The 55,897-nt window shown below is 71.9% G+C and carries 50 protein-coding genes (1 of these 50 running past the window's edge); 22 read left to right on the plus strand and 28 right to left on the minus strand.

What is annotated here, in order from left to right; all coding sequences use genetic code 11:
* Positions 1 to 140 precede the first annotated feature (140 nt).
* The 4 genes from ACFZ8E_RS14120 to ACFZ8E_RS14135 are packed head-to-tail and all read left to right on the plus strand — an operon-like array spanning position 141 to position 4,196.
* Positions 141 to 1,010 carry a putative selenate ABC transporter substrate-binding protein gene (locus ACFZ8E_RS14120; RefSeq protein ID WP_405043016.1) on the plus strand — a complete coding sequence of 290 codons (870 nt, stop codon included), beginning with the start codon at positions 141 to 143 and terminating at the stop codon, positions 1,008 to 1,010.
* Positions 1,011 to 1,017: 7 nt separating this feature from the next.
* Positions 1,018 to 1,686 (plus strand): ATP-binding cassette domain-containing protein, encoded by a 669-nt coding sequence (locus ACFZ8E_RS14125; protein WP_243933172.1) that lies wholly within the window; start codon positions 1,018 to 1,020, stop codon positions 1,684 to 1,686.
* Positions 1,683 to 3,227, plus strand: coding sequence for an ABC transporter permease (locus ACFZ8E_RS14130; protein WP_243985984.1), 1,545 nt, complete (start codon positions 1,683 to 1,685; stop codon positions 3,225 to 3,227). Before ACFZ8E_RS14125 ends, ACFZ8E_RS14130 begins: the two co-directional genes overlap by 4 nt.
* Before the next feature lie 15 nt (positions 3,228 to 3,242).
* On the plus strand, positions 3,243 to 4,196 hold the full coding sequence (locus tag ACFZ8E_RS14135) for a D-2-hydroxyacid dehydrogenase family protein (RefSeq protein WP_405044383.1): 954 nt from the start codon (positions 3,243 to 3,245) through the stop codon (positions 4,194 to 4,196).
* Between the two features lie 277 nt (positions 4,197 to 4,473).
* Here the strand turns inward: ACFZ8E_RS14135 and ACFZ8E_RS14140 are convergent, their stop codons facing one another.
* Positions 4,474 to 5,697: an ABC transporter substrate-binding protein gene (locus ACFZ8E_RS14140; RefSeq protein WP_405043017.1), complete on the minus strand. Its 1,224-nt coding sequence runs from the start codon at positions 5,695 to 5,697 to the stop codon at positions 4,474 to 4,476.
* Positions 5,698 to 5,848: 151 nt separating this feature from the next.
* Positions 5,849 to 7,192 (minus strand): Nramp family divalent metal transporter, encoded by a 1,344-nt coding sequence (locus ACFZ8E_RS14145; RefSeq protein ID WP_243985990.1) that lies wholly within the window; start codon positions 7,190 to 7,192, stop codon positions 5,849 to 5,851.
* 245 nt (positions 7,193 to 7,437) lie between these two features.
* Between ACFZ8E_RS14145 and mntR the strand changes: the two genes are divergently transcribed.
* A complete protein-coding gene (mntR, locus tag ACFZ8E_RS14150) occupies positions 7,438 to 7,890 on the plus strand; it encodes a manganese-binding transcriptional regulator MntR (protein ID WP_147727183.1) in 453 nt (150 codons plus the stop codon).
* Positions 7,891 to 7,985: 95 nt separating this feature from the next.
* Here mntR and ACFZ8E_RS14155 read toward each other — a convergent pair whose 3' ends face one another.
* Positions 7,986 to 8,429 (minus strand): DUF488 family protein, encoded by a 444-nt coding sequence (locus tag ACFZ8E_RS14155; RefSeq protein WP_147841730.1) that lies wholly within the window; start codon positions 8,427 to 8,429, stop codon positions 7,986 to 7,988.
* A 203-nt stretch (positions 8,430 to 8,632) separates the two neighbouring features.
* On the opposite strand from ACFZ8E_RS14155, the gene ACFZ8E_RS14160 reads away from it, so the two are divergent.
* From ACFZ8E_RS14160 to ACFZ8E_RS14180, 5 genes are all read left to right on the plus strand, one after another.
* Positions 8,633 to 9,493 (plus strand): GH25 family lysozyme, encoded by an 861-nt coding sequence (locus ACFZ8E_RS14160; protein ID WP_405043018.1) that lies wholly within the window; start codon positions 8,633 to 8,635, stop codon positions 9,491 to 9,493.
* Positions 9,494 to 9,669: 176 nt separating this feature from the next.
* The gene (locus ACFZ8E_RS14165; protein ID WP_243948832.1) at positions 9,670 to 10,467 is read left to right on the plus strand and encodes a Crp/Fnr family transcriptional regulator; all 798 of its coding nucleotides are present in this window, start codon (positions 9,670 to 9,672) and stop codon (positions 10,465 to 10,467) included.
* 63 nt (positions 10,468 to 10,530) lie between these two features.
* The gene (locus ACFZ8E_RS14170) at positions 10,531 to 13,356 is read left to right on the plus strand and encodes a PAS domain-containing protein (protein WP_405043019.1); all 2,826 of its coding nucleotides are present in this window, start codon (positions 10,531 to 10,533) and stop codon (positions 13,354 to 13,356) included.
* 84 nt (positions 13,357 to 13,440) lie between these two features.
* Positions 13,441 to 13,968: a GNAT family N-acetyltransferase gene (locus tag ACFZ8E_RS14175; RefSeq protein WP_147727647.1), complete on the plus strand. Its 528-nt coding sequence runs from the start codon at positions 13,441 to 13,443 to the stop codon at positions 13,966 to 13,968.
* 156 nt (positions 13,969 to 14,124) lie between these two features.
* Positions 14,125 to 15,543, plus strand: coding sequence for a sulfatase-like hydrolase/transferase (locus ACFZ8E_RS14180; RefSeq protein WP_405043020.1), 1,419 nt, complete (start codon positions 14,125 to 14,127; stop codon positions 15,541 to 15,543).
* 27 nt (positions 15,544 to 15,570) lie between these two features.
* Here ACFZ8E_RS14180 and ACFZ8E_RS14185 read toward each other — a convergent pair whose 3' ends face one another.
* From ACFZ8E_RS14185 to ACFZ8E_RS14205, 5 genes are all read right to left on the minus strand, one after another.
* Complete coding sequence (locus tag ACFZ8E_RS14185) at positions 15,571 to 16,875, minus strand: MFS transporter (protein WP_147727649.1); 1,305 nt, start codon at positions 16,873 to 16,875, stop codon at positions 15,571 to 15,573.
* Between the two features lie 123 nt (positions 16,876 to 16,998).
* Positions 16,999 to 18,447 (minus strand): methylenetetrahydrofolate--tRNA-(uracil(54)-C(5))-methyltransferase (FADH(2)-oxidizing) TrmFO, encoded by a 1,449-nt coding sequence (trmFO, locus tag ACFZ8E_RS14190; protein ID WP_405043021.1) that lies wholly within the window; start codon positions 18,445 to 18,447, stop codon positions 16,999 to 17,001.
* Positions 18,448 to 18,550: 103 nt separating this feature from the next.
* Positions 18,551 to 18,697, minus strand: a complete 147-nt coding sequence (locus ACFZ8E_RS14195) for a DUF1127 domain-containing protein (RefSeq protein ID WP_147727651.1) — start codon at positions 18,695 to 18,697, stop codon at positions 18,551 to 18,553.
* A 422-nt stretch (positions 18,698 to 19,119) separates the two neighbouring features.
* Entirely contained in the window at positions 19,120 to 19,422 is a 303-nt protein-coding gene (locus ACFZ8E_RS14200) for a GCG_CRPN prefix-to-repeats domain-containing protein (RefSeq protein ID WP_243933182.1), read from the minus strand.
* A 160-nt stretch (positions 19,423 to 19,582) separates the two neighbouring features.
* Entirely contained in the window at positions 19,583 to 20,557 is a 975-nt protein-coding gene (locus tag ACFZ8E_RS14205; RefSeq protein ID WP_147727653.1) for a S1C family serine protease, read from the minus strand.
* A gap of 394 nt (positions 20,558 to 20,951) precedes the next feature.
* Here ACFZ8E_RS14205 and ACFZ8E_RS14210 point away from each other — a divergent pair, with 394 nt between their 5' ends.
* Together ACFZ8E_RS14210 and ACFZ8E_RS14215 are read left to right on the plus strand one after the other, a co-directional pair.
* Positions 20,952 to 21,503, plus strand: coding sequence for a sigma-70 family RNA polymerase sigma factor (locus ACFZ8E_RS14210; RefSeq protein ID WP_147729996.1), 552 nt, complete (start codon positions 20,952 to 20,954; stop codon positions 21,501 to 21,503).
* Positions 21,500 to 22,249, plus strand: coding sequence for an anti-sigma factor domain-containing protein (locus ACFZ8E_RS14215; protein ID WP_405043022.1), 750 nt, complete (start codon positions 21,500 to 21,502; stop codon positions 22,247 to 22,249). Before ACFZ8E_RS14210 ends, ACFZ8E_RS14215 begins: the two co-directional genes overlap by 4 nt.
* A 127-nt stretch (positions 22,250 to 22,376) precedes the next feature.
* Here ACFZ8E_RS14215 and ACFZ8E_RS14220 read toward each other — a convergent pair whose 3' ends face one another.
* The 5 genes from ACFZ8E_RS14220 to ACFZ8E_RS14240 all read right to left on the minus strand — a co-directional run bounded on the left by ACFZ8E_RS14220 (position 22,377) and on the right by ACFZ8E_RS14240 (position 28,373).
* A complete protein-coding gene (locus ACFZ8E_RS14220) occupies positions 22,377 to 22,937 on the minus strand; it encodes a fasciclin domain-containing protein (RefSeq protein ID WP_405043023.1) in 561 nt (186 codons plus the stop codon).
* 219 nt (positions 22,938 to 23,156) lie between these two features.
* Positions 23,157 to 24,116 carry a transporter gene (locus tag ACFZ8E_RS14225; protein WP_147729404.1) on the minus strand — a complete coding sequence of 320 codons (960 nt, stop codon included), beginning with the start codon at positions 24,114 to 24,116 and terminating at the stop codon, positions 23,157 to 23,159.
* A gap of 218 nt (positions 24,117 to 24,334) precedes the next feature.
* Positions 24,335 to 24,484, minus strand: coding sequence for a hypothetical protein (locus ACFZ8E_RS14230; RefSeq protein WP_243948827.1), 150 nt, complete (start codon positions 24,482 to 24,484; stop codon positions 24,335 to 24,337).
* 184 nt (positions 24,485 to 24,668) lie between these two features.
* A complete protein-coding gene (uvrA, locus tag ACFZ8E_RS14235; RefSeq protein ID WP_405044384.1) occupies positions 24,669 to 27,821 on the minus strand; it encodes an excinuclease ABC subunit UvrA in 3,153 nt (1,050 codons plus the stop codon).
* A 300-nt stretch (positions 27,822 to 28,121) separates the two neighbouring features.
* Positions 28,122 to 28,373: a hypothetical protein gene (locus ACFZ8E_RS14240; protein ID WP_405043024.1), complete on the minus strand. Its 252-nt coding sequence runs from the start codon at positions 28,371 to 28,373 to the stop codon at positions 28,122 to 28,124.
* Between the two features lie 405 nt (positions 28,374 to 28,778).
* Here ACFZ8E_RS14240 and ACFZ8E_RS14245 point away from each other — a divergent pair, with 405 nt between their 5' ends.
* A complete protein-coding gene (locus ACFZ8E_RS14245) occupies positions 28,779 to 30,812 on the plus strand; it encodes a methyl-accepting chemotaxis protein (protein ID WP_405043025.1) in 2,034 nt (677 codons plus the stop codon).
* A 99-nt stretch (positions 30,813 to 30,911) separates the two neighbouring features.
* On the opposite strand, the gene ACFZ8E_RS14250 is transcribed toward ACFZ8E_RS14245, so the two are convergent.
* From ACFZ8E_RS14250 to ACFZ8E_RS14280, 7 genes are all read right to left on the minus strand, one after another.
* The gene (locus tag ACFZ8E_RS14250) at positions 30,912 to 32,642 is read right to left on the minus strand and encodes an L-lactate permease (protein WP_405043026.1); all 1,731 of its coding nucleotides are present in this window, start codon (positions 32,640 to 32,642) and stop codon (positions 30,912 to 30,914) included.
* Between the two features lie 200 nt (positions 32,643 to 32,842).
* Entirely contained in the window at positions 32,843 to 34,273 is a 1,431-nt protein-coding gene (locus ACFZ8E_RS14255; RefSeq protein ID WP_405043027.1) for a pyruvate dehydrogenase complex dihydrolipoamide acetyltransferase, read from the minus strand.
* Positions 34,274 to 34,276: 3 nt separating this feature from the next.
* Positions 34,277 to 34,888, minus strand: coding sequence for a Uma2 family endonuclease (locus ACFZ8E_RS14260; RefSeq protein WP_243948821.1), 612 nt, complete (start codon positions 34,886 to 34,888; stop codon positions 34,277 to 34,279).
* 13 nt (positions 34,889 to 34,901) lie between these two features.
* Entirely contained in the window at positions 34,902 to 35,177 is a 276-nt protein-coding gene (locus ACFZ8E_RS14265; protein WP_147844303.1) for a DUF5076 domain-containing protein, read from the minus strand.
* A gap of 62 nt (positions 35,178 to 35,239) precedes the next feature.
* Complete coding sequence (locus tag ACFZ8E_RS14270) at positions 35,240 to 36,691, minus strand: pyruvate dehydrogenase complex E1 component subunit beta (RefSeq protein ID WP_243948819.1); 1,452 nt, start codon at positions 36,689 to 36,691, stop codon at positions 35,240 to 35,242.
* Between the two features lie 70 nt (positions 36,692 to 36,761).
* Positions 36,762 to 37,826 carry a pyruvate dehydrogenase (acetyl-transferring) E1 component subunit alpha gene (gene pdhA, locus ACFZ8E_RS14275; RefSeq protein ID WP_147728757.1) on the minus strand — a complete coding sequence of 355 codons (1,065 nt, stop codon included), beginning with the start codon at positions 37,824 to 37,826 and terminating at the stop codon, positions 36,762 to 36,764.
* A gap of 208 nt (positions 37,827 to 38,034) precedes the next feature.
* Entirely contained in the window at positions 38,035 to 38,346 is a 312-nt protein-coding gene (locus ACFZ8E_RS14280; protein ID WP_147728758.1) for a septum formation initiator family protein, read from the minus strand.
* A 221-nt stretch (positions 38,347 to 38,567) separates the two neighbouring features.
* On the opposite strand from ACFZ8E_RS14280, the gene dinB reads away from it, so the two are divergent.
* The 3 genes from dinB (at position 38,568) to ACFZ8E_RS14295 (ending at position 40,997) form a co-directional block, all read left to right on the plus strand.
* The gene (gene dinB, locus ACFZ8E_RS14285; protein ID WP_147859264.1) at positions 38,568 to 39,608 is read left to right on the plus strand and encodes a DNA polymerase IV; all 1,041 of its coding nucleotides are present in this window, start codon (positions 38,568 to 38,570) and stop codon (positions 39,606 to 39,608) included.
* 114 nt (positions 39,609 to 39,722) lie between these two features.
* Positions 39,723 to 40,601 carry an SDR family oxidoreductase gene (locus ACFZ8E_RS14290; protein ID WP_147727704.1) on the plus strand — a complete coding sequence of 293 codons (879 nt, stop codon included), beginning with the start codon at positions 39,723 to 39,725 and terminating at the stop codon, positions 40,599 to 40,601.
* A gap of 96 nt (positions 40,602 to 40,697) precedes the next feature.
* Positions 40,698 to 40,997, plus strand: a complete 300-nt coding sequence (locus ACFZ8E_RS14295) for a hypothetical protein (RefSeq protein WP_147727705.1) — start codon at positions 40,698 to 40,700, stop codon at positions 40,995 to 40,997.
* A 40-nt stretch (positions 40,998 to 41,037) separates the two neighbouring features.
* Here the strand turns inward: ACFZ8E_RS14295 and ACFZ8E_RS14300 are convergent, their stop codons facing one another.
* Entirely contained in the window at positions 41,038 to 42,201 is a 1,164-nt protein-coding gene (locus ACFZ8E_RS14300; protein WP_405043028.1) for an iron-containing alcohol dehydrogenase, read from the minus strand.
* 169 nt (positions 42,202 to 42,370) lie between these two features.
* Entirely contained in the window at positions 42,371 to 43,279 is a 909-nt protein-coding gene (locus tag ACFZ8E_RS14305) for a LysR family transcriptional regulator (protein ID WP_405043029.1), read from the minus strand.
* A gap of 155 nt (positions 43,280 to 43,434) precedes the next feature.
* On the opposite strand from ACFZ8E_RS14305, the gene ACFZ8E_RS14310 reads away from it, so the two are divergent.
* From ACFZ8E_RS14310 to ACFZ8E_RS14335, 6 genes are all read left to right on the plus strand, one after another.
* The gene (locus tag ACFZ8E_RS14310; RefSeq protein ID WP_147842730.1) at positions 43,435 to 44,931 is read left to right on the plus strand and encodes a CoA-acylating methylmalonate-semialdehyde dehydrogenase; all 1,497 of its coding nucleotides are present in this window, start codon (positions 43,435 to 43,437) and stop codon (positions 44,929 to 44,931) included.
* A gap of 57 nt (positions 44,932 to 44,988) precedes the next feature.
* Positions 44,989 to 46,131 (plus strand): acyl-CoA dehydrogenase family protein, encoded by a 1,143-nt coding sequence (locus tag ACFZ8E_RS14315; RefSeq protein ID WP_405043030.1) that lies wholly within the window; start codon positions 44,989 to 44,991, stop codon positions 46,129 to 46,131.
* Positions 46,131 to 47,210 (plus strand): enoyl-CoA hydratase/isomerase family protein, encoded by a 1,080-nt coding sequence (locus ACFZ8E_RS14320; RefSeq protein ID WP_405043031.1) that lies wholly within the window; start codon positions 46,131 to 46,133, stop codon positions 47,208 to 47,210. Before ACFZ8E_RS14315 ends, ACFZ8E_RS14320 begins: the two co-directional genes overlap by 1 nt.
* Before the next feature lie 181 nt (positions 47,211 to 47,391).
* The gene (mmsB, locus tag ACFZ8E_RS14325) at positions 47,392 to 48,294 is read left to right on the plus strand and encodes a 3-hydroxyisobutyrate dehydrogenase (RefSeq protein ID WP_405043032.1); all 903 of its coding nucleotides are present in this window, start codon (positions 47,392 to 47,394) and stop codon (positions 48,292 to 48,294) included.
* 2 nt (positions 48,295 to 48,296) lie between these two features.
* On the plus strand, positions 48,297 to 49,085 hold the full coding sequence (locus ACFZ8E_RS14330) for an enoyl-CoA hydratase (RefSeq protein WP_147728087.1): 789 nt from the start codon (positions 48,297 to 48,299) through the stop codon (positions 49,083 to 49,085).
* A gap of 262 nt (positions 49,086 to 49,347) precedes the next feature.
* Positions 49,348 to 51,069, plus strand: coding sequence for an AMP-binding protein (locus ACFZ8E_RS14335; protein WP_405043033.1), 1,722 nt, complete (start codon positions 49,348 to 49,350; stop codon positions 51,067 to 51,069).
* Between the two features lie 10 nt (positions 51,070 to 51,079).
* Here the strand turns inward: ACFZ8E_RS14335 and ACFZ8E_RS14340 are convergent, their stop codons facing one another.
* The 6 genes from ACFZ8E_RS14340 to ACFZ8E_RS14365 form a co-directional block, all read right to left on the minus strand.
* The gene (locus tag ACFZ8E_RS14340; RefSeq protein ID WP_405043034.1) at positions 51,080 to 51,508 is read right to left on the minus strand and encodes a DUF3291 domain-containing protein; all 429 of its coding nucleotides are present in this window, start codon (positions 51,506 to 51,508) and stop codon (positions 51,080 to 51,082) included.
* A gap of 160 nt (positions 51,509 to 51,668) precedes the next feature.
* Positions 51,669 to 52,034 (minus strand): hypothetical protein, encoded by a 366-nt coding sequence (locus ACFZ8E_RS14345; RefSeq protein ID WP_243933212.1) that lies wholly within the window; start codon positions 52,032 to 52,034, stop codon positions 51,669 to 51,671.
* 110 nt (positions 52,035 to 52,144) lie between these two features.
* On the minus strand, positions 52,145 to 53,749 hold the full coding sequence (locus tag ACFZ8E_RS14350) for an AMP-binding protein (RefSeq protein WP_405043035.1): 1,605 nt from the start codon (positions 53,747 to 53,749) through the stop codon (positions 52,145 to 52,147).
* Between the two features lie 34 nt (positions 53,750 to 53,783).
* Entirely contained in the window at positions 53,784 to 54,776 is a 993-nt protein-coding gene (locus tag ACFZ8E_RS14355; protein WP_405043036.1) for a branched-chain amino acid ABC transporter permease, read from the minus strand.
* A 141-nt stretch (positions 54,777 to 54,917) separates the two neighbouring features.
* On the minus strand, positions 54,918 to 55,805 hold the full coding sequence (locus ACFZ8E_RS14360; RefSeq protein WP_405043037.1) for a branched-chain amino acid ABC transporter permease: 888 nt from the start codon (positions 55,803 to 55,805) through the stop codon (positions 54,918 to 54,920).
* Positions 55,806 to 55,871: 66 nt separating this feature from the next.
* Positions 55,872 to 55,897, minus strand: partial view of an ABC transporter substrate-binding protein gene (locus ACFZ8E_RS14365; protein WP_147842723.1) — the final stretch only. It continues 1,177 nt past the right edge of the window; 26 of the gene's 1,203 nt are visible here — the last part of the coding sequence; its start codon lies off the right edge, out of view — the gene reads right to left on this strand; the stop codon is at positions 55,872 to 55,874.

Consider the following 55,897-nt stretch of genomic DNA (forward strand, 5'->3'; position numbering starts at 1 on the left):
CACCGGGGGAGATCCGAGGCGGGCGCCTCGCCCACGAAGTCCCGCGGCGGCGATGCACCTGCGGCCATGGCGTCGGGGGGCGGTGCTCTGCTAGGTCAGGCGTCTTCGGGACGGCCGAGAGGGACGCTATGATCGACGGGGTGCGGATTCTGGTCCTGGCAGCGCTCGCCGGCGTCGCCGTCGCGGGGCCGGCCACGGCGCAGGGCGCCAAGCCCGCCTTCGTGTTCACCGGCATCCCCGACCAGGACGAGAGCCGGCTGGTCGAGCGCTTCGGCAAGGTCGCGGCCTACCTCGAAGGCAAGCTCGGCGTGCCGGTGACTTACATCCCGGTGAAGAACTATCCGGCGGCCGTCACCGCCTTCACCAACGGGCAGGTGCAGCTCGCCTGGTTCGGCGGCTTCACCGGCGTGCAGGCCCGCAAGGCCGTGCCGGGCTCGCAGGCGATCGCGCAAGGGGCCGAGGATGCCGCCTTCAAGACCTACCTCATCGCCAACGCGAAGACCGGCCTTGCGAAGGCGGCCGACTTCCCGACGGATATCGCCGGCAAGAGCTTCACCTTCGGCTCGCGCGCCTCGACCTCGGGGCGGCTGATGCCGGAATACTTCATCCGGCAGGCCTTTCCCGGCAAGACCCCCGAGCAGGTCTTCCCGACGGTGGGCTTCTCGGGCGATCACAGCCGGACGATCCAGCTCGTCCAGTCGGGGGCCTTCGCCGTCGGCGCGGTCGACTACTCGGTCTGGGATCTCGACACCAAGGCCGGCAAGGTCGACCCCAAGGCGGTCTCGGTGATCTGGGAGAGCCCGACCTTCCCCGACTACCAGTGGACGGTCCGCGGCGACGTCGACGCGATCTACGGCGAAGGCTTCACCGCGCGGCTGAAGGCGGCGCTCGTCGGCATCACCGATCCGGCGATCCTCGCGCCGTTCGGCCGCTCGAAGTTCATCCCCGTCGACAACGCGGCCTACGCGCCGCTGATCGCGGTGGGCCGGTCGACCGGCCTGCTCGACTGACCCGACGATGGCCGAACCTGCGATCCGGCTGACGAACGCGAGCGCCGCCTACGACGGGCGCGCGGTGCTCTCCGGCATCGACCTGACGGTCCGCGCGGGCGAGCGGGTCGCGCTGATGGGGCGTTCCGGCGCCGGCAAGTCGACGCTGATCGGCCTGATCCAGGCGCAGGCCCCGGAGCGGGTCGCCCTGGTGCCGCAGGCGGCCGCGCTCGTGCGGACGCTGTCGGTGTTCCACAACGTCTACATGGGCCGGCTCGACCGCCGCTCGACCCTGCACAACCTGCGCACCCTAGCCTTCCCCGCCGCCGCCGACCTCGCCGAGATCCGCGCGGTGCTGGCCCGCGTCGGGCTGGCGGAGAAGATCCGCGACAAGGCCGGCGCGCTGTCGGGCGGGCAGCAGCAGCGGGTCTCGGTCGCCCGCGCGCTCTACAACGGCCGGCCGATCCTGGTCGGCGACGAGCCGGTCTCGGCGCTGGACCGGATGCAGGGCGCCGCGGTGCTCGCCGAGATGGCCCGCAGCCACGAGACCCTGGTGGTGGCCCTCCACGACGTCGCGCTGGCGCTCGCCCACACCGACCGGATCGTGGTGCTGGATGCCGGCCGCATCGTCCTGGACGCGCCGGCCCGCACCCTCGACGCCGCCGCGCTGAGCCCCTTCTACCAGGCGGCGGCGTGATCGGGCGGCAGCGCTCCGCCCCGGGCTACGCCGCCGTCAGCCGCTGGTTCGCGGCCGCGGCGCTCGCCGCGCTGTTTCTCGCCGACCTGCACGTCACCAGCTTGAACCCCTGGGCCGATCTCCAGCGCCTGCTGGCCGGGCTGATCCGGCCGGACCTGCTCTCGGTGGAGGGCTGGAGCGTCGTCTACACCGTCGCCTTCGCGGTGCTCGGCGTGACGTGTGGGGCCGGCACCGGGTTCCTGCTGGCGATTCCCTTCGCGCGGTTCCGCAGCATCCGCCTCCTCTGCGCCGGGCTCCGCGCCGTGCACGAGCTGTTCTGGGCGCTGCTGCTGATGCAGGTGTTCGGGCTCTCGGCCACCACCGGCATCCTCGCCATCGCCCTGCCCTACGCGGGCATCTGCGCGAAGGTCTATTCGGAGATCATCGAGGAGGCCGACCTCTCGGCCCTGCGGGTGCTGCCCGAGGGCACGGGCAGCGTCTCCGCCTTCCTCTACGCCCGCCTGCCGGAGGTCGCCGGGTCCTTCCGGCACTACACGCTCTACCGCTTCGAATGCGCCATGCGCTCGACCCTGGTGCTCGGCTTCATCGGCCTGCCGACCATGGGGTTCTATCTCGAATCCGCCTTCCGGCAGGGGCGCTACGCCGAGGCCGGCGCGCTGCTCCTGGTGTTCTACGCGCTGATCGGCTCGCGCCGGCTCTGGGTGCGGGTGGGGTCCGTGCCGGTGCTGATCGCGGCGAGCGCGCTGGCGCTGCCGGCCACGATCGGCACCACGAACGTCGGCGCCAGCCTCCTCCGCTTCCTCACCCACGACGTCGTCCCCGCGCCCCTGCGCGGCGCCAGCCTTCTCGATCCCGAAACCCTGCCCCGCCTCTGGGCCTGGTTCGTGCCGATCCTGACCGGGCAGATCCTCCCCGGCGCGGTGCAGACGCTGGTGCTGGCGCAGATCGCCCTCGTCGCCACCGCCCTCGGCGCGCTCGTGCTGTTCCCGCTGGTGTCGCGCCGGTTCTCCGGCCGGTTCGGGTCGCCCGCGGGGCGCGTGCTCCTCGTGGTGCTGCGCTCGACGCCGGAATACATGCTCGCCTACGTGCTGCTGCAGATGCTCGGCCCCTCGATGCTGCCGGCGATCCTCGCGCTGTCGATCCACAACGCCGGCATCGTCGGCTATCTGATGGGCCGCCACGCCGACGCGCTGCCCTACCGGGCGGACGCGCCGCGCGGCCTGAACCTCTACGCCTACGAGACCGTGCCGCGGCTCTACGGGCAGTTCCTCGCCTACCTGCTCTACCGCTGGGAGCTGATCCTGCGCGAGAGCGCGATCTTCGGCATCCTCGGCGTCGCGACGCTCGGCTACTACGTCGACGCCGCGATCTCGGAATTGCGCCTCGACGTCGCCGTGGTGCTGATCGCCGCCACCGCCGCGATGACGGTCGCGGTCGACGCCGCGTCGCGGGCGCTGCGGACGGCGTTGCGCATCAACACCCTGCCGACGCGGCTCGCCGACCCGGTGACGGGCCCCCCGCCGGCGCCCGCCCGGGCCTGAGATCGGATGCCAACCATGCTCAACTGCGCGATCCTCGACGACTACCAGGGCGTCGCCACCACGCTGGCGGACTGGTCTCCCGTCCGGGACCGGGTCGCGCTGCGGACCTTCCGCGCGGGCTTCGCGACGCAGGACGCGCTGGTCGAGGCCATCGCCGAGTGCGAGATCGTGGTGATGATGCGCGAGCGCACGCCGTTCCCGGCCGCCCTGCTCGCGCGCCTGCCGAAGCTGAAGCTCCTGGTCACGTCCGGCATGCGCAACGCGAGCATCGACCTCGCGGCGGCCAAGGCACGCGGCATCACCGTCTGCGGCACGGCGAGCGGTTCCGAGCCGCCGGTGGAGCTGACCTGGGCGCTGATCCTGGGCCTCGCCCGCCGCGTCGTGCCGGAGGCGAACGCGCTCCGGGCCGGCGGCTGGCAGACGAGCGTGGGCGCGGATCTCGCCGGCCGCCGCCTCGGCATCCTGGGGCTCGGCAAGATCGGGACCCGCGTCGCCCGCATCGGCCAGGCCTTCGGCATGGCGGTCTCGGCCTGGAGCCCGAACCTCACGGCGGAGCGGGCGGCGGAGGCCGGCGTCGCGCTTGCGCCGTCCAAGGCGGACCTGCTGGCCGGGAGCGACGTGGTCTCGATCCACCTGGTGCTGGGCGAGCGCACCCGCGGGCTCGTCGACGCCGCGGCGCTGGCGCTGATGCAACCCCACGCCCTGCTGATCAACACCGCGCGGGCGGGCCTCGTCGACGGGCCGGCGCTGCAGGCCGCGCTCCGGGACGGGCGGATCGGCGGGGCCGGCCTCGACGTGTTCGAGACCGAGCCGCTGCCGGCGGACTCGCCCTGGCGCAGCCTGCCGAACCTGCTGGCCCTGCCCCATCTCGGCTACGTCAGCGAGGCGAACTACCGCACCTACTTCTCCGAGGCGGTGGCCGACATCCAAGGGTTTCTCGACGGCGCGCCGGTGCGGGTGATCGGGTGACGGTCGCGATCGTCGCCGGATCGCCCGCGGGTCCCTTCTCCCAGGGGGAGAAGGACAGGATGAGGGGCGTGCGTCGTCCGGAGAGGCTGCACCTCTCACGCCGGTTCTCGGGTTCCAGGCTATCGGATTCGCCCCTTCCGCACCGATGAGCGGAAGGAGTAAGCTCCCCCACCCCGAGCGCTCGCGGGTCGAGGCATGAGACCCCTACGGAGAGGTCACGCCCCTCATCCCACCCTTCTCCCCCTGGGAGAAGGCGCCACGGAGCGCTGCCCCGGGCTCACCCCTTCACCAGCGGGCAGCCCCCCTCGGCCAGCGGGCGGAACACCTCGTTGCCGGGGTTGACCGCCAGGACGTTGTAGAGGTCCCACTCGCCCTTGGACTCGGCGGGCTTCTTGACCTCGAACAGGTACATGTCGTGGATCTTGCGCCCGTCGGCGCGGATCGTGCCCCTGCCGAACAGCGGGTCGTCGGTCGGCATCGCCTTCATCTTGGCGACGACGGCCGCGCCGTCCTTCGCCGAATGGAGCGCGGCCACCGCCTTGAGGTAGTGCAGGAAGCCGCCGTAGACGCCGGCCTGGTAGGCGGTGGGCTTGCGGCCGCCGTCGCGCTTGGCGAAGCGCTCGGAGAAGGCGCGGGTCTGGTCGTTCAGGTCCCAGTAGAACGCCTCCGTCAGCGTCAGCCCCTGGGCGATCGTGGTGCCGAGCGCGTGGATGTCGGTCGAGGAGATCAGGAGGGCCGCCAGCGCCTGCCCGCTCTCGCGGATGCCGAACTCGTGCGCCTGCTTGATCGCGTTGGCGGCGTCGCCCCCGGCGTTGGCGAGGCCGATCACCTTGGCGCCCGAGCCCTGCGCCTGGATCAGGAACGAGGAGAAGTCGGCGGTCGGGAACGGCGTCTTGACGGTGCCGAGCACTGTGCCGCCGTTCTTGAGCACCACCGCGCGGGTGTCGCGCTCCAGCGCCAGGCCGAAGGCGTAGTCGGCGGCGAGGAAGAACCAGGTGTCGCCGCCGCGCTTCAGCATCGCCTTGCCGTTGCTGGTGGCGAGCGCCACCGTGTCGTAGGTCCAGTGCACGGTGTTGGGGGTGCATTGCGCGCCGGTGAGGTCCGGCGTGCCGCCGCCGGAATTCACGAACACCTTGTTCTTCTCGCGGGTGATCGCGTTGACGGCCAGCGCCACCGAGGAGGTCGGCACGTCGAACACCGCGTCGACCCCGTCGCGATCGTACCATTGCCGGGTCAGCGCGGCGCCGATGTCGGGCTTGTTCTGGTGGTCGGCGGAGACGATCTCGACGGTCAGCCCGTGCTCGGCCGGCTTGAAGTCTTCGAGCGCCAGGCGCGCGGCGATCACCGCGCCCTCGCCGGTGGAGTCGGAATAGACCCCCGAGCGGTCGTTGAGCACGCCGATCTTGACGGTCGCGAGGTCCGCCGGGGCGGTCTTCTCCTGTGCGAGCGCCGCGTGCGCGCCGACGAGGCAGGCGGCCGCGGTGACGAGGTGGCGGATCATGGCGTCTCTCCCGAGGGACGCCGCCGGCAGCGTTCATCGCCGCTCGGCCTTCGCGTCCGGACGCCATTGAGCGCGAAAGGCGGCCGCCTGTCAGCCGTCCGTCGTGCCGGATCGGGCCGGCTGTAACCGGGGTGCGCGCGGACGGGCGGCCTCAGCCGGCCGCCAGCCCCGGGACCGGCACGCCGAACGCCTGCGCCAGCAGGACCGCGTTGAGGCAGAGCACGAGGGCCGCGCCCGCCACCGCCGCGACCTGCGTCGCCCGCCGGTTGGCGAAGGCGCCCATCAGGTCCGGGCGGCGGGTGAACAGCACCAGCGCGATCATCGGCACCGGCAGCGCCAGCGACAGCACCACCTGCGAGAGCACCAGCGCGCGGGTCGGGTCGACGCCGATCCCGATCACCACGAAGGCCGGCACCATCGTCGCCAGCCGCCGCACGATCAGCGGCACGCGCCAGCCCAGGAAGCCCTGCATCACCATCTGCCCGGCCATCGTGCCGACCACCGAGGACGAGACGCCGGACGCGATCAGCGAGACCAGGAACGCGCCCGCGGCCGCCGGGCCGAGCAGCGGCGTCAGCGTCCTGTAGGCCTGGTCGATCTCGGCGACCTCGCTGTGGCCGAGGTGGAAGGCGGCCGCCGCCATGATCACCATGGCGATGTTGACCAGGCCGGCGAGCGCCAGCGCCACCACCACCTCGCGGTTCGAGTAGCGCAGGAGCAGGCGCCGGTCGGCGTCGTTGCGGACCCCGCCGCGTCCCTGCGTCAGCCCCGAATGCAGGAACAGCGCGTGCGGCATCACCGTGGCACCGATGATGCCGACGGCGATGGTCAGCGCCTCGGCGTCCGGGATCCGCGGCGTCGTCAGCCCCCTGGCCGCGTCGGCCCAGGCGATCGGCGCGATGAACAGCTCGATCGCGTAGCAGAGGCCGATGGTCGCCACCATCGCGCCGATGACGATCTCCATCCAGCGGAATCCGCCGCGCTCGAGCAGCAGGATCGCGTAGGTGACGACGGCCGTGACCACCATGCCGGCGAACAGCGGCATCCCGGTGAGCAGGGCCAGGCCGATCGCGCCGCCGAGGAATTCCGCGAGGTCGGTGGCCATCGCGGCGAGCTCGCTCACCGCCCACATCGCGAGCCGCACCGGCCTCGGGAACTCGTCGCGGCAGAGCTCGGCGAGGTTGCGGCCGGTGACGATGCCGAGCTTGGCCGAGAGCGCCTGGAACAGCATCGCCACGAGGTTGGCGGCGAGCACCACCCAGAGCAGGCCGTAGCCGTACTTGGCGCCGGCCTGGATGTTCGTCGCGAAGTTGCCGGGGTCCATGTAGGCGATCGACGCCATCACGGCCGGCCCGGTGAACAGCAGGAAGCGGCCGCGCCCGACGGCCCGCCCGTCGAGCACGTCGCGGATGCGCCGCTCCGTGCGGAGGCTCAGGCTGTCGCGCTGCGGTGCGGTCCGGCCGCCGGCCGGCGTGTCCGCGATGGGTTGGTCCATGAACGTCGCCGCGATCCTGCCCGGCCCCGTGCCGCGCGCTTTATAGCATGAGCTATAAAGATGTGCTCGGGCTCAAGGTCAAGATCGAATCTTGCGCGCGCCCGGGGCTCCCCTTCCGCGCCGCTTTTGCTAAACAGGCTGCCTGCGCCGCAGCCGCCCGGCCTATGGGTGTGATCGCAGGCTTCGGGCGCGAAACCGCAAAGCGTTTCCGCGCGACCTGCCCAAGGGGGGAGAGAGCCGGCACCATGCAGGATCCGCCACGATCCGAGCCCGCGCTCATCGACCCGGAGGTCCATGTCGAGAGCTTCCGGCAGGCCCGCGAGGCCCGGCGCTCCGAGCTCGTCGAGGACTACGTCGAGCTGATCGCCGACCTGATCGGCGACGGCGGCGAGGCGCGCCAGGTCGACATCGCCGCCCGCCTCGGCGTGGCGCAGCCGACCGTCGCCAAGATGCTGAAGCGGCTGGCCGAGGACGGCCTCGTGCAGCAGCGCCCCTATCGCGGCGTGTTCCTCACCGAGGCCGGACGGGCGCTCGCGAGCCAGGCGCGCGAGCGCCACCGCATCGTCGAGCGCTTCCTGTGCGCCCTCGGGGTCAGCCCCGAGACCGCGCGGCGCGACGCCGAGGGCATCGAGCACCATGTCAGCGGCGAGACCCTGGAGGCGTTCCGGCGCTTCTGCGAAGGCCGGCCCGACGCGTGACGCTCGGCGCCTTCGACCCGGGTCGGAGGCATCCGCCGCAGCGGCGGCCCACGTTCGCGCCTGCGGCCGAGCCTCGTCGCCCCCGAAGGCGGATCTCACCCGAACAGGTCGACGGTGGTGAAGCCGCGGGCTTCCAGGCGCTCGGCGAGCACGCGCCGGTGGCAGCGCTCGGGGTCGCGCTCGAAGCAGAGCAGGCAGGTCGGCGCGGCCTCGGCCATCCCGGCGAGCGCATCGAGGGCGAGGCCGCCGTCGGCGGTGTCGAGCACGGCCTCGCAGTAGATCCTGCGCATCAGCGCCGCGTCGTGGCCGCGGGCCGCCTCGCGCCCGGCCTTCGGCGTGCCGAGGCTGCGCAGGTGGGCGTAGGCGAGGCCCGCCTCCTCGATCCCGGCCTTGAGCGCCCCCTTCGAGAACCCGCGCTTGCGCGAGTTGGCGACCGCCCGCACGTCCGCGAGCAGGCCGCATCCGGCCTCGCGGAGCGCGGCGGTCAGGCGCTCCGGATCGAGCCCTTCGTAGCCTATGGTGAACAGAACCTTACCCAACCCGAGCCCTCCGAAGAAGCGTGGCGGCAGCGTGACTTAACCCGCGGCGCGCGGGCCGGCGCGGACGCGCTCCACGCGGTCATGTGTCTCGTCCGACACGGGTTCCGGAATTCCGCCGCATTGACGGCAAAAGTCTGTTAACCGCCCCGGGGCCATCGAATAGCTCTGTTGTGGCGCTTCACCAGATGGCGGGCCGGGCATCGATGTCGCTGAGGAATGCTCGTCCCGTGGATCTCGCCTCGACCTCGGCCGCCCTGCGCGCGGTCGCCAAGCGCATCCTGGCGGCGACGCTTCTGGCGAGCCTCGCGGCTTGCGCCTCCAACAACGACTTCTACCCGACGAACGGCGACGCGAAGCCCCATCCGGGCGTCGCGCGGGCCAAGAGCCATCCGATCCAGGGCATCGACATCTCGAAGTGGCAGGGACCGGTCGACTGGGCCTCGGTGCGCGCCGCCGGCACCCAGTTCGCCTTCATCAAGGCGACGGAGGGCGGCGACCACGTCGACGACCGCTTCCGCGCCAACTGGGACGCCGCCGGCCAGGCGGGCGTGCCGCGCGGCGCCTACCACTTCGTGTTCTGGTGCCGCTCGGCCAAGGAGCAGATGGACTGGTTCAAGAAGAACGTCCCCAACGACCCGACCGCCCTGCCCCCGGTGCTGGACGTGGAGTGGAACGGCCATTCGCAGACCTGCCCGAAGAAGCTGCCGAAGGCGCAGGCCCTGGCGATGACGACCTACATGCTCGAGGAGATGGAGCGGTACACCGGCAAGCGGCCGATCATCTACACCGACATCACCTTCCACAAGGACGTGCTCGAGGGCGAGCTGCCGGATTACCCGCATTGGCTGCGCTCGACCGCAGCCGAGCCCGAGCAGCGCTTCGCCAACCGCAAGTGGATGCTGTGGCAGTTCACCTCGACCGGCCGCGTGCCGGGGGTGCGCGGCGACGTCGACCGCAACGCCTTCTACGGGACGCCGGCCGAGTGGGCCTCGTTCCTCTCGACCGATTGCGACCCACGCGAGCACCGCCGCCTCTCCGAGCAGGGCCTCTGCACCGGCAAGTAGAAAGCCGGCCGGCACCCCTCTGAAAGCGCTTCCCGCCGACGCGCGATCGCGCCGGCGCAGCCGCGCGCAAATGTCGAAAAATCATCGAATTCGCGCGTCTTCTGTCCACTAATGGACGGACTGCGGCCGGGTCGCTCCTGTAGGTTGTGACGATCCGCCCTCCACCGTCGAATCGCATGTCGGTCGCGTCTTCCTCCCCGTTCGACGGCAACCGCCTGCTCGAGAGCCTGCGCGGCGCCGACCGCGCCCTGCTGGCGCCGCATCTCGAGCCGGCCGCCTACGAGAAGGGCGACGTGCTCTTCGCCACCGGCGCCGAGGTCGGCGCGATCACGTTTCCCTGCCGGCAGACGGTCGTGACCCTGCTGATCGCGATGCAGGACGGCCGCAGCGCCGAGACCGCCACGATCGGCTGCGAGGGCGCCGTCGGCGGCGCGGTCAGCGACGGCCGGGTTCCCGCCTCCACCAGCGCGGTCGTGCAGGTCGGCGGACCGGCCCTGCGCCTGGATGCGGCGCGCCTGCAGGAGGCCAAGCGCCGCTCGGCGAGCCTGCGCGCCCTGTTCACCCGCTACGCCGACTGCCTGCTGGCGCAGGTGCTGCAATCGGTGGCCTGCAACGCCCTGCACCCGATCGAGGCGCGCTGCCTGCGCTGGCTGCTGACCCTCCAGGACCGGATCGACGGCGACGTGCTGCCCGTGACCCACGAGCAGCTCGCCGCGATGCTCGGGGTCCAGCGCACCTATCTCACCCGCATCCTCAGCACGCTGCAGGCGCAGGGCCTGCTGCGCGTCGGGCGCGGCCGCATCACGATCCTCGACCGCACCGCGATGGTGGACGCCGCCTGCGAGTGCCACGGCGTCGTCCGCCGCCACTACGACACCGTGCTCGGCAGCATCCACGCCGTCGGCGGCGCGTCGGAGCGCGCGGCGGCGACCGACCGCGACGAGGGCGGAAGGAGGCGGGATGCGGCGCGCTGAACCCCGCTTCCCCATCCCAAGGCCCGAGGCCGCCGCGGCGTGCGGATCGCCGCGGACGCCGCGGTGAGCGCCCCGTCCGCCCTTCCCGACCGACCGGTACGGGCCGCGCCCCGCGCGGATTCCGGAGCGCATCCGGCCAAGACCGGCTTCGACGACACCGTGCTGCTCGCGCGTGCGCTCCTCGGTGCGCCGGCCTCCTTCCTCGGCCTCGTCGACGGCGACGGCTTGGCGGTGGCGGCACGCCTCGGGATCGCCGCGCCCGACGGGCGGGCGCTGGCACGGCTGCTCTCGCGAGGGGGGCTCGATCGGGGCGGAGGCGTCCGCCAGGGACAAGTCCTCCCCCACGGCGACATCTTCCGAGACGACCTCTGCGTCCTGCCCGACCTCCGCGTCCTCGCCGACCGGGGCGCGGGGCCCGGTGGAGGCGCGCTCCCGTTCGGCTTCCTCGCGGCGCTCCGCCTCGTCTCGCGCGACGGCGTCCCGCTCGGGACGCTCTGCGTCCTCGACACCCTGCCGCGCGCCGGCCTCGCGCCCGGCCAGGAGGCGGCCTTCCGGGCGCTCGGGCGCCGCACGGTCGGCCTGCTGGAGAGCCGCGCCGCCCTTGACCGTCGGGAGGCGCGCCTCGCCCGGCAGCGCCAAGCCCTCGCGGCGCGCGCCGCCACCACCGTCCGCCTCGGCGAGAGCGCGCTGCTGATGCGGCTGGCGATCGAGGCGACCAAGATCGGGATCTGGGACTACGACCCGCTCGCCGACCGCCTCGATTGCGATGCCCACGCCCTCCGGCTGCTCGGGCTCGACGCGGCGCAGCCAGCGAACCTGGCGCGGAACTTCCTGCGGGCGATCCACCCGGACGACCGGATGCGGGCCGCCGCCGACCTGCGCACCGCCCTCGACCCGGAGGGCGACGGGCGGTTCCGCGGCGACTACCGGCTGGCGCGGCCCGACGATGCGCCCTTCTGGGTCGCGATCTGCGGCCGTCCGGTGCTCGCCGGCGGCCGGGCCAACCGGATCGTCGGGAGCGTCCGGGACGTCACCGCGCGCAAGGTCGCAGACCTCGCCTCGGAGGCCGTCCGCGAGCGCTACCGCCTGATCGCGCGGGCGACCAGCGACGCGATCCGCGACTGGGATCTCGTCGCCGACACGGTCACGTGGAACGAGGCGCTCCAGACCGCCTACGGCTGGGCTCCGGACGGCGAGGCCGCCACCGGGGCATGGTGGCTGGCGCAGGTCCACCCGGCCGACCGCGACCGGGTCGAGGCGGCGCTCGGTACCGCGATCCGGAGCGGGAGCGACGCCTGGAGCCTCGAATACCGCTTCCTGCGCGCCGACGGACGCCACGCCGACGTGCTCGACCGCGGCTACGTGATCCGCGACGCGGACGGCACGCCGGTGCGCATGGTCGGCGCGATGCTCGACCTGAGCGAGCGCAACCGCGCCGAGGCCGATGTCCGCGCGATCTTCGAGGGCGCCAACGTCGGCATCGTCCAGCTCGATCCGCACAGCCTGGAGGTGCTGAGCGTCAACGCCAAGCTCTGCGCCATCTGGGGCGCGCCGGCCGCCGCCATCGTCGGCCGGTCGGTGGCGCTGTGGACCCCGCAGGAGGATGCGGCCGAGCGCGACACCCTGCACCGGCGCCTCGCCGCCGGCGAGGTCCTGCGCGAGACCCTGGAGAAGCGCTACCGCCGTGCCGACGGCCGCATCATCTGGGCCCGGGTCAACCTCGTGTCGCAGGCGCTGGGCGACCGGCTCCAGACCACCGCGATGATCGAGGACATCACGCTGGAGCGCACCACCGAGGCGCGCCACCGTGCGCTCATCGCGCTGGGCGACGCGCTGCGCGACGCCTCGGGCCGGACCGAGGCGATCGGTGCCGCCGCCGCGATCCTCGGCGCGACGCTTCCGGCGACGCGGGCGGGCTACGGCGCCGTCGATGTCGCGGGCGGCGTGTTCCAGGTCGAGGCCGCCTGGACCGCGGCGGACGCCGATCCGGCCGGCCCGCCGCCGCCCTGCCCGCTCACCGCCTTCCCCGAGACCCTGGCGCGCCTGGCCTCGGGCCTGCCGCAGGCGATCCCCGATATCGCCGATCCGGCGCTGGCCGGCGATGCCGCGGCCTATGCCGGCATGGGCGCACGGGCCGCGATCAATGTCCCGCTGACGCGGCTCGGCCGGCTCGCCGGGGTACTGTTCGTCCACGACCGCGCGCCGCGCGCCTGGGCCGCCGGCGAGATCGCCTTCGTGCGCGAGGTCGCCGAGCGGCTCTGGGGCACGCTCGGGCGCATCCAGGCCGAGGACCAGCAGGCGCTCCGTAACCGCGAGCTCAGCCACCGCCTCAAGAACACCCTCGCGATGGTCCAGGCCATCGCGTCGCAGACCCTGCGCAACGCCCCCGATTTCGAGAGCGCCAAGGAGGCGCTCGCCGCCCGGCTGATCGCCCTGGGCAAGGCGCACGACATCCTCCTGACGGGCGCGCGCGAGAGCGCCGGCATCGCCGCGGTGATCGCCGGGGCGCTGGCGATCCACGACGACGGCCAGGCCGGGCGCCTCGCCCTCGACGGGCCGGAGATCGAGGTCGGCCCGAAGGCGGCGCTGTCGCTGGCGCTGATGATGCACGAGCTCGCCACCAACGCGGCCAAGTACGGCGCGCTCTCGGTGCCCGGCGGCCGCGTGGCCGTGACGTGGTCGCTCGATGCCGACGCCATGGTGCGGATGCTGTGGACCGAGCGCGGCGGTCCCAAGGTCGCGCCGCCGACGCGGAAGGGCTTCGGGTCGCGGCTGATCGAGCGCGGGCTCGCGGGCGCGGTCGGGGGCGCGGTCGGCCTCGCCTACGAGCCCGACGGGGTCGTCTGCCGCGTCGAGGCACCGCTGTCGGGCTTCCAGGCCGTGGAGTAGGCCGCGCCCGGGTCGGCGCGGGATGAGACCGCCCCGCCAAAGCGTCTCTTACGGTATCCGTCGTCCGATCCCACATCCTCCGAGATGTTCTTCCGCCGCGCCCGAAGCGACAGCTTGTGCGACCTGCCCGGTCTGGAGACCGCGCGATTGTCGATCGACGTGCTGATTCCGGGCGATGCGGAGGCGCTGCGGAGCCTCACCGACGACCCGGCGATCACCGGCGCCGTCGATTTCCTGCCCGCGCCCTTCACGCTCGAGGATGCCCGCAGGCTCATCGCCTCGGGACGCCGCCGCGAGGATCGGTTCTTCGGCGCCCGGACGCGCGAGGGCCGAACCCTGGTCGGGGTGGTCGGGACGCACCTGCGCGGAACCGAGGCGGTCGAGATCGGCTACTGGGTCGGCGGCGCCGCCCGGGGGCGCGGCCTCGCCACGGAAGCGGTGTCGGGCATCCTGGGATCGCTGTCGCTGCGCTTTCCGGCCCGCACGATCGTTGCCGAGTGCCGTCCCGGCAACGTCGCCTCCTGGGGGCTCCTGACCAAGCTCGGGTTCCGCGACACCGGCGAGGAGGGGCACCGCCCGGGCCGGCGGCTGATGGCGCGGCGGGCGATCTGAGGAGGGCTCGCGCGTCCCGACGCCCGCCCGCCAGACCTCGGCAAGGCGGGAACGATTTCGATCGTCTGGGCAAATTTACCGGGTTCGCGTGCAGATTAGGACCGTGATAACCGATACATAGGAACATGCTCCACGGACTTGAGGTGGGGCGCGGGCATGGACAGCGCGGAAAACGGCTTCGTCGACGCGCGCGAAACCATGCGCGAACGCGTCGGCGGCTGGGCGGTCCGCCGCCGCATCGCGCAGGCCGGGCCGACCCTGCTTCTCGTCGTCGGCGCCCTGCTCCTGCCGAACGCGCTGGCCATCCTGGCAAGCCTCTGGATCGGCATTCCGGCACGATCCGCGCCGATCGCGGCCTACGTCGTCGTGATCCTGGTCGGCATCCGGCTGCCGCCCCTCGCCGTGGTGCCGCTCTACCTCACGGTCGTGGCCTTCGACCTGCTGATGATCGTCACCGAGATCTTTTTCCTCGACATCGGATCCATCCATCACAACCTCGATGCCCTGACGCATGTCCGGTTGCTGAGCTCGCCGCTCTATGCGGGGCTCACGGCGGCCCTGACGGCATTCGTCGCGGCCGGCCTGTGGTTCCTCGTGCGCTACAGGGCACCCATGGCCCGAGGCAACAGGATCGTCCTCGCCCTGGCGGTGTCGGGATTCCTGTTCGCCGACATCGCGATCAACAGCTCGGCCAGCCTTTCTCTCGGCCCGGCCGCCGCCATCGGTCAGCCCTTCCAATCCGCGGTCCAGGCGTCGGGCTTCGCCGCCCTGACGGAGCCGTCGCCGCGGAAGCCGAACGTCCTTCTCGTGCTCGTCGAGAGCCTGGGCGTCCTGCGCGACCCGCGCCAGAGGGAGGTGCTGTTCTCCGCCTTCGACGACGCGGCCTTGAGGGAGGCCTTCAGCATCACGACCGGCACGACGAGCTTCTCCGGGGCGACCTCGTACGGGGAGATGCGCGAGCTCTGCCATTCGCGCTCGGCCTACACCGTTCTCCTCGACGGGCACGGACCGACCTGCCTTCCGGCCCAGCTCGCCGCGCGAGGCTACCGCACCGTCTCGGTCCACGGGTTCACGAGCGCCTTCTACGATCGGTCGTCCTGGTACCCGAAGGCGGGCTTCGTCCGAAGCGTGTTCCAGGACACCGCGACCTCGGCCTACACGCGGCACTGCGGCGGCGCGTTCGTCGGCCCCTGCGACGTCGACATCGCCGAAACCATCGACGACCGGCTGTCGAAGGCGACGCAGCCGCTGTTCGTGTACTGGGTCACGCTCAATTCCCATGTCCCGGTCAGGCCCGGGGAGGCGACGCCGCGCCACGACTGCAAGACCGGTGGGCCCTTCGGCGATCCGGAGGTCTGCGCGATGGCCGAGATCTGGGAGGACCTGTTCGCGGCGGTCTCGCGTCTCGCGATCCGCAATCCGGGTACGGAGATCCTCCTGGTCGGCGATCATGCCCCGCCGCTCTGGCGCCGGGCGGCCCGCGTCCGCTTCGAGCCGGACCGGGTTCCCTGGATCCGGCTCGCGCCGCGCCATCCGGCGACGCCCGTCCTGTACCGGACGGCATCCCCGCAATAGCTTCCGACCGGCGGATCGCCGCGCGGCTCACCGGGCCGCGGCGGGCATCCCGGCCGGCATCGCCCCGCGCCCGCGATAGATCACCAGCGTCGCGACCAGTCCCAGGGCGCCGCCGAGCGACATCCACAGGCCGGGCGCGGCCTTGTCGCCGGTCGCCGCGATCAGCCACGTGGCGACGAGCGGCGTCATGCCGCCGAACAGGGCGGTCGCCAGCGAGTAGGCGAGCGAGAAGCCGGCGGTGCGGACCTCGACCGGAACGACCTCGGTCAGCGCCACCACCATCGCGCCGTTGTAGCTGCCGTAGAGGAACGAGAACCACAGCAGCACGGCGAGCATCGCCCCGAAGCTGATGTGACCCACGAGCCAGGTCAGCGCCGGGTAGGCGGTGAGCAGGGTCAGCGCCGAGAACGCGATCAGGAGCGGCTTGCGGCCGATCCGGTCGGACAGAGCCCCCATCACCGGGAGCCAGAACAGGTTCGAGACCGCGACGCAGAAGGTCACGAGCAGGCTGTCGGTGTCGGTGAGCTTGAGGACGCTCTTGCCGAAGGTCGGCGTGTAGACGGTGATCGTGTAGAACGCGATCGTGGTCATCGCGACCATCAGCATGCCGAGCAGCACGATCCGCCAGTTCGTCGCGAGCGTCCGGAAGATCTCGGCCGCCTCCGGCCGGTGCTTGCGCTCGGCGAAGGCCTTGGTCTCCTCCAGCGAGTTGCGGATGTAGAACAGGAACGGCACCAGCGCGCAGCCGATGAGGAACGGCACCCGCCAGCCCCATTCCGACATCTGCTCCGGCACCAGCGCGTGGCTCAGCCCGTAGCCGATCGCGGCGGCGGCCATGATCGCCACCTGCTGGCTCCCCGATTGCCAGGACACGTAGAAGCCCTTGCGGCCGGGCGTCGCCATCTCCGACAGGTAGACCGAGACGCCGCCGAGCTCGACACCCGCCGAGAAGCCCTGGAGCAGCCGGCCGATCAGGACGAGGGCCGGGGCGAGCAGGCCGATGGTGGCGTAGGCCGGCACGAAGGCGATCAGCACCGTGCCGGCGGCCATGATCGCCAGCGTGGTGATCAGCCCCTTGCGGCGCCCGACCCGGTCGACGTAGGCGCCGAGCAGCACGGCGCCGAGCGGCCGCATCAGGAAGCCGGCACCGAACGTCATGAAGGTCAGCATCAGGGAGGCGAACTCGTCGCCGGCCGGGAAGAACGCCTTCGCGATGTGGGTCGCGTAGAAGCCGAACAGGAAGAAGTCGAACATCTCCAGGAAGTTGCCGCTGGTGACGCGGAGCACCGCCCCGACCGTCGACCCGGAGGATTTTTCGTAAGGTCCCGCCACGGCTGCGCCTCGTCCCGCGATCCGGCCTGCGCCGTCCGCGCCACTGTTCGCCGGGACGGGCGCGGGCTCAAGTCGCGATGTCGCCGATCGGGGGACTTTTTCGCGCGCTTGAACGTGGGGGCGCTACTCGGCCGCCGCGGCCTGGGGCGTCGTGCCGGCGATCCAGGCCGACAGGTCGGCGCGCGCCCGGTCGGTCAGGGCCTGGCGCTTGAGCATCGCCTTCTCCGGCCCGCGCAGGCGCTTGCCGGTCTCGTTGCGCGGCATCGCGGCGAGCGGCGGGAACAGGCCGAAATTGACGTTCATCGGCTGGAACGAGCGCGGCTTGCCCGGCTCCTTGGCCGCCTCCTCGGGCACGTCGTCGAGGATGTGGCCGCCGGTGATGTGGGCGATCAGCGCGCCGAGCGCGGTCGTCTGCGGCAGGGGCTCGAGCGCCCCGCCCCGGTTCTCCGCCACCGCGAAGCGCCCGGCCATCAGGCCGATCGCCGCGCTCTCGACATAGCCTTCGCAGCCGGTGATCTGGCCGGCGAAGCGCAGCGACGGGCGCACCTTCAGGCGCAGGGTCGCGTCGAGCAGGCGCGGGCTGTCGAGGTAGGTGTTGCGGTGGAGGCCGCCGAGGCGGGCGAACTCCGCGTTCTCGAGGCCGGGGATGGTGCGGAAGACGCGGACCTGCTCGGAATAGGTCAGCTTCGTCTGGAAGCCGACCATGTTGTAGAGCGTGCCGAGCGCGTTGTCCTGGCGCAGCTGCACGATCGCGCAGGCCTTCACCTGGGGATCGTGCGGGTTGGTGAGGCCGACGGGCTTCATCGGGCCGTGGCGCAGGGTCTCGGGGCCGCGCTCGGCCATCACCTCGATCGGCAGGCAGCCGTCGAAGTACGGCGTCGAGGCCTCCCACTCCTTGAAGCCGATCTTCTCGCCGCCGACCAGCGCCGCGATGAAGGCGTCGTACTGCGTTCGGTCCATCGGGCAGTTGATGTAGTCGGCCCCCGTGCCGCCGGGCCCGACCTTGTCGTAGCGCGACTGGAACCACGCCTTGCTCATGTCGATCGAGTCGCGGTGGACGATCGGGGCGATGGCGTCGAAGAAGGCGAGCGCGTCGGCACCGGTGATGGTGCGGATCGCCTCGGCGAGGGCGGGGGCGGTGAGCGGGCCGGTGGCGACGATGCACGGCCCCCAGCTCTCCGGCGGCAGCCCGGCGACCTCCTCCCGCACGATGGTGACGTTGGGGTGCGCTTCGAGCGCGGCGGTGACGGCGGCGGAGAACCCCTCGCGGTCGACCGCGAGCGCGCCGCCGGCCGGAACCTGATGCCGGTCGGCCGCCCGCAGGATCAGCGATCCGAGCGTCCGCATCTCCTGGTGCAGGAGGCCGACGGCGTTGCCGTTCGGGTCGTCGGAGCGGAAGGAGTTGGAGCAGACGAGCTCGGCGAGGCCCTCGCCGTGATGGGCCTCGGTGCCGCGCACCGGCCGCATCTCGTGCAGCACCGCGTGGTGGCCGGCTTCGGCGATCTGCCAGGCGGCTTCCGAGCCTGCGAGGCCGCCGCCGACGATGTGGATGGGCGCGCTTGCTTGGGACATGCCCCTGCAGATACCGGAACGAGCCGGCCCGAGGCAACGGGCCGGCGCACGTCCGGGAGCTTCAGCCGCGGGCGATGGCAGTTCGGCCGCGGGCGATGGCGGTTCAGCCGCGGGCGATGCCCTGGATCTCGAAGCGGTTGATGCCGAGGTCGGCGAGGTCGCGGTCGGACAGGCGCGACAGCTCGGTGATGGTCTCACGGTAACGGAGATAGGCGCGGAAACGGTTGAGGACGCTACGGGCGGCGGACATGACATTGACCTTTGTTCAGGCAGGCGGCGACGACCGCTTGGGCACCGCCTGCCTCTTGTTGGTGCAATGCACATATAAGCTTGCTGCGCCGCAGCGGCAGGCCGACATTCGTTAGCCAGCCATGCGAGCCCGGCATGCGGCGCACAACGATTTGGCAAGGTTTTGGAAAGCCTGTTTTCGAGGCCTTCGCGCGCCCCGGATCGCGTTCGCAGTTCAGGAGGCCAACGGCGTCCGATCGGCTTGGGCAACGTGCAAGCGATGACCTTGCGTCGTCTGCGCGCCGGCACCGTCGCGCATCGATCCGATCGCCGAACACTGTCGATCCGCGTGCGGCATCGTGAATACGACAGCGCCGCATCGGCCGAAAGGCGCGATGCGGCGCTGTCCATGCGCGGGGCCCGGCCCGACGGCCGGGCCCGGTCTCAGTAGAACGGGCGCGGCCCGTAATAGGCCGGGCGGCCGTAGAACGGGCGCGGCGGGCCGTAGGCGTAGGGGCCGTAGACCGGCCGCCGCCAGTACGGGCGCGGGCCCCAGTTCGGCCGGCACACGCCCCACGGATTGGGATGGAAGCCGGGGCCGCAGCCGCCGGCGACGGTCTCGATCAGGGCGCCGCCGGGCAGCGGCGCCAGCGGCATGGCCTGGGCGGCGGGTGCGAGGAGCAGGGCTCCCGCCAGGCCGGCTGCCGTCGCGAGGCCGGCCCCACCAAAAGTCTTCACGTGCGTCATGACGCGATCTCCTTCGATGTCCGGCCAGGGAGGGAATGGCCGGGCAGCGAGAAATCTACGGCGTGCCGGATGAATTTCCACTGACGGCCGTGTTGTGCTGCGTACAGCCAGGCTTCGGCCCGGGCGGGGCGGTCAGTGCAGAGGGGCGGTACAGGGACGGTCAGTGCAGGGGCGGGCTCATGAGGAAGCGCTCGCGGTCGCCCGAGACCAGGGTCGGCTTCAGGGCGCGGCCGTCGCGGCGGATCGTCAGCGGCACCCGCACGCCCGCTTCGCCCAGCGCCCAGACGCTGCGGAAGAAGTCGGCGAGATCCGCCACCGGCTCGCCCGCCACCGCCTCGATCACGTCGCCCGCGCGCAGGTCCGCCGCCTCGGCCGGGCCGTTGTCGGCGAGCCCCATCACCACGACGCCGTCCTCGCTCTCGGTGGCGTAGAGGCCGAGCCAGGGGCGGGCCGGACGGTTGGCGCGCCCGCGCGAGGTCAGGTCGTCGAGGATCGGCGGCAGCAGGTCGATCGGCACCACCATGTTGATCGCCCGCGGGCCCGACGTGCCGCCCTGCTGGAGCTGGAGCGAGCCGATCCCGAGGAGGTCGCCCTCCGGGCCGATCAGCGCGGTCCCGCCCCAGTTCGGATGCGAGGGCGCGGTGAACAGCGCCTCGTCCAGGACGTATTCCCAGTAGCCGGCGAATTCCTGCCGGGCGACGATCTGCGCGGCGACGCAGCGCTGGCGCCCGCCGGCGCCGGCCACCACCGCCCGGTCGCCGATCTTCAGGCTGCCGGAGGTGCCGAGCTTGAGCGCCGGCACGCCCAGCGGCCCGAGCGCCTGGACGAGGCCGAAGCCGGTGGCGGCATCGAACCCCATGACGTGGCCGGGCACGGAGCGGCCGTCGTTGGTGGTGAGCCACACGCTCTCCGCCTCGGTGACGAGGTATCCGATGGTGAGCACGAGGCCGTCCTCGCCGATGACCACGCCGTTGCCCGCCCGCTCGGTGCCGAGCGTCTCGGCGGTGAAGGCCTCGGCCGGCACGCGGGCGGAGAGCTGGACCATCGCCGTGAGGGCGCGGTCGAGGTCGTAGCCGTAATCGCCGGGCTTCGGCTGCGTCGAAGCCGGGATCTTCCAATCACCCTGCGAGGCCATGCCGCGTCGGTCCTTCGAGATGTCTGCGCTCCGGTAAGGTGCCGGAGGGTCGGTGGTCCGAGGGGCGCGAGCCGCGTGCCCCCATCCGGGAGATAGGACGCGCCGACCGGTCGCGACACCCCGGCAGGGCGACGCGGCGGCGCGGCGCGAGAGGGCGGCGCGGCGCGAGGCCGTGCCGGCGAGCCGCAACGTCCGCGGGAAAGGTCGGCCCGAGCCATCGTCGCCCCGCATCGCCCCCGCGATGCATCCCTAGGGAGAACCGCGGCAATCGGGGCGCCGCGTCTTCTCATCACCGCAGAATGCGCTAACCCTTGCCGCAACGGTCCCGATCGTTCGCCTGTCCGGCGCGAGGACCTGCCGATGGGACGGGGGACGATCCTTGGGCGACCGATCCTTGGGCGACGACGCGACCCTGCAGCGGATCCTGCGCGCGATCGCCGGTGGCGACAAGGGCGCCCTGCGCTCGCTCTACGACCTGACATCACCGAAACTTTACGGGGTGATCCTGCGTATCCAGCGGGATCGGAGCGTGGCCGAGGATGTGCTTCAGGACGTCTATCTCCGCGTCTGGCAGGCGGCAGGCTCCTACGCTCCGGAATCCGGGCGGCCGATGACCTGGCTCTGCGCCATCGCGCGCAACCGGGCCATCGACGGGATCCGCCGCAAGGGCGAGGTCCAGGGACCGGTGCGCGAGGACGGCGAGGACTGGGTGGAACGTCTCATCGACCCGCACGACACCGAGGCGGCGATCGTCGGACGCGGCGCGCTCGCGGCCTGCCTCGCGCGCCTCGACGAGGCGCAGCGCGCCTGCGTCGTGCTCGCCTATTGCGAGGGCTGGTCGCGCGAGGAGCTGGCCCAGCACTACGACCGGCCCGTCAACACCATCAAGACCTGGCTGCACCGCTCGCTCGGCGCCCTCAAGGGCTGCCTGGAGGAGCAGGCGTGAGCGCCGGGCCCGAGACCGAGCGCGACCTGCGCGCCGCCGAGTACGTCCTCGGCTCGCTCTCGCCCGACGAGCGCGCGGCGTTCGAGCTGGAGCGCGTCGTCGATCCCGCCACCGCGCGCGCGGTGGCGGCGTGGGAGCGGCGGCTCGGGCCGCTGGCCCTCGCCGTTCCGGCCGAGATGCCGCCCGACCATGTCTGGCCCAGGATCGCCGGCGCGCTGACGGGGGCGGACGCGATCCCGGCCCCCGCGCCCCTGGCTTCCGCGCCCCCTGCCCCCGCGCCGACGGCCGCCAACGACGACCGCGCGATCCGCCTCGTCAGGCAGGTGCGGCGCTGGCGCCTCGTGGCGGCGGGGACGGGGCTGCTCGCGGCGGGGCTCGCGCTGTTCGTCGCGGTCGGCGGCCGGCGGGACGAGCCGGCGCCGGGCACGCGCTACCTCGCCGTGGTGCAGAGCGGCGGCGCGCTGCCCGCCCTCGTGCTGCGGATCGACACGGCGACGGGCACCGCCGAGGTGCGCCCGGTGGGCGCCGAGACCCCGTCCGGCAAGAGCCTCGAGCTCTGGTACATCGGCTCCGGGGCGTCCCCCAAGGCGATCGGCCTCGTCGGCGCATCGGCGACCCGGATCGCCCTGCCGGCGGAGACCGCGGCGAGCGGGCTCATCGCCGTGACGGTGGAGCCGCCGGGCGGATCGCCGAACGGCGCCCCGACCGGGCCGGTGGTCTATTCCGGCACGCTGATCCGCGAGTGAGGCTGGCATCCGCGTGACCCGGCCCCGATGACCGAGGTCGGAACGAGGAACACCCCGGACCTCGCGGCCCGGGGTGTTCCTCGTCGTGCCGCGCGCCGGCGCCTCGGCCGGAGCGCGGCGGTCGCGATCAGGGCTGCAGCACGCCGTTGATGACGTGGATGACGCCGTTCGACTGCATCACGTTGGCGATGGTGACGGTGGCGGTGTTGCCCTTGGCATCGGTCACGTAGACCTTCTTGCCCTTGGACGTGACCACCAGGGGATCGCCCTCGACGGTCTTGAGCTGGGCCTCGCCGCCGCCCTTCTTGACCTCGGCCATCAGCTGCTTGGCGGTGTAGACGCCCGGGACGACGTGGTAGGTCAGGATCTTGGTGAGCGTGGCCTTGTTCTCGGGCTTCACCAGCGTCTCCACCGTGCCGGCCGGGAGGCGGGCGAAGGCGGCGTTGGTCGGGGCGAACACGGTGAACGGGCCCGGGCCCGACAGGGTGTCGACGAGGCCGGCGGCCTTCACCGCGGCCACGAGCGTGGTGTGATCCTTGGAGTTGACCGCGTTCTCGACGATCGTCTTGTTGGCATACATCGGCGCGCCGCCGACCATCGGGTTCTTGGCGAAGGCCGCGACCGGCGCGGCGCCGAGGGCGAGCGCGAGGGCGAAGGTGGCGAAGCGGGAAGCGTGATGCTGCGTCATGGGGTATCCTGACCGTTCGTAGGGCCCCGGTGCGCGGGGCTACGGGCGGCCTTACGGAGCCTCGCACGGAAAGGTTTCGGGCGGGATCGATTCCGGTCGCGCATCGGGCGCGGCGCCGTCCGAAACGTAGAAAAACCGCCCGGTCCTCGCGGACCGGGCGGTTTCTGCTTCGACCTCGGTCGGCGGTGGATCCCGCCGGACCCGCCGCGTCTCCCGGCCTCAGTACTTGCGCATCAGGGGCACCGGCGCGGCGGCGGCGGCCTGCGCCGTGTAGAGCGGCGCAATGATGCGGAACCAGCCGCGGGTCTCGTCGGCGAAGGCGCCGACGCCGCGATCGGCGACCGTACGCGTCACGAACACCTGAGCCTTGAACGCGCCGAAGTCGTAACCGACGAGGCCACCGGCCGCGAACGTGCCCTGACGCTGATAGGCCGCAAAGGCTGCGCCGCGGTTCCGGTTGATCGGAAGGTCGGTGAAGCCGTAGGCCACGGCGCCGATCTCGAACTTGCCGAAGGTCTTGGTCGCCGTCAGGTCGAGGTAGAGGCCGTCGGCGTTCACGATCGGGCCCAGCGCCGCAAACTGACCGCCGAAGCGGGCCGCGTCGTCGACGTAGAAGATGTGCGTCAGGGCCGCGGTCAGGTTGTAGCCGTCGCCGGTGTACGAGATCGCGCCGGTGTTGCGGATCGAGGTGGAGGCGTTCTGCGGCAGCACCGGGGTGCAGCCGGCGGTCAGCGTGCCGTTGCAGAGCGAGCCGCGGTCGCCGACGCCGATGTAGGCGCCGACGAGGTAGGCGGTGCTGATCTTGTTGCCGAGATCCCAGGCGAAGATGTTGCCGATGAAGGGGTTGTAGAAGTAGCTCTGGTCCTGGTTCGGGACGCCGGCCGCGTTGTTCGTGCCCACGAACACCGACGGGACCGCGATCACCGGCATGATGCTCGCGCCGAGGACCTTGAAGCCGGTCGACCAGACCAGGATCGGCACGTTGACGCCGACGTCCGGGCTGTTGCGCGCGTCGCCGCGGCCGGTGCTGAAGGTGTTGATCGCGTAGACGCCTTCCGGCAGCGGGCCGTAGGCGAGACCGACCTGCTCGCCGGGCTGCGTGGACGGCGTCGCCTGAACGCTGGTGTTCATGCCGACGGTGAGGGCGACCGCACCTGCGGCAAGCCAGGTCTTCATCATTTTCTCGTTCCTTCCCAAGGATTTCCGAACTTCGTCCCGCCGCCTCTGCACTACCTTGCCGGTCTGCCGTCTGCGCGGCTCCCGTGCGAGATGTGCCAAGCGCCCCCTACGAAGCCGGCCCGTGTCTCAACGCTGATAACTATTCTACAGAGCGCTTGGGAAAGACAGTGGAATGCCTCGGATCTGGACAGCGAGAGCCGAACCGTTGCCCAAATGCCTCAACCTTGCTGCGGTGCGGCGGCCGAGCGACGGTCGCAGAAATTGCATTCGGAGAAGCCGGATTCGGCAGAATAGCGCATCCGTTTCAGGCTCTTGTCGGGGGAAGCGTAGCGGGAGGATTCGGCAAGCCCGGCGGGACCGATCGCCATCCCGGGGGGACGTCCCGGCCCGCGCCGGCGGGCTCCGTAAGTCGCGATCGGACGGTCGGGCCGTGCCCGGACGGGCGGATCGGCCGCGAGACAGGCCGAATCGGACGCCGACGCGGCGCGACCGCTCGGCAGATCTTGCCGAGCGGATGTCCCCATCGCCGGGAGGCGGAAGGGCGCGGCGCGCCTACTCCGCGGCCGGCCGCGCCACCGCCGCCCGCGAAGCGGCCGGCTTCGCCGCGGGGCGGCGGGCGAGCACGTCGCGCAGGAAGCGCCCGGTATGGCTCGCCGTCGACGCGGCGATCTGCTCGGGCGTCCCCTGGGCGACGACCACGCCGCCGCCGTCGCCGCCCTCCGGGCCCATGTCGATCACCCAGTCGGCGGTCTTGATGACCTCGAGGTTGTGCTCGATCACCACCACCGTGTTGCCCTGGTCGACGAGCTCGTGGAGCACCTCCATCAGCTTGGCGACGTCGTGGAAGTGCAGGCCGGTGGTCGGCTCGTCGAGGATGTAGAGGGTGCGGCCGGTCGAGCGCTTCGACAGCTCCTTCGAGAGCTTGACCCGCTGCGCCTCGCCGCCCGACAGCGTCGTCGCCTGCTGCCCGACGCTGACGTAGTCGAGCCCGACGCGCTTGAGCGTCTCCATCTTCTCGCGGATCGTCGGCACCGCCTTGAACAGGTCGGCGGCCTCCTCGACGGTCATGTCGAGCACGTCGGCGATGGACTTGGCGCGGTACTTCACCTCCAGCGTCTCGCGGTCGTAGCGCTTGCCCTTGCACACGTCGCAGGTGACGTAGACGTCGGGCAGGAAGTGCATCTCGATCTTGATGACGCCGTCGCCCGAGCACGCCTCGCAGCGGCCGCCCCGGACGTTGAACGAGAACCGGCCCGGCTGGTAGCCGCGGGCCTTGGCCTCGGGCAGGCCGGCGAACCAGTCGCGGATCGGGGTGAAGGCGCCGGTATAGGTCGCCGGGTTCGAGCGCGGGGTCCGCCCGATCGGCGACTGGTCGATGTCGATGACCTTGTCGAGGTGCTCCAGCCCTTCGAGCCGGTCGAAGGGCGCCGGATGCTCCAGCGCGCCGTTCAGGCGCTTGGCCACCGCCTTGTAGAGCGTGTCGATGATCAGCGTGGACTTGCCGCCGCCCGAGACGCCGGTGACGCAGGTGAAGGTGCCGAGCGGGATCTCGATGTCGACGTTCTTGAGGTTGTTGCCGCGGGCGCCGAACACCCCGAGCTTGCCCTTGCGCCCCTTCCGCCGCGCGGCCGGGGTCCGCACCGACTTCTCGCCGGTCAGGTACTTGGCGGTCAGCGAGTCGGGATGGGCCAGCACCTCCTCGGGCGTGCCCTGCGCGATGATCCGGCCGCCGTGGATGCCGGCGCCTGGCCCGACGTCGACCACGTAGTCGGCCTGGAGGATCGCGTCCTCGTCGTGCTCGACCACGATCACCGAGTTTCCGAGGTCGCGCAGGCGCTTCAGCGTGCCGAGCAGGCGCTCGTTGTCGCGCTGGTGCAGGCCGATCGACGGCTCGTCCAGCACGTAGAGCACGCCGGTGAGCCCCGAGCCGATCTGCGAGGCGAGGCGGATGCGCTGGCTCTCGCCGCCGGACAAGGTCCCCGAGCCGCGGGCCAGCGTCAGGTATTCGAGGCCGACGTCGACCAGGAACGACAGCCGGTCGCGGATCTCCTTCAGGATCCGCACCGCGATCTCGTTCTGCTTCTGCGTCAGCTTCTTCGGCAGCGCCGAGAACCAGCGGTGCGCCTCGCTGACCGAGAGCGCGGTGACCGCGCCGATATCCTCCATCGCGACCTTGACGGCGAGCGCCTCGATCTTCAGCCGCTTGCCGCCGCAGGCGGCGCACGGGGTCTCGCTCATGAAGCGCGAGATCTCGTCGCGCGCGGCGTCGCTCTCGGTCTCCTTGTAGCGGCGCTCGAGGTTGGGGATCACGCCCTCGAACGGCTTGTTGACGGCGTACTTGCGCATGCCGTCGTCGTAGTCGAAGCGGATCGACTGCTTGCCGGAGCCGTAGAGGATGATCGCGCGCGCCGCCTCGGGAAGCCGCGACCAGGCCAGGTCGGTCTTGAAGCCGTAATGCCGGGCGAGCGCGTCGAGCGTCTGCCCGTAATAGGGCGAGGTCGACTTCGCCCACGGGCCGATGGCGCCGCGCTTGAGGCTCAGGGCCTCGTCGGAGATCACCAACTCGGCGTCGATCCGCATCTCGTGGCCGATGCCGCCGCAGGTCGGGCAGGCGCCGAACGGGTTGTTGAACGAGAACAGCCTGGGCTCGATCTCCGCGATGGTGAACCCCGAGACCGGGCAGGCGAAGCGCGACGAGAGGGTGATCTTCTCCCGGGTCTCGCCCTCCGGCACGTCGGCGAACTCGATGTCGGCGATGCCGTCGGCGAGCTCGAGTGCCGTCTCGAAGGAATCGGCGAGCCGGCTCGCGATGTCGGCCCGCACCACGATCCGGTCCACCACCACGTCGATGTCGTGCTTGAGCTTCTTGTCGAGCTTCGGCACGTCGTCGATCGGGTAGTACTCGCCGTCGATCCGCAGGCGCTGGAAGCCCTTCTTCTGGAACTCGGCGATCTCCTTGCGGTACTCGCCCTTGCGGCCGCGGACCACGGGCGCGAGCAGGTAGAGCCGGCTCTTCTCGGGCAGCGCCAGGACGCGGTCGACCATCTGCTGCACGGTCTGGCTCTCGATCGGCAGGCCGGTGGCCGGCGAGTACGGGATGCCGACGCGGGCCCAGAGCAGGCGCATGTAGTCGTAGATCTCGGTGACGGTCCCCACCGTGGAGCGCGGGTTCTTCGAGGTGGTCTTCTGCTCGATCGAGATCGCCGGCGAGAGCCCGTCGATCTGGTCGACGTCGGGCTTGGACATCATCTCCAGGAACTGGCGCGCATAGGCCGAGAGCGACTCGACGTAGCGGCGCTGGCCCTCGGCGTAGATCGTGTCGAAGGCGAGCGACGACTTGCCGGAGCCCGAGAGCCCGGTGAACACCACGAGCTTGTCGCGCGGGATCGTCAGGTCGACGTTCTTCAGGTTGTGCTCGCGGGCGCCGCGCACCGAGATCACCCGGCGGTCGCGCTCCGCCGGCGTCTCGCGGTCGAACAGGCGCTCGAGCTTCGCGTCGACACCGGCCTCGACCGCCCGCGCGGCCGGGCTCGCCTTCGCGGGCTTCCTGGCGGGCGGCGCTTTCGCGGCGGGCGTCTTGGCAGCAGGCGTCTTATCGGCAGCAGGCGTCTTGTTGCCAGCAGGCGTCTTGTTGCCAGCAGGCGTCTTGTTGCCAGCAGGCGTCTTGTTGCCAGCAGGCGTCTTGGCGGCGACGGCTTTGGCCATGGCGGGGGCGGTCTTTCGAGGCGTCGACACGGGCGGGATCCGGCGATCGCGAAAGCGACCGCCGCGCCGGGTCATGTCGTCCGTCCGAAGCCTTCGGCAAGGTGCGGCGGGCGGGACGCAGGCCCGGCATGCTCGCGTGTCTGCTAGAACGAAACGCGTACGTGGGCAACTCGGCCCTCGTTCCGCGACGCGTCCGGCCCTGCGGCCGCCCGCATCTTCTCGCTGCGCCGGCCCCGTTCGGGAGCGGCCGACGACCAGGATCACCGCGCGCCCGTGCCGGGCGCGCGGCTTCCGGCGGGATTACTGCATCGCCTTCATCGCCGCCTCGGACGAGGAGGCCTTCGGGTTGGCCTTGCAGTAGGCGCGCATCTTCGCGTCCATCGCGGCCGCCTGCGGGTCGGCGGCGATCATCGCCTTGTCGGCGGCGCTCATCGAGGCCTGCGCCTGCGCGTCGGCCTTGAGATAGTCGGCGCAGGACATGTCGCCGGTCTGGGCCGGGGCGGCGGCGAGGCCGGCGATCAGCAGGCTCGCGGCGAGGATGGTACGGATCATGATGGCCTCCCAAGGGTACGCCCGGCGTCGTCGCGGCCGACCCGCCGCGCGCTCTCTCGGCGCCTCGTGATAGGGCGGCGCCGGGCGCGGCGTCTTGATCGGGCGTCCGGAATGCATGCCGCCGCGTCCCGATCCGTCGGCGGGATCGCGGATCTTCGCGCAAGTCCGGAAGTCGTGCCCGGGGCTCGCCCGGACGACGCGTCCGCATCGCCCGCCGATGTCCTGTCGTCCGGGTCCGCGAATACGGTGCCGGCAGTCTCCCGCCGTCGAAGATCGCTTGCGAGACGCTCGAACAGCGCGTCGACCTGCGATGGCAACGGCGCCTTTACCGGTTGTAGCGCAGTCGTTCTCGTCGAAACGGTCCCGAGACGAGGAGTGGGCGGGCGAATGAAGACCGGTGTTCCGATGTCCTTGCGGGGACGCATCGTGGCGGTGGCGCTGGCGCCCTGCCTCGCCTTCGCCGCGGTGGCCGGCGTCGCGATCTCCGACCGGATGGCGCAGCGCGCCGAGATGGTCCAGGTCGAGGACCTTGTCGGCCTCGCCTCGCGGATCAGCGCCTTCGCGCACGAGGGCCAGCGCGAGCGCGGCGCCTCCAGCCTGTTCCTCGCCTCGAAGGGGTCGCAGTTCAAGGCGGAGCTGGTCGCGCAGCGCGCCCGCACCGACGCCGTGCGCCAGGGCCTCGCCGCCGCCGTCGCGGCCGGCGCGGCGGCCTACGGCCCCGCCTTCACCCGCAAGGCCGACGCCTTCGCGCAGGCGCTCGACGGCCTGGACGCGCAGCGCAACGCCGTCGACGCGCTGAAGCCGACGGCGCCCCAGGCGGCCGCCGCCTATACCGGCCTGATCGGCGAAGGCCTCGGGCTGGTCCGCGCCCTGTCGGGCGTGATCGGCCCCGTCGGGATCGCCAACCACGCCGCCTCCTACGCCGCCTTCCTGACGATGAAGGAATATGCCGGCCAGGAGCGTGCCGCCGCCTCCGCCGCCTTCGCCGCCGGCAGCCTCGACCTCGCCGGGATCCGCCGCCTCGCCACCCTCCAGGCCGACCAGGCCACCTACGAGAGCCTGTTCCGGTCCCGGACGGAGCCGGCGCAAGGAGCCCTGCTCGATGCCGCAGAGGCCACCGCCCCGGCGCGGGAGGTGGCGCGCCTGCGCAAGGTCGCCCTCGAGACCATGCCCGGCGAGGCCCTGGCCTTCCGCGACGCCCCGCTCTGGTTCCGACTCGCGACCCAGCGCATCGACGGCCTCAAGGCGGTCGAGGACCACCTCACCGCCGACCTCGCCGCGGAGGCCGGCGGCGTTCGCGCGACGGCCGAACGGGCGCTCGCGATCTGGTCGGGGGCGGCGCTCGCGATCTTCCTGCTGTCGGGCGCCCTCGCCTTCGGCCTCGGCACCGCGGTGGCCCGGCCGCTGACCCGGATGTCGCGGGCGCTCACCGCCATCGGCCGCGGCGACGACGACGTGGCGATTCCCCAGGGCGGCCCGATCGAGGTCCGCGCCATCGCCGCCGCGGCGATCGAGTTCCGCGACAACGTCGCCGAGCGCCGCCGCAGCCGCGCGGCGCAGGAGCGGATGTCGGCCGACGCCGAGCTGGCCCGGCGCGCGGCGGCGCTCGATCTCGCCGACGGGTTCGAGGACCGGGTCGGCGGCATCGTCGAGGCGGTCTCGGCGGCGGCGATCCAGCTCGAGGCGGCGGCCCACGGCATGACGCGGGCGGCCGGGGACGCCTCGTCGCTGAGCCTTCAGGTCGCCCGCGCGTCGCACGAGGCGGCGCTCTCGGCCGACACGGTGGCGGCGGCGACCGAGGAGCTTTCGGCCTCGGTCGCCGAGATCGGCACCCAGGTCACGGCCTCGGCCGACCTCGCGGCGGCGGCCGAGCGCGACGCCGAAGGCATGGCCGGCGAGGTCCGGCGGCTCGCCACGGCGGCCGGCAGCATCGCCCAGATCGTCGGGCTGATCTCGCAGATCGCCGACCAGACCAACCTGCTCGCCCTCAACGCCACCATCGAGGCGGCCCGTGCGGGCGAGGCGGGACGCGGCTTCGCGGTGGTGGCGCAGGAGGTGAAGTCGCTGGCCGGCCAGACCGCCCGGGCGACCGAGGAGATCACGGCCAAGGTCGTCGAGATCAGCACCTCCACCGACGCCTCGGTCCAGGCGATCAGCGGGATCACCGACGTGATCCGGCGCTTGGCCCAGATCGGCGGCGACATCGCCGCCGCGGTCGAGGAGCAGGGGGCCGCGACCGGCGAGATCGCCCGCACCACCGCCCAGACCTCGCAGGGCACCCGCGCGGTGTCGGAGCATATCGGGGGCGTCAGCGAGGCGGCCGGGACGGCGAGCTCCGGCTCGGCCCAGGTGCTCGCCGCGGCGAGCGCGCTGTCGAGCCAGGCCGGCGACCTGCGCGGCGCGGTCGACCACTTCCTGGCCGGCGTGCGGGCGGCCTGAGGCCGCCCTCCCCCGTCGCCAGACTGCGCCAAAGGAAAAGCCCGCCCCCTCCGCAGGGGGCGGGCTTTTTTGGTGTCGCCGGCGATCTCGGGCGCGAGGCTACGGAACGTGGATCACCATCGCGGTGAAGGGATGCACGTAGGCCTGGAGCATCACCAGCCCGCCCACCAGGCAGGCGAGCGCGATCGAGTGCCAGAACACGAAGCGCAGGATCTTGCCCTCCTGGCCGAAATAGCCGGTGGCGGTGGAGGCGACGACGATCGACTGGGCGTCGATCATCTTGCCCATCACGCCGCCCGACGAGTTGGCCGAGGCCATCAGCACGCCCGACAGGCCGAGCTGCTCCGAGGTGATCTTCTGCAGGCCGCCGAAGAGCACGTTGGAGGCCGTGTCGGAGCCGGTCAGCGCGACGCCGAGCCAGCCGAGCAGCGTGCCGAAGAACGGGTAGAGGATGCCGGTTCCGGCGAACGCCAGGCCCAGCGTCGCGTCGACGCCGGCGTAGCGGGTGAGCACGCCGAGCGCGAGCATCGCCGCGATGGTGATCAGCGAGTAGCGCAGCACCCAGATCGTCTCGACGTAGGCGGTGACGAGGCGGACGGGCGAGAACCGCATGATCAGGCCCGAGATCAGCGCCGCGATCAGCACGCCGGTGCCGGTGTAGGACATGTAGGTGAACAGGAAGACGGCGCCCTCGGGATGGGCCTTGGCCACCACCGGCGGCACCTTCATGATCACGTTGTGCAGGCCCGGCACCTCGTATTTCCAGGTGAAGATCGGGTTGACGATGGCCTTGAACCAGCCGGTGCCCCAGATCGCCACGATCACCGACAGGATGATCCACGGCAGCCAGGCCAGCGCGATCTCGGCGGAGGTGGCGGTGCGGCCGGTGGCGGCCGGGGCGCGGGGCAGGTCGGAGGGAACCCCGGCGCCGAGCGCCACCGGCCGCGGCGCGCCGTAGCCGATCGACGGGTCGTTGCCACGCAGCGCCGGCGAGGTCCAGATCGCGGCCGGCTTCCAGACCTTCAGGAACAGCACCAGGGCGCCCATCGCCGCGATCGAGGCGCCGATGTCGACGATCCACGGGTTGACGTAGTTCGAGATGCCGAACTGGGCCGCGGCGAAGGCGCCGCCGCAGATCAGGATCGCCGGCCAGACCTGGACCATGCCGCGGAAGCCCGCGAACACCCAGATCAGCCAGAACGGCACGATCAGCGAGAACACCGGCAGCTGCCGGCCGATCATCGCGCCGAGCACGTAGGGGTCGTAGCCCGTCACCGAGGCGAGGCCCTGGATCGGCGCGCCGAGCGCGCCGAAGGCCACCGGCGCGGTGTTGGCGATGAGCGACAGGCCGGAGGCTGCCAGCGGCGAGAAGCCGAGCCCGATCAGGATCGCGCCGGTGACCGCCACCGGCGTGCCGAACCCGCCCGCGCCCTCGAAGAACGCGCCGAAGGCGAAGGCGACGAGCAGCAGCTGCAGCCGCCGGTCGGTGGTGATGCCGGCCACCGATTGCTGGAGGATGGCGAACCACCCCTTCTCCACCGTCAGCCGGTAGAGGAAGATGACGTTGAGGATGATCCAGCCGATCGGGAAGAAGCCGGTCACCATCCCGAGCAGCGAGGCGCGGGTCGCGAGGCCGAGCGGCATGCCGAAGGCGCCGACGGCGAGGGCGAAGGCCAGCACCAGGGCGAGCACGGCCGCGATGTGGGCCTTGACCTTGCCGCTGGCGATCATGGCGAGCAGCGCGATCACCGGCACGGAGGCGGCCAGCGTCGACAGCCACGGGTTGCCGAACGGATCGTAGACCTGGTTCCAGGTTTGGACGGGTTCCACGGGCGCATTCCTCCGATGGCCCGGGTTGATCCGCGGGCCGTTGGAGGCGGTGCTAGCAGAGCGGCGAATCCGGCTCAACGCCGAGAGATAATGTATTCAGAAGGTGTTGCGCGCCGACCGCTCCGGCACTTATCGCGAAAGCGGCCGGCGGCTCGGCTCGGCACGACGCGGTCTCGCCGCGCCGCGCGACCGGCCCGTCGTCAGACCAGCATCCCCATCGGGCTCTCGATCAGGCCCTTGAAGGCCGCGATCAGCTCGGCGCCGAGCGCGCCGTCGAGCACGCGGTGGTCGCAGGAGAGGGTCGCGGTCATCACCTGGGCGACGGCGGGCGCGCCGTCCTTGACCACGACCCGCTTCTCGCCGGCGCCGACCGCCAGGATCGAGGATTGCGGCGGGTTGATCACCGCGGTGAAGTGCTTGATCCCGAACATGCCGAGGTTCGACACCGAGGTGACGCCGCCCTGGTACTCCTCCGGCTTCAGCTTCTTGGCGCGCGCACGGGCCGCGAAGTCCTTCATCTCGTTGGAGATGGTGGACAGCGTCTTCTCGTCGGCCCGGCGGATGACCGGGGTGAACAGGCCGCCGTCGATCGCCACGGCGACGCCGACCTCGGCGTTCCTGAAGCGCAGCACCCGGTCCTCGGCCCAGACGGCGTTGGCCATCGGCACCCGGGTCAGGGCGAGGCCCATCGCCTTGATGACGAAGTCGTTGACCGAGAGCTTGAACAGCGGCTTGCCGTCCTTGTCCTTGCCGGCGCTCCGGTTGAGCTGCTCGCGAAGCGCCATCAGCGCGTCGATCTCGCAATCCACGGTCAGGTAGAAGTGCGGCGCCACCTGCATCGCCTCGGTGAGGCGCTTGGCGATGGTCTTGCGCATGCCGTCGAGCGGCACCTCCTCGTAGCTGTCCTTGGCGTAGAAGCCGCGGACCTGATCGGTGGTGAGGCCGGCGGCCCTGGCCGCGGGGGCGGGCGCGGCGGCTTGCGCCGGCGGTGCCGCCTCGGGCGCCTTCGGGGCCGCCTTGGGGGCGGGCGCGGCCTTGCCGGTGCCGGCCTCCTTGGCGGCGCGGACGTCGCGCTCGATCACCCGGCCGCGCGGGCCCGACCCCTGCACGGCCGAGAGGTCGATGCCCTCCTGCTTCGCGATGCGGCGGGCCAGCGGCGAGGCGAAGACGCGCTCGCCCGCCCCGCTCGGCGGATGGGCAGCGCCTTCGGACTTGGCGCTAACGGGATCGGAAGCGGGCCGCGCCCCGTCGGGGGCCTCGTTGACCCGCTCGTAGGACATGTGGCCGCCGCCGGGCGTGGTGTTCTCGTTCGCCGACGACGCGTCGGCCTTCGGCGCCTGGGCCGGCGCCGGCGCCGCGCCGCCCGCCTGGACCCCGGCCGGATCCTCGCCGTCCACGGCGATCACCGCGATCAGGTCGTTGACCGGCACGTCGGCGGTGCCCTCGGGCACGACGATCCGGGCGAGCACGCCCTCGTCGATCGCCTCGACCTCCATCGTCGCCTTGTCGGTCTCGATCTCGGCGAGCACGTCGCCGGACTTGATCGCGTCGCCCTCCTTCTTGAGCCACTTGGCGAGGTTGCCCTTCTCCATGGTCGGCGAGAGGGCGGGCATCAGGACGTTGACGGGCATGGTTCAGGTCTCGTCCGAGGGCAGGGAGGGGGCGTCGGGTTCGGCGCGGGGATCGGCGAAGGGAAACAGGTCGTCCAGCGGAAACGGGACGGCGTCGAAGGGCGGCAGGGCCACGGTCTCGCGGCGCGTCACCGTCCCGAGCAGCAGCCATCGGGACGCGGTCAGCGCGAAGGCCTCCAGCACGCCGTCGGCGGGATCGAGCAGCCAGAGGTGCCCGACGCCGGCCTCCGCGTAGATGCGCCGCTTCGGGCCGCGGTCGAGACGCACCGTGGACGGCGACAGGATCTCGCAGACCCAGTCCGGCGGCGTCTCGACGAAGGCGGTCTCCGGCTCGGCCGGCAGCCGCTCGCGGCGCCAGCCGGCGAGATCGGGCACCACGACCTGCGCTCCGAGATGGAGCTCGGGTTCGATCATGAAGATCCAGCCGCCCGGTCCGCCGCGCCCGCGTCCGAAGGGCGCGTTCAGCTCCGCGGCCAATCCCGCCGCCGCCATCGCATGCCGCGGCCGCGGTCGCGGATGCGTCTCCAGCGCCCCGTCGATGATCTCGGCGACGAGGTGGTCGGGGACCGCTTCGAGGTCGGCGTAGGTGGCGTGCCGGAGCGCGGGTTCGGCCATGGCCAGAATCCCGTCAGTTCAGGCCGCCGGGATCGAGGCCCTCGGCCTCCCACCCCGCGCGAATGCGCTCGAACGCCTCCTCCTCCGACAGGTCGGTCTCCAGGGCGTAGGCGCGGGCGGCCTGCCGGGCGAGGTCGACCATCAGGCGGCCCCACGTGGCGGGGTCGTCGAAGGACCGGCGCAACGCCACGCTCACCGCCCCGTCGACCACGGCCGCGCGCAGCACCTCGATGCCGCCCTGCTCCAGGGCGTCGGGGGGGACCTCGAGGGCTTGGAAGGATTCACTCATACGACGTCATGACCCATCGATCGGCCCCGTTCCCGCCGGTCAGGCACGAAGGCGGATCGCATTCACCGGTAGCAGACGGCCTTGGCCGCCTCGACGACCTCGGCGACGTTGGGCAGCGCCAGCTTCTCGAGGTTGGCGGCGTAGGGCATCGGCACGTCCTTGCCGGTGACGCGCAGCACCGGCGCGTCGAGGTAGTCGAACGCGTCGACCATCAGGCGGGCCGAGATCTCGGCGCCGATGCCCGATTGCGGGAAGCCCTCCTCCACCGTGACGCAGCGGCCGGTCTTCTTGACCGACGCGAGCACGGTCTCGGTGTCCATCGGCCGGATCGTGCGCAGGTCGATCACCTCGGCCTCGATGCCCTGGTCGGCCAGGATCTGCGCCGCCTTCAGGGCGTAGGTCATGCCGATGGCGAAGGAGACGATGGTCACGTCCTTGCCGGTGCGGTGGATCCGCGCCTTGCCGATCGGCAGCACGAAGTCGTCGAGCTTCGGCACCGGGAAGGTCTGGCCGTACAGGATCTCGTTCTCGAGGAAGATCACCGGGTTCGGGTCGCGGATCGCGGCCTTGAGCAGGCCCTTGGCGTCCGACGCCGTGTAGGGGGCGATCACCTTCAGGCCCGGCACGTTGGAGTACCAGGCGGCGTAGTCGTGGCTGTGCTGGGCGCCGACGCGGGCGGCGGCGCCGTTGGGGCCGCGGAACACGATCGGGCAGCCGAGCTGGCCGCCGGACATGTACAGGGTCTTGGCCGCCGAGTTGATGATGTGGTCGATCGCCTGCATGGCGAAGTTGAAGGTCATGAACTCGACGATCGGCTTCAGGCCCGACAGGGCCGCGCCGACGCCGATGCCGGCGAAGCCGTGCTCGGTGATCGGGGTGTCGACCACGCGGCGGGCGCCGAATTCCTGCAGCAGGTTCTGCGTGACCTTGTAGGCGCCCTGGTACTCGGCGACCTCCTCGCCCATCACGAAGACGTCCTCGTCCCGGCGCATCTCCTCGGCCATGGCGTCGCGCAGCGCCTCGCGGACGGTCATCGTCACCATCTCGGTGCCGGCCGGGAACTCCTCCATCACCGGCTCGGCGGCCTTGTTGGTGATGGTGGCGGGCGCGGCCGGCGCCGCGGGCTTGTCGTCGCCGGTCTTGGCGGTGGCCGACGGGCCGGAGGCCATGCCCTCGGCCTGCATCGTCGGCGTCGGGGCGGGCTGCCCGCCCGTGTCCGCACCGTTCGGCTTCGACGAGGCCCCTCCGGCGGCGGCCGCCGCGACGTCCTCGCCCTCGCCCGCGATGATCGCGATCGGGGTGTTGACGGCGACGCCCTCGGTGCCCTCGGCGACCAGGATCTTGGCGAGCGTGCCCTCGTCGATCGCCTCGACCTCCATGGTCGCCTTGTCGGTCTCGATCTCGGCGAGCACGTCGCCGGACTTGATCGCGTCGCCCTCCTTCTTGAGCCATTTGGAGAGCTTGCCCTCCTCCATGGTCGGAGACAGGGCGGGCATCAGGATGTCGGTCGCCATGGAGGGTCTCTGATCGGTGAGGCGGGCGGGGCGGCCTGGCAGGGGATCGTCGCGGGGCGGCGGCGCGCCCTCAGGCGCGCGCTTCCAGGAGGATGTCGGTCCACAGCTCGGACGGATCCGGCTCGGGATCGTGCGTCGCGAACTCGGCGGCGTCGTTGACGGTCTCGCGGACCTTGGCGTCGGTGGCCTTGAGCTCGGCCTCGGCGACGCCGTGCAGCTCGATCAGGCGCTTGCGCACCATCTCGATCGGGTCGTGCTCGTCGCGCATCTTCGAGACTTCGTCCTTCGTGCGGTACTTCGCCGGGTCGGACATCGAGTGGCCGCGATAGCGGTAGGTCTGCATCTCGAGGATGTAGGGCCCCTCCCCGGTGCGGGCATGCGCGATCGCCCGGCCCGCCGCCTCGCGGACCGTGCGCACGTCCATGCCGTCGACCTGCTCGCCGGGGATGCCGAACGAGATGCCGCGGCGGGAGAAGTCCGTCTGCGCCGAGGCGCGGGCGACCGAGGTGCCCATGGCGTAGCGGTTGTTCTCGATCACGTAGACCACGGGCAGCTTCCACAGCTGCGCCATGTTGAAGCTCTCGTAGACCTGGCCCTGGTTGGCCGCGCCGTCGCCCATGTAGGTCAGGCTGACCTTGCCGTTCTTGCGGTAGGCGTCGGCGAAGCCGAGGCCGGTGCCGAGCGAGACCTGCGCGCCGACGATGCCGTGCCCGCCGAAGAACTGCTTCTCACGGCTGAACATGTGCATCGAGCCGCCCTTGCCGCGGCTGTAGCCGCCGCGGCGGCCGGTGAGCTCGGCCATCACCCCCTTCGGGTCCATGCCGCAGGCGAGCATGTGGCCGTGGTCGCGGTAGCCGGTGATGACCTGGTCGCCGTCGACCGAGGCCATCTGCATGCCGATGACGACCGCCTCCTGGCCGATGTAGAGGTGGCAGAACCCGCCGATCAGGCCCATTCCGTAGAGTTGCCCCGCCTTCTCCTCGAAGCGGCGGATCAGCAGCATCTGGTGGTAGGCGTGGAGGTCTTCCTCGCGGGTGAATTGCGGCGCGTTCGGTGCGGGCTGGTGCTCGGCCGCCACGGCCTCCGGCGTCTCCGCGGCAGGGTTGGGCTGCCCCGCATCTTTCGCGGCATCCATCGGCGTGCTCCCGTGCTGGCGTCTGTTCCCGCCCGGTTTAGGACACGCGCTCCGGGAATGCGAGGGCCGACGCTCTGACAGGTGTTTGTGGTTGTCATACCCGATCCGCATGCCCGATCCGCACGCCCGATCGGCATGATCCCCTCGGGACGGCGGATGCGGGCCGCGTTCAAGCCGGGACGCGCGCGGGACTGGAGGCGGTGCCCGCTCACGGGTCGATGACGACCACGTCGTTGGCGTGCACCCGGCCGAGGACGACCCGGGCGCGCTCCTCCAGCAGGTCGCGGTCGATCTGCTCGCTGCGCAGCAGCGCGACGCGGTGCTCCCAGGTCGCCCGCTCGGCCTTGGCCGCCGCGAGCTCCCGGGTGAGCCCGAAGGCCTGGATCTTGAGGGCGCGCTTGGCCTCCAGGCCCCGGTTGCCGTTCTCGGCCTGGTACACGAAGTAGCCGACCACCAGCCCGGACAGGGTCCAGAGGCTGAGAGGCAAAACGACCATTCTGACGCGGCGACGGACGACCATGGCGCGACCATCGTCCGGGTCGGTTAACAAAGCCTTTGCCGCGGCCGCCGATCGTGCGCTCGGCGGTGGACGGCGGCGCCCGGATGGGTTGAACCGCGCCCCGCGGCGATGGACAGTCGGAACAAAGATCGAACATCGAGGCGGCCGCCCTGCGGTGCGGCGGTCTCGCGGAACGGGACAGCGCAGTGACCGCCCCGGTGCGGAAAGTCATCCACATCGACATGGACGCGTTCTACGCCTCCGTCGAGCAGCGCGACGACCCGGCCCTGCGCGGCCGGCCGGTCGCGGTCGGCGGCTCGCGCGAGCGCGGCGTGGTGGCCGCCGCGAGCTACGAGGCGCGGGCCTTCGGGGTGCGCTCGGCGATGCCCTCGGTGACGGCGCGCCGGCTCTGCCCGGACCTGGTGTTCGTGCGCCCGCGCTTCGAGGTCTACCGCGGCATCTCGGAGGAGATCCGGACGGTGTTCTCCGAGCACACGCCGGTGATCGAGCCGCTCTCCCTCGACGAGGCCTACCTCGACGTCACCGAGAACCTGCAGGGCCTGCCGACCGCCACCGCCGTCGCCCGGGCGATCCGCACCACGATCCGCGCGCGCACCGGACTCGTCGCCTCGGCCGGCGTCTCGTACAACAAGTTCCTCGCCAAGGTCGCCTCGGACTACCGCAAGCCCGACGCGCTGTTCGTGATCACCCCCGAGATGGGCCCGGCCTTCGTCGAGGACCTCGCCATCGGCCGCTTCCACGGCATCGGCCCGGTGACGGAGGCGAAGATGCGCCGCCTCGGCATCCATACCGGCCGCGACCTCAAGGCCCGCTCGCTGGAGGATCTGGCCGCCATCCTCGGCAGCGCCGCCCCCTACTATCACGGGGTGGCCCGCGGCATCGACGAGCGCCCGGTGCGGGCGCACCGCATCCGCAAGTCGATCGGTGCCGAGAACACCTTCTCCGACGACAGCGCCGACCTCGAAATCCTCGCCGAGCGCCTCGCGCCGATCCTCGACAAGGTCGCGGCGGCCTGCGCCGCCAAGGGGCTGCGCGGCCGGACCGTGACGCTGAAGGTGAAGTTCTCCGACTTCGCGCAGGTCACGCGGGCGCGCTCCCTGGCGGCCCCCGTCGGCGACCGCGCCAGCCTGGAGGCGATCAGCCTGGGCCTGCTGCGCGACCTCCGCCCGCTCCGGCGCAGCGTGCGGCTGCTCGGCGTCTCGCTCTCGGCCCTCGACCACGGCGACGCCGCGGAACCGCTGCAGCTCGGCCTGGCGATCTGAGGCGTCGCCGCGATCGTTCGATCGGGATCGCCGGCGCCGCGGTCATCGGGTCGCGCCTGCGTCCGCGGCGCCGCGCCCTATCTCGATGGGAAGCGACACCGGGAGCAGCCAACCATGACCGACGATCCCCGCGAGGCCGGAGCCCGGCCCCCCTTCCCCGGCGACCAGCAGCAGGAGCGGCCGGGATTGTCGTCGCGGATGACCCCCGCCCCCGATCACGGCGAGCACAGCTACGTCGGCAAGGGGCTGCTGACGGATCAGGTCGCGCTGATCACCGGCGGCGATTCCGGGATCGGCCGCGCGGTGGCGATCGCCTACGCCCGCGAGGGCGCCGACGTGGCGATCTCCTACCTGCCGGTCGAGCAGTCCGATGCCGAGGAGACGGCGCGCTGGGTCGAGCGGGCCGGGCGCCGCGTCCTGCTGCTGCCGGGAGACCTGCGCGAGGAGGCCCATTGCCGCGACCTCGTCGCCCGCACGGTGGCCGCGTTCGGGCGCCTCGACGTGCTGGTCAACAACGCGGCCGCGCAGACGATCAACGAAGGGCTCGACGACGTGACGGCGGAGGACCTCGAGGGCTCGTTCCGCGCCAACGTCTTCGCGATGTACTACCTCGCCCAGGCGGCGGTGCCGCACATGAAGCCGGGCTCGGCGATCGTGAACTCGACGAGCCAGCAGGCCAAGGTCGCCGACAAGACGATGCTGATCTACGCCGCCACCAAGGGCGCGATCGCGAGCCTGACGATCGGGCTGTCGAACCTGCTGGCGCCGAAGGGCATCCGGGTGAACTGCGTCGCGCCCGGCCCCGTGTGGACCCCGATCCAGCCGATCGTGAAGAGCCCCGAGCAGATCGAGCAGCTCGGGGCCGACACGCCCCTCGGCCGCGCCGGGCAGCCGGCCGAGCTCGCCCCGGCCTACGTGCTGCTGGCGTCCCGCGAGGGCAGCTACATGTCCGGCGCCCTGGTGCCCGTCACCGGCGGCACGCCGATGTACTGACGCACGAGGCGCGGCGATCCGGAACGGAGCGCCGCGCCTGCGATTGACGGCGGAACCCCCGCGGGGCCGGACCGCCCCGCCATCGGAGCCAGATCCATGTCGAAGATCATCGCCGCCACGTTCGAGACCCGCCGCGACGCCGAGATGGCGGTCGAGCACCTCGTCCAGGAGCACAAGATCGACCGCAAGGCCGTGACCATCGCGCCGGTCTCGGACGAGAACAGCGCCGGCACCGAGACCGCGGGCGCCGACATCGAGGACGGCCGCGTCGAGAAGACCCACACCGACGGCGAGCCGAAGCTCGCCGGGCGCCTCAAGGTCTCGGCCGAGGTCGAGCCGGCGCTCGCGGACAAGGTCGAGTCCTCGTTCGCGACCTACGGCGGCCAGGCCGCCTGAGCCGGCAGCCGCCCGCATCCCGCTGCCCCGCCCGTCCCGCTCAGGCGGCCCAGACCTGGCGGTACAGCATCGCGATCGCCTCCGCGTCCGGCACCACCGGGTTGTTGCCGGGCGAGCCCGAGGCCAGGGCCTGCGCCGCCATGGTCGGGATCAGGCCGTTCCACCGGGCCTCGTCGATGCCGTAGTCGCCGGGCGTCGGCACCTGCAGGTCGTCGTTGAGGTTCTGCAGCTCGGCGATCAGGCGGGAGACCGCGTTGCGCTCGTCGTCGCCCTCCCGCGCCACGCCCATCGCCCGGGCGCAGGCGGCGTAGCGCCCGGGCGCGCCCGGCGCCGAGAAGGCGGTGACGGCCGGCAGCAGCATCGCGTTCGAAAGCCCGTGCGGCACGTGGAAATGCGCGCCGATCGGCCGGCTCATCCCGTGGACGAGGGCCACCGAGCTGTTCGAGAAGGCGATGCCTGCTTGCGTCGCGCCGAACATCATCGCCTCCCGCGCAGCCCGGTCGCCCGGATCGGTCCAGACCCGGCGCAGATTCGGCGCGATCGCCCGCATCGCGGCGAGCGCGAACCCGTCCGAGAACGGGTTGGATTTCCGCGAGATGTAGGCCTCGATCGCGTGGGTCAGCGCGTCGATCCCGGTATCGGCGGTGAGCCGCGCGGGCTTGCTCAGGGTCAGCTCGTAATCGACCAGCGCCGCCACCGGCAGGTAGGCGAGGCCGGCGCACAGCATCTTCTCGTCGGTGGCCCCGTCGGTGACGATGGTGAAGCGCGTCGCCTCCGAGCCGGTGCCGGCGGTGGTGGGGATCGCCAGGATCGGCAGGCCGGGCGCGTCCTGGCTGTGGGGCGCCTTGTAGTCGCGCATGTGGCCGCCGTGGCGGGCCAGCACCGCGACGGCCTTGGCCGTGTCCATCGGGCTGCCGCCGCCGAAGCCGACGACGCAATCGTGGTCGCCGGCCTTGAGCGCGGCCAAAGCCGCCTCCACCGAGGCCACGGTCGGGTCCGGCACGGTCTGCGAGAACAGCCCGGCCCGGATGCCGGCCGCCGCCAGGCGCTCGACGAGCCGCCCCGCCCGGCCGCTGTCGGCGAGGTAGGGATCGGTGACGACGAACGGCCGGGACAGCCCGAGCTGCCCCAGCACCTCCGGCAGCAGCCCGCACGCACCGGCTCCGATCCGCATCAGCCGCGGCAGGGCGATGGCGCTGATCATGGCGTTGGATCCGTCTTTCCAAAGGGACGCGCCGAGGGGACGCGCGCGAATGAACGCAGAATACGAAAGGCAGGCTAGCGGCTGCGCGGGCGCGAGGACAAGCCCGGTCGGCGCCCGTCGCGCGACATCCGGCGCGCAGTATTCTGCCTGAGCTTGCCGGTGCGACGCACTATCCCGCCCGCGAGAACAGCGCCTGCGCCGCCTCGACCGCGCCGACGATGAAGGCCGCCACCTCGCGGATGTGGGCGGACTTCCGGTGGTCCTCGTGGATGTGCATGTGGAAGGCCCGCGTCAGCGACAGCGCGTCCGGCAGCACCGGCACGAGGCCGGGATGGGCGGCCGCGATGAAGGCCGGCACGATGCACAGGCCGGCACCGGCGAGCGTGGCGTGCACCTGGGCGAGCAGGTTCGTCGAGCGCAGCCGCGCGCTGGCGCCCGGCCCGATCACGTTGAGGTAGTTGAGCTCCCGCGCAAACAGCATGTCCTCGATGTAGCTGACGAACGGGTGCCGCCCGAGGTCGGCCGCCGTCCGGATCGGCTCGGCCGCGTCGAGGTAGGCCTTCGACCCGTAGACGAAGAGCCGGTAGTCGGTGAGCCGACGTGTCACCACCCGCGCCTGCTGCGGCGCCGACAGGCTGACGACGATGTCCGCCTCGCGCTTCGATAGGCTGAAGATCCGCGCGGTCGCCATGATCTCGATCTCGAGCCCGGGATGGGCCTCGGTCAGGCGGTGCATCCGCGGCGCGAGGAACACGCTGCCGAACCCGTCCGGCGCGCCGATCCGCACCGTGCCCGCGACGCTCCGCCCGGTGCCGCCGGCCGCCGAGCCCGAGACGAAGGCGCTCTCCATCGCCTCCGCCGTCCCGAGCAGCGACTCGCCGGCCTCGGTCAGCGCGTAGCCGAGGTTGCTCTTGTGGAAGAGCCGGCGGTCGAGCCCCTCCTCCAGGGCCAGGATGCGCCGGGCCACGGTGGTGTGCTCGGTGCCGGTCTGCGCCGCCGCGGCCGTCAGCGTGCCGGTGCGGGCGACGGCGAGGAAGAAGCGCAGGTCGTCCCAGTTGCGGGTCTTCTTGAGGCTCACGGGCTGGGTCCGACGGGGATAGCGCTGTGCATCGATGCACACCGGCTGCGAGCAGGTCCAGCTTTATCGCCCGATCGGCGCTGCTATGGTCCGCTCAAAATCGGCCGGCCTTCGGGCCGGCCGGACCTGAGGAAACGAGCACAGGAGAGGCGCACATGCGCACGATCGGGCATTTCATCGGCGGCAAGACCGTCGCGGGCACCAGCGGCCGCTTCGCCGACGTGTTCCTTCCCTCGACCGGCGAGGTCCAGGCCCGCGTCGCCCTGGCGAGCCGCGCCGAGCTTCGCGCGGCGGTCGAGAACGCCCGCGACGCGCAAGCCGCCTGGGCCGCGACCAACCCGCAGAAGCGCGCCCGCGTGATGATGCGCTTCCTCGAGCTGATCCGCGGCGAGACGGATTCACTCGCCGAGCTGCTGGCCTCCGAGCACGGCAAGACCGTGCCCGACGCCAAGGGCGACATCCAGCGCGGCGTCGAGGTGGTGGAGTTCGCCTGCGGCATCCCGCACCTGCTGAAGGGCGAGTTCACGGAAGGCGCCGGCCCCGGCATCGACGTCTACTCCCTGCGCCAGCCGCTGGGCGTGGTCGCCGGCATCACGCCGTTCAACTTCCCCGCGATGATCCCGCTCTGGAAATGCGCCCCGGCCATCGCCTGCGGCAACGCCTTCATCCTCAAGCCGTCCGAGCGCGACCCCGGCGTGCCGATGCGCATCGCCGAGATCTTCCTGGAGGCCGGCCTGCCGCCGGGCATCCTCAACGTCGTCAACGGCGACAAGGAGGCGGTCGACGCGATCCTCGACGACGCGGACATCAAGGCGGTGGGCTTCGTCGGCTCCTCGCAGATCGCCGAGTACATCTACGTCCGCTCCGCGCAGACGGGGAAGCGCGCCCAGTGCTTCGGCGGCGCCAAGAACCACATGATCATCATGCCCGACGCCGACATGGGCCAGGCCGTCGACGCGCTGATCGGCGCCGGCTACGGCTCGGCCGGCGAGCGCTGCATGGCGATCTCGGTCGCCGTCCCCGTCGGCGAGGGCACCGCCGACCGGCTGATGGAGCGCTTGGTGCCGCGGGTGGAGAGCCTCAAGATCGGCCCCTCGCACGACGGCTCGGCCGATTACGGCCCGATGGTCACCGCCGAGGCGGTGGCGCGGGTGAAGGGCTACATCGAGACCGGCCTCCAGGAGGGCGCCGAGCTCGCCGTCGACGGCCGCGGCTTCACCCTGCAGGGCTACGAGAACGGCTTCTACATGGGCGGCTGCCTGTTCGACCGCGTCACCGCCGACATGACGATCTACAAGGAGGAGATCTTCGGCCCGGTCCTCTCGGTCGTGCGGGCCAAGGACTACGAGGAGGCGCTGGCGCTGCCCTCCACCCACCAATACGGCAACGGCGTCGCGATCTTCACCCAGGACGGCGACGCGGCGCGCGACTTCACCGCCCGGGTCAACGTCGGCATGGTCGGCGTCAACGTGCCGATCCCGGTGCCGATCGCCTACCACACCTTCGGCGGCTGGAAGCGCTCGGGCTTCGGCGACCTGAACCAGCACGGGCCCGACGCGATCCGCTTCTACACCAAGACCAAGACCGTGACGCAGCGCTGGCCCTCGGGCATCAAGAGCGGCGCGGAGTTCTCGATCCCGACGATGCGGTGAACCGACCCTCCCCCCTCTGCGGGGGAGGGAGAACCGTCCAGCCAAGGACTTGATGCCATGCGCTTCGGGCTCGACGAGGATCAGGTCGCCATCCGGGAGATGGCCCAGAACTTCGCGCGCGAGCACATCGCGCCGCACGCCCTCGACTGGGACGCGCGCAAGCACTTCCCCGTCGAGACCCTTCGCGCGGCGGCAGCTCTCGGCATGGCCGCGATCACCATCCGCGAGGATGTCGGCGGATCGGCCCTGAGCCGCGTCGACGCCAGCCTGATCTTCGAGGCTCTGGGCGAAGGCTGCCCGACGGTGGCGGCCTTCCTCTCGATCCACAACCTGTCCTCCTGGATCATCGACGCCTTCGGCAGCGAGGCGCAGCGCCGGCGCTGGCTTCCGTCGCTGACGCGGATGGACAGGATCGCCAGCTATTGCCTGACCGAGGCCGGCTCGGGCTCGGATGCCGCGGCGCTCCGAACCCGCGCGGTCCGCGACGGCGACGCCTACGTGCTGACCGGTGAGAAGCAGTTCATCTCGGGCGCCGGCGCCAGCGACCTCTACCTCGTCATGGCCCGGACCGGAGGCGAGGGCGCGAAGGGCGTCTCGGCGATCGTCGTCGAGAAGGGCACGCCCGGCCTCTCCTTCGGCGCCGACGAGCGCAAGATGGGCTGGAACGCCCAGCCGACCCGCGCGGTGCGCTTCGACCAGTGCCGGGTGCCCGTCGAGAACCGGCTGGGCGACGAGGGCGACGGCTTCCGCTACGCCATGGCCGGGCTCGACGGCGGCCGCCTCAACATCGCCGCCTGCGCGCTGGGCGGCGCGCAATCGGCCCTCGACCGGACGCTCGCGTACATGGGCGACCGCCGCGCCTTCGGCCAGAAGCTCTCGGACTTCCAGGCGCTGCAGTTCCGGCTGGCCGACATGGCGACCGAGCTCGAGGTCGCCCGCGCGTTCCTGCGCCACGCGGCCGCCGCCCTCGACGCCAGGGCGCCGGAGGCGACCAAGCTCTGCGCCATGGCCAAGCGCCACGTGACGGACGCCGCGTTCCACGTCGCCAACGAGGCGCTGCAGCTCCACGGCGGCTACGGGTATCTCGCCGAGTACGGCATCGAGAAGATCGTCCGGGATCTGCGCGTCCACCAGATCCTGGAGGGCACCAACGAGATCATGCGGGTGATCATCGCCCGCGCGCTGCTCGGGGGGCGCTGATGCCCGACATCCTCGTCGAGCGCGTCGGCACGCTCGGGCGCATCCGCCTGAACCGGCCGAAGGCCTTGAACGCGCTGACCCACGGCATGGTCGGCGCGATCGATGCCGCCCTCGATCTTTTCGCCGCCGACGAAGGCGTCGCCGCGATCCTGCTCACCGGCGAGGGCGAGCGCGGCCTGTGCGCCGGCGGCGACCTGCGCTCGCTCTACGAGAGCGCGGGTTCAAGCTCCGCCGAGAACTTCTGGCGCGACGAGTATCGCCTCGATGCTCGGATCGCGCATTACGAAAAACCGTTCGTGGCGATCCTGGACGGGATCACCATGGGCGGCGGCGTCGGGCTGTCGGGCCATGCCGGCCACCGCGTCGTCACCGGGCGCTCCCGCATCGCCATGCCGGAGACCGGCATCGGCTACCTGCCCGACGTCGGCGGCACCTGGCTGCTGCCGCGCGCGCCCGGCGAGACCGGGACCTATCTCGGGCTGACCGGCGAGCCCATGGGCGCGGCCGACGCGATCTTCGCGGGGTTCGCCGACGCCTGCGTGCCCGCAGCGACGCTGCCCGCCCTGATCGATGCGCTCGCCGCCCTCGCCCCGGAGGCCGGCCACGCCACCGTCCGGGCGGCGATCGACGCGCGCGCCGTCACGCCGGGGCCGGCCCCGCTCGCCGCGGCGCAAGCCGTCATCGACCGCTGCTTCGCGCACGATCGCGTCGAGGACATCCTGGCCGCGCTCGCCGCCGAAGGCTCCGAATTCGCCGGGCGGACCCGCGCGACGCTGCTGGAGAAGTCGCCGTCGAGCCTCGTGCTGACGCTGCGCCTGCTGCGTCTCGGCCGCGCGGCGACGACGCTGGAGGCCTGCCTGGAGCGCGAGTTCCACGCGTCCCTCGCTCTGCTGGCGGAGGGGGATTTTCGCGAGGGCATCCGCGCGGCGGTGATCGACAAGGACAAGGCGCCGCGCTGGTCGCCGCCGACCCTCGACGCGGTCGACCCCGAACGGATCGCCGGCTGGCTCGCGCCGCGGGCGGCCCCGGTCTTTTCGGTGCCGGACGACGTCTTGTCCCACCCTGCCCCCTCATCCTGAGGCGCCCGCGCCAGCGGGCCTCGAAGGAGGGCTCCAGGGATCGCAGCGCGACCTGGATGTCTCCTTCGAGGCCTCCGCTTCGCTCCGGCACCTCAGGATGAGGGGGCGGATGGGAGCAAGGAACAAGGATCGGTCGTGCTCCACGCAGAGCGCCGCCGCGAGAGACATACGGGAGGAACCCATGACGACGCGCCCCCAGATCATCGCCTTCATCGGGCTCGGCAATATGGGCGGCCCGATGGCGGCCAACCTCGTCCGCGCCGGGCACGCGGTCCGCGGGTTCGACCTCGCCCCGGCCTCGCTGGAAGCGGCGCGGGCCGAGGGCGTCGCCGTCGCCGGCTCGGTGCTGGAGGCGGTCGAGGGCGCGTCCGCGGTGGTGACGATGCTGCCGGCAGGCCGGCACGTGGTCGAGGTCTGGTCGCAGGTCGCCGGAGCGGTCCCCGCCGGCACCCTGCTGATCGATTCCTCGACGGTCGACGTCGCGAGCGCCCGAGAGGCCCACGCCCTGGCCGAGGCGCGCTCCTGCGCCGCGATCGACGCGCCGGTCTCCGGCGGCACCGGGGGCGCCAAGGCCGGGACGCTGACCTTCATGGCCGGCGGCTCGGAACAGGCCTTCGCCGCCGCCGAGCCGATCCTGAAGCGGATGGGCCGGAGCGTGTTCCATTGCGGCGCGGCCGGCGCCGGCCAGGCCGCCAAGATCTGCAACAACATGATCCTCGGCATCTCGATGATCGGCGTGTGCGAGGCCTTCGCGCTCGGCGAGAAGCTCGGGCTCTCGCAGCAGGCCCTGTTCGACGTGGCCTCGGTCTCGTCCGGGCAGTGCTGGTCGCTCACCACCTATTGCCCGGTGCCGGGGCCGGTGCCGACCTCGCCCGCCAACACCGGCTACCGGCCGGGCTTCGCTGCCGCCCTGATGCTGAAGGACCTGCGCCTCGCGCAAGAAGCCGCCGGGACGGCCGGCGCCGCGACGCCCCTCGGCGCCGAGGCCGAGCGCCTCTATGCCCGGTTCGACGCGCAAGGCCACGGCGGGCAGGATTTCTCGGCGATCGTCCAGATGCTGCGCGGACCGCGCGAGGAGGTTTGACCATGCCGGAGAATCTGACCGGGGACGAGACGATCCTCATCGAGACGCGCGGGCGCGTCCGGCTCATCACCTTGAACCGGCCCAAGGCCTTGAACGCGATCAACGCGCAGCTCACCCGCGCGCTGATCGCGGCGGCGACCGCCGCCGATGCCGATCCGGGGATCGGCTGCATCGTGATCACCGGGTCGGCCAAGGCCTTCGCCGCCGGCGCCGACATCAAGGAGATGCAGGCGGCGACCTATGCCGAGATGTATGCCGGCGACCGCTTCGCCGACTGGGAGCGCTTCACGGCCCTGCGGACCCCGATCGTCGCGGCCGTGGCCGGCTTCGCGCTCGGCGGCGGCTGCGAGCTCGCGATGATGTGCGACCTGATCCTGGCCGCCGACACCGCGCAGTTCGGCCAGCCGGAGATCAAGCTCGGGGTGATGCCCGGAATCGGCGGCAGCCAGCGGCTGACCCGGTTCGTCGGCAAGGCCAAGGCGATGGAGATGTGCCTGACCGGCCGGATGATGGATGCGGCCGAGGCCGAGCGGGCCGGGCTGGTCTCGCGGGTCGTGCCCGCCGACGGGCTCGTCGCGGAGGCGATGCGGGTCGCCGAGACCATCGCCGGCATGTCCAAGCCGATCGCGATGATGACCAAGGAGGCGGTCAACCGCGCCTACGAGACCACGCTGACGGAAGGCGTGCGCTTCGAGCGGCGGGTGTTCCACGCGATGTTCGCCACCCAGGACCAGAAGGAGGGCATGGCCGCCTTCGTCGAGAAGCGCGCGCCCAAGTTCACGCACGGGTAGCGCCACTTCTCGCTACGGAGGCCGATCGTCTTCATGCATCGCCCCGGCCTCGAGCGAAACTCATCCGGCCCCGCCCCGTCATCCCGGGCTCGCCTCCGGCGCCCCGGGAGGACGGTGGGGGTTTTCGAACCGAAACGCGCGAGCCGGGCGGACGTGATAGCCCCCGCAGAGGGGAAAGAGGCTCCGCCGAAGCTTCAGTTCAGCAAAAGACTGATCGAACACAAGACAACGGAAAAGCCACCGAAAACCAGGGAGAACGCCGATGCCGAGCTTTCGCGAGTCCCGCGACTTTCTTCTGGCCCGCCGCACCGACTACGCGGCGGCCTATGCGGGCTTCCGATGGCCGGACGCGGCGGCGTTCAACTGGGCGCTCGACTGGTTCGACGCGGATCTCGCGACCCGCCCGGAGACCCGCGACCGCCCTGCCCTGTGGATCGTCGACGCGGCCTCGGGGGCGGAGACGAAGGTTTCGTTCTCGCAGATGAGCCGGCGCTCGAACCAGGTCGCCAACCACCTGCGGTCGCTGGGCCTGCGACGCGGCGACACCCTGCTGCTGCTGCTCGGCAACGTGCCGGCCCTGTGGGAGACGATGCTGGCGGCGATGAAGCTCGGGGCGATCGTGATCCCGGCGACCACGCTGCTGACCGACGGCGAGCTGGCCGACCGGCTGGAGCGCGGGCGGCCGCGGCTGATCGTGGCCGGGGCCGATCAGGTGCCGAAGTTCGAGGGCCTCGACCTGGGGCCGGTGGTGCGCCTGACGACCGGGCCGGCCGAGCCCGGCTGGCAGCCCTACGCGGCCGCATTCTCGGCCTCCGACGCGTTCGCGCCCGACGCGGCGACCGGCGCCGACGACCCGTTCCTGCTGTACTTCACCTCCGGCACCACGGCGAAGCCCAAGCTCGTGCGGCACAGCCACCGCTCGTATCCGGTCGGCAGCCTGTCGACGATGTACTGGCTCGGGCTGCAGCCCGGCGACGTCCATTGCAACGTCTCCTCTCCCGGCTGGGCCAAGCACGCCTGGTCCTCGGTCTTCGCCCCCTGGAACGCCGGCGCCACGGTGTTCGTGGTCAACCAGGCGCCGTTCTCGGCCCCTGCCCTGCTCGCGGTGCTCGCCCGCTGCCGCGTCACCACCCTGTGCGCGCCGCCGACGGTGTGGCGGCTGATGATCCAGGAGGACCTGACCGGGCACGACCTGGCGCTGCGCGAGGTATGCGCCGCCGGCGAGCCGCTGAACCCGGAGGTGATCGAGCGGGTGCGCGACGCCTGGAACCTGACCATCCGCGACGGCTACGGCCAGACCGAGACCACGGCCCAGGTCGCCAACACCCCGGGCCAGACGGTGAAGCCCGGCGCCATGGGGCGGCCGCTGCCGGGCTACACGGTCCGCATCCTCGACATCGACGATCAGCCGGCGAGCGAGGGCGAGGTCTGCCTCGCCCTCGGCGAGCACCGCCCGGCCGGCCTGATGCAGGGCTACGACGACGGCGCCGGCCACCTTTCCGGCGCGGACGGGCCGCTCTACCGCACTGGCGACGTCGCCTTCGTCGAGCCGGACGGAACCCTGACCTTCGTCGGGCGCGCCGACGACGTGTTCAAGTCCTCCGGCTACCGCATCAGCCCGTTCGAGCTGGAGAGCGTGCTGATCGCGCATGCGGCAGTGGCCGAGGCGGCGGTGGTGCCGGCGCCCGACGCGATCCGCTACACGATCCCGAAGGCCTTCGTGTCGCTCGTCGGCGGCGCGGAGGCGACGCGGGAGACCGCCCTCGACATCTTCCGCTTCACCAACGCGCGGCTCGCGACGTTCAAGCGGCTGCGGGCGATCGAGTTCGTCGCGGAGCTGCCCAAGACCATCTCCGGCAAGATCCGCCGGGTCCAGCTCCGGCGCCTGGAGCACGACGGCACCACCGACGACCCGTTCCGGGGCTTGGCCTTCGCCCAGTCGGACTTCCCGGAGCTGAAGGCCGACGAGCGGAAACCGGGCTGAGCGGGCCGGCTCAGCCGGCCGCCCGGGGAAGCCGTCCGCCGCGGGTCGTGCGCGGCGGATCGTAGGCGAGCGCCGCGTGCGCGGGCGAAGGATGGCGGACCTTGGAGGGCCGGCCGGTCTCGCGCATCCGCCGGTCGGCCTCGGGCCAGTCCGGCAGGCCCGGCGCGATCCAGTGGGCGACGGAGGCCTCGTCGCACCAGCGGGCGAGCTTTCCCATCGCCGCGCGGTGGTCGCCGGCCAGCACGTAAGCGCGCATCGCCGCCTCGTCGGTCCAGGCGGTGACGGTCCAGAAGGTCAGCTTGGCGTCGTTGAGCAGCGCGCCGTCGCGGTAGCCGGCGGCCCTGGAGGCCTGCCGGCTCGACCGGATCGCGTACCACGCGAATCCGGGCACGAACCGCCAGCCGCGAAGCCGCAACCGGGTGAGGCTGATCCACGACATGGCGGCATCCCTCGCAGCGGGGCCGGCCGTACCACGTCCTGTGCCGTCCGTACCGCCGCGGAGCATCCTCAAGGGCGGCGGATGCCGGCCTGCGTGACGAACATGCGGCCCCTCAGCAGGTCAGACTCGTTTCCGCGATCGATCCATGAGGGCAACCGCTCTAGCCGCGGCGGCTGTCGAGGCGTGGACCGCCGAGGCTGATCCGGCTGCCCTGCGAACGGTGGCTGCCGTAGCTCGGGGCGGCGTAGGGGCGGCGCGACAGGTCGTAGAGGGTGTTGCCGACGAGGCCGGCGGCGCGGCGCAGCACCGCGCCGTCGCAGGTGGCCGCGATCCGGATGCCGAGCTCGTGGGTGTGGCTGCGGCCGTAGAGGTAGACCGCCAGCCGCGCGCGGGTCGCCTCGGGGATCTCGCAGACCATCGCCGACACGGTCTCCGGGTCGGCGCGGGAGATCCGGCCCAGCGCGTCGGGCGGCAGCGGGCACTCGGCGGTGGGGTCGTCGAAGCTGAGGGTCAGGGTCTGGGTCACCACGGTCGCTCCCGGCTTGAAGGCCACAGGATGGCGAGCGGATGGTTAACGAAGCGTAACGGCGCGTATCCGATCGTGTCCGGAGCGACGCCTTTCCGGGGCGCGCGCGTCTACGGTGCGCGGGCCTGCTCGCGCAGCACGAACTTCTGGATCTTGCCCGTGGCGGTCTTCGGCAGGGGGCCGAACACGATCCGCTTCGGCACCTTGAAGCGGGCGAGGCCGGCCCGGCAGAAGGCGACGATCTCGGCCTCGCTCGGCGGGGTCGCGCCGGCCTTGAGCTCCAGGAAGGCGCAGGGGCTCTCGCCCCATTTGGCGTCGGGCTGCGCGACCACGGCGGCGAGCATCACCGCGGGGTGGCGGGTCAGGACCTCCTCGATCTCTAGGCTGGAGATGTTCTCGCCGCCGGAGATGATGATGTCCTTGGCGCGGTCCTTGATCTCGATCTGCCCGTCGGGGTGCTGCACCGCGAGGTCGCCCGAGAGGTACCAGCCGTCGCGAAGCGTCGCGGCCGTCGCCTCGGGGTTCTTGAGGTAGCCCTTCATCACGGTGTTGCCGCGCAGGGCGATCTCGCCGACCGTGGCGCCGTCCCGCGGCACCGCCGCCAGCGTTCCGGGATCGACGACGCGCACCGCCTCGACCGTCGGCAGCGCCACGCCCTGGCGGGCCATGCGGCGGTGGCGCTCGCCGGGCTCCAACCGGTCCCAGTCGGGGCCGGGCACGCAGATCGTCGCCGGGCCATAGCTTTCGGTGGCGCCGTAGAGGTGAGTCACCGCGAAGCCGGCCGCCTCCATCGCGGCGATCACGGTCGAGGGCGGCGCGGCGCCGCCCGTCGCGCAGCGCACCCGCTGCGGGAACGGCCTGCGCACGTCCGCGGGGGCGTTGACGATCATCGACAGCACGATCGGCGCGCCGCACAGATGCGTGACGCCGTGCTCGGCGATCGCCCGATAGATCGCAGCCGGCTCGACCCGGCGCAGGCAGACCTGGGTGCCGCCGGCCGCCACCACCGCCCAGGGGTAGGACCAGCCGCTGCAATGGAACATCGGCAGCGTCCAGAGATAGACGCTGCCCGGCGAGAGCCCGAAGGTGAGCGCGTTGCCGAGGGCCTGGAGGTAGGCGCCGCGGTGGCTGTAGACCGCGCCCTTCGGGTCGCCGGTGGTGCCCGAGGTGTAGAGCAGGCAGAGCGACTGCCACTCGTCGTCCGGCCCCGGCCCGACGAAGTCCGGGTCGCCCTCCGCGACGAGGTCCTCGTAGACGAGGCCGCCGCCCCCGGGGTCGTCCACGGCGATCACCAGGATCGGGTTCGGGACGGCCTCCAGCGCCTCGGCGGCGAGCGCCCGGAACGGCGCGTCGACGATCAGCGCCCGCGCCCCGCCATGGGTCAGCGAGGCGGCGAGCGTGGCGGCGTCGAGGCGGGTGTTGAGCGGGTTCAGCACCGCGCCGAGCATCGGCACGGCAAAGTGCGCCTCGATCATCGCGGGCACGTTGCCGGCCAGGATCGCCACCGTGTCGAGCCGGCCGATCCCGCGCCCCCCCAGCGCCGCGGCGAGGCGGCGGCAGCGGGCGTCGAGCGCGCGATAGGTCAGGCGCCGGTCGCCGTCGATCACCGCCAAGCGGTCGGCGAAGGCGTCGGCGGCGCGCGCCAGGAAGCTCACGGGCGTCAGCGCCGCGCAGTTCGCGGCCGAGCGGTCGAGCCCGGTCTCGAACGGGCTCATGCGCCCACCCTCCCCGCGCCTCCGCCGGCCCGGGTCACAGCGGACGCCGGGTGATCCGCGCGATCAGGCCGACGATGCCCTCGCGGAACAGCAGCACGCAGAGCACGAAGACCACGCCCTGGATGATCGTCACCCAGGCGCCGAACTGCGCGAGGTAGGTCTCCATCGTGACGATCACCAGCGCGCCGATGATCGGCCCGAACACCGTGCCCATGCCGCCGACCAGCGTCATCAGCACCACCTCGCCCGACATCGCCCAGTGCACGTCGGTGAGGGAGGCGAGCTGGAACACGATCGCCTTGGTGGAGCCGGCGAGCCCCGCGAGCGTCGCCGAGAGCACGAACACCGCGAGCTTGTACTGGTTCACCCGGTAGCCGAGCGAGATCGCGCGGGGCTCGTTGTCGCGGATCGCCTTCAGCACCTGCCCGAACGGCGAGTGGATGATGCGGTAGATCAGCAGCAGGCCGCCCATGAACATCAGAGCCACGAGGCCGTAGAGCGCGCGGTCGTCGGCGAGGCTGATCGTGCCGAACAGGGCGCCGCGCGGCACCGCCTGGATCCCGTCCTCGCCGCCGGTGAACTTGGCCTGGAGCGAGAAGAAGAACGCCATCTGCGCGAGCGCCAGCGTGATCATCGAGAAGTAGATGCCCTGGCGCCGGATCGCGAGCGCCCCGAAGACCAGCCCGAGCAGCGCCGCCGTCAGCGTGCCGCAGAGGATCGCGAGTTCCGGGCTCAGGCCCCAGACCTTGGCCGCGTAGGCGCAGAGATAGCTCGCCATGCCGAAATACGCGGCGTGCCCGAAGGAGAGCAGGCCGCCGTAGCCGAGCAGCAGGTTGAACGCGAGCGCGAACAGCCCGAAGCACAGCACCTTCATCAGGAACACGGGGTAGAGCACGAACGGCGCCACCGCGAGGAACACGGCGATGCCGAGCATGATCCTGCGGTGCAGGGCGCGGTCGTCCCTGCCTTCGGAAATGACCGGGGCGATGGCGGCGTCCGCGGGAGCGAGGGCGGCGGTGTCGGCCATGTCAGAATCCGTTTGTCTGGATGGCCATCGACCGTGAACGGCCGATGGCGTCCGCCGCACCTGCGGCGACGCGCGGTCGCGCTTCCCGCCGACCGCGCGTGGGCGGGCCGGCCTCGGCGCTCGTCGGCGTGGGCTGGCGCATCAGGCCGTCCGCCCGAACAGGCCGGCGGGCTTCACCAGCAGCACCAGCACCATGATCACGAAGATCACGGTGGCCGAGGCCTCGGGATAGAACACCTTGGTCAGCCCCTCGATCAGCCCGAGGCCGAACCCGGTGATCACCGAGCCGAGGATCGAGCCCATGCCGCCGATCACCACCACGGCGAAGACCACGATGATGATGTCGGCGCCCATGTTCGGGTTGACCGAGTAGATCGGCGCGGCGAGCACCCCGGCGAAGCCTGCGAGCGCGACGCCGAAGCCGTAGGTCAGGGTCAGGAACAGGGGCACGTTGACGCCGAAGGCCTGGACCAGGGTCGGGTTCTCGGTTGCCGCGCGCAGGTACGAGCCGAGCTTGGTCTTCTCGATGATGAGCCAAGTGGCCAGGCACACGGCCAGCGACGCGACCACGACCCAGGCGCGGTAGTTCGGCAGGAACATGAACGGCAGGCGCTGCCCGCCGGAGAGTTCCGGCGGGATCGCGTAGGGCAGGCCCGAGACGCCGTAGTAGTTGCGGAACAGCCCCTGGATGATCAGCGCCATGCCGAAGGTCAGCAGCAGGCCGTAGAGGTGGTCGAGCTTGTACAGGCGCGCGATCAGCACCCGCTCGAGCACGATGCCGAAGGCGCCGACGAGGAGCGGTGCCAGGGCCAGCGCCCACCAGTAGTTGACCCCGAGGTAGTTGAGCAGCATCCAGGCGACGAAGGCGCCCATCATGTACAGCGCCCCGTGGGCGAAGTTGATGATGTTCAGAAGCCCGAAGATGATTGCCAGCCCCAGGCTGAGGATCGCGTAGAACGAGCCGTTGATCAGCCCGAGCAGGAGCTGGCCGAACAGCGCCTGCATCGGCACGCCGAAGATCGTGGTCATCGCAACCCAGCCATCGTCTGCCCCGACGCCGCGGCGCGCCGTGCGCCGCGGGAGAACGCCAACCGCTCAGCCCTTCACGAGGGGGCAGCCGC

This window comes from Methylobacterium sp. HMF5984, assembly GCF_045033435.1.
Lineage (GTDB): Bacteria > Pseudomonadota > Alphaproteobacteria > Rhizobiales > Beijerinckiaceae > Methylobacterium.

What these genes read in the sequence shown, in the direction of transcription:
- ACFZ8E_RS14300 (WP_405043028.1), bottom strand. Translation starts at nt 42,201, where the DNA reads ATGATCAGCGCCATCGCCCTGCCGCGGCTGATGCGGATCGGAGCCGGT.
- dinB (WP_147859264.1), top strand. Translation starts at nt 38,568, where the DNA reads ATGGACGCGTTCTACGCCTCCGTCGAGCAGCGCGACGACCCGGCCCTG.
- ACFZ8E_RS14240 (WP_405043024.1), bottom strand. Translation starts at nt 28,373, where the DNA reads ATGATCCGTACCATCCTCGCCGCGAGCCTGCTGATCGCCGGCCTCGCC.
- uvrA (WP_405044384.1), bottom strand. Translation starts at nt 27,821, where the DNA reads ATGGCCAAAGCCGTCGCCGCCAAGACGCCTGCTGGCAACAAGACGCCT.
- ACFZ8E_RS14330 (WP_147728087.1), top strand. Translation starts at nt 48,297, where the DNA reads ATGCCGGAGAATCTGACCGGGGACGAGACGATCCTCATCGAGACGCGC.
- ACFZ8E_RS14355 (WP_405043036.1), bottom strand. Translation starts at nt 54,776, where the DNA reads ATGGCCGACACCGCCGCCCTCGCTCCCGCGGACGCCGCCATCGCCCCG.
- ACFZ8E_RS14280 (WP_147728758.1), bottom strand. Translation starts at nt 38,346, where the DNA reads ATGGTCGTCCGTCGCCGCGTCAGAATGGTCGTTTTGCCTCTCAGCCTC.
- trmFO (WP_405043021.1), bottom strand. Translation starts at nt 18,447, where the DNA reads ATGTCCCAAGCAAGCGCGCCCATCCACATCGTCGGCGGCGGCCTCGCA.
- ACFZ8E_RS14290 (WP_147727704.1), top strand. Translation starts at nt 39,723, where the DNA reads ATGACCGACGATCCCCGCGAGGCCGGAGCCCGGCCCCCCTTCCCCGGC.
- ACFZ8E_RS14320 (WP_405043031.1), top strand. Translation starts at nt 46,131, where the DNA reads ATGCCCGACATCCTCGTCGAGCGCGTCGGCACGCTCGGGCGCATCCGC.
- ACFZ8E_RS14350 (WP_405043035.1), bottom strand. Translation starts at nt 53,749, where the DNA reads ATGAGCCCGTTCGAGACCGGGCTCGACCGCTCGGCCGCGAACTGCGCG.
- ACFZ8E_RS14255 (WP_405043027.1), bottom strand. Translation starts at nt 34,273, where the DNA reads ATGCCCGTCAACGTCCTGATGCCCGCCCTCTCGCCGACCATGGAGAAG.
- ACFZ8E_RS14245 (WP_405043025.1), top strand. Translation starts at nt 28,779, where the DNA reads ATGTCCTTGCGGGGACGCATCGTGGCGGTGGCGCTGGCGCCCTGCCTC.
- ACFZ8E_RS14230 (WP_243948827.1), bottom strand. Translation starts at nt 24,484, where the DNA reads ATGGCGATCGGTCCCGCCGGGCTTGCCGAATCCTCCCGCTACGCTTCC.
- ACFZ8E_RS14310 (WP_147842730.1), top strand. Translation starts at nt 43,435, where the DNA reads ATGCGCACGATCGGGCATTTCATCGGCGGCAAGACCGTCGCGGGCACC.
- ACFZ8E_RS14205 (WP_147727653.1), bottom strand. Translation starts at nt 20,557, where the DNA reads ATGGCCTCGCAGGGTGATTGGAAGATCCCGGCTTCGACGCAGCCGAAG.
- mntR (WP_147727183.1), top strand. Translation starts at nt 7,438, where the DNA reads ATGCAGGATCCGCCACGATCCGAGCCCGCGCTCATCGACCCGGAGGTC.
- ACFZ8E_RS14195 (WP_147727651.1), bottom strand. Translation starts at nt 18,697, where the DNA reads ATGTCCGCCGCCCGTAGCGTCCTCAACCGTTTCCGCGCCTATCTCCGT.
- ACFZ8E_RS14315 (WP_405043030.1), top strand. Translation starts at nt 44,989, where the DNA reads ATGCGCTTCGGGCTCGACGAGGATCAGGTCGCCATCCGGGAGATGGCC.
- ACFZ8E_RS14260 (WP_243948821.1), bottom strand. Translation starts at nt 34,888, where the DNA reads ATGGCCGAACCCGCGCTCCGGCACGCCACCTACGCCGACCTCGAAGCG.
- ACFZ8E_RS14270 (WP_243948819.1), bottom strand. Translation starts at nt 36,691, where the DNA reads ATGGCGACCGACATCCTGATGCCCGCCCTGTCTCCGACCATGGAGGAG.
- ACFZ8E_RS14335 (WP_405043033.1), top strand. Translation starts at nt 49,348, where the DNA reads ATGCCGAGCTTTCGCGAGTCCCGCGACTTTCTTCTGGCCCGCCGCACC.
- ACFZ8E_RS14225 (WP_147729404.1), bottom strand. Translation starts at nt 24,116, where the DNA reads ATGATGAAGACCTGGCTTGCCGCAGGTGCGGTCGCCCTCACCGTCGGC.
- mmsB (WP_405043032.1), top strand. Translation starts at nt 47,392, where the DNA reads ATGACGACGCGCCCCCAGATCATCGCCTTCATCGGGCTCGGCAATATG.
- pdhA (WP_147728757.1), bottom strand. Translation starts at nt 37,826, where the DNA reads ATGGATGCCGCGAAAGATGCGGGGCAGCCCAACCCTGCCGCGGAGACG.
- ACFZ8E_RS14265 (WP_147844303.1), bottom strand. Translation starts at nt 35,177, where the DNA reads ATGAGTGAATCCTTCCAAGCCCTCGAGGTCCCCCCCGACGCCCTGGAG.
- ACFZ8E_RS14135 (WP_405044383.1), top strand. Translation starts at nt 3,243, where the DNA reads ATGCTCAACTGCGCGATCCTCGACGACTACCAGGGCGTCGCCACCACG.
- ACFZ8E_RS14340 (WP_405043034.1), bottom strand. Translation starts at nt 51,508, where the DNA reads ATGTCGTGGATCAGCCTCACCCGGTTGCGGCTTCGCGGCTGGCGGTTC.
- ACFZ8E_RS14200 (WP_243933182.1), bottom strand. Translation starts at nt 19,422, where the DNA reads ATGACGCACGTGAAGACTTTTGGTGGGGCCGGCCTCGCGACGGCAGCC.
- ACFZ8E_RS14125 (WP_243933172.1), top strand. Translation starts at nt 1,018, where the DNA reads ATGGCCGAACCTGCGATCCGGCTGACGAACGCGAGCGCCGCCTACGAC.
- ACFZ8E_RS14165 (WP_243948832.1), top strand. Translation starts at nt 9,670, where the DNA reads ATGTCGGTCGCGTCTTCCTCCCCGTTCGACGGCAACCGCCTGCTCGAG.
- ACFZ8E_RS14175 (WP_147727647.1), top strand. Translation starts at nt 13,441, where the DNA reads ATGTTCTTCCGCCGCGCCCGAAGCGACAGCTTGTGCGACCTGCCCGGT.
- ACFZ8E_RS14160 (WP_405043018.1), top strand. Translation starts at nt 8,633, where the DNA reads ATGTCGCTGAGGAATGCTCGTCCCGTGGATCTCGCCTCGACCTCGGCC.
- ACFZ8E_RS14145 (WP_243985990.1), bottom strand. Translation starts at nt 7,192, where the DNA reads ATGGACCAACCCATCGCGGACACGCCGGCCGGCGGCCGGACCGCACCG.
- ACFZ8E_RS14295 (WP_147727705.1), top strand. Translation starts at nt 40,698, where the DNA reads ATGTCGAAGATCATCGCCGCCACGTTCGAGACCCGCCGCGACGCCGAG.
- ACFZ8E_RS14220 (WP_405043023.1), bottom strand. Translation starts at nt 22,937, where the DNA reads ATGACGCAGCATCACGCTTCCCGCTTCGCCACCTTCGCCCTCGCGCTC.
- ACFZ8E_RS14180 (WP_405043020.1), top strand. Translation starts at nt 14,125, where the DNA reads ATGGACAGCGCGGAAAACGGCTTCGTCGACGCGCGCGAAACCATGCGC.
- ACFZ8E_RS14360 (WP_405043037.1), bottom strand. Translation starts at nt 55,805, where the DNA reads ATGACCACGATCTTCGGCGTGCCGATGCAGGCGCTGTTCGGCCAGCTC.
- ACFZ8E_RS14140 (WP_405043017.1), bottom strand. Translation starts at nt 5,697, where the DNA reads ATGATCCGCCACCTCGTCACCGCGGCCGCCTGCCTCGTCGGCGCGCAC.